At 72.8% G+C, this 54430-nt stretch carries 61 protein-coding genes and 2 tRNA genes (1 of these 63 cut by a window edge); 24 read left to right on the forward strand and 39 right to left on the reverse strand.

Going from position 1 to position 54430, the window contains the following annotated elements; translation table 11 throughout:
• Positions 1–797 precede the first annotated feature (797 nt).
• The 4 genes from ACFPGP_RS13210 to ACFPGP_RS13225 all read left to right on the forward strand — a co-directional run bounded on the left by ACFPGP_RS13210 (position 798) and on the right by ACFPGP_RS13225 (position 3197).
• Complete coding sequence (locus ACFPGP_RS13210; RefSeq protein ID WP_378590820.1) at positions 798–1253, forward strand: hypothetical protein; 456 nt, start codon at positions 798–800, stop codon at positions 1251–1253.
• 457 nt (positions 1254–1710) lie between these two features.
• A tRNA-Glu gene (locus tag ACFPGP_RS13215) sits at positions 1711–1814 on the forward strand.
• 169 nt (positions 1815–1983) lie between these two features.
• Entirely contained in the window at positions 1984–2742 is a 759-nt protein-coding gene (locus ACFPGP_RS13220; protein WP_378590822.1) for a LamG-like jellyroll fold domain-containing protein, read from the forward strand.
• Positions 2743–2756: 14 nt separating this feature from the next.
• Positions 2757–3197: a hypothetical protein gene (locus tag ACFPGP_RS13225; RefSeq protein ID WP_378590824.1), complete on the forward strand. Its 441-nt coding sequence runs from the start codon at positions 2757–2759 to the stop codon at positions 3195–3197.
• Between the two features lie 48 nt (positions 3198–3245).
• On the opposite strand, the gene ACFPGP_RS13230 is transcribed toward ACFPGP_RS13225, so the two are convergent.
• Positions 3246–5222 carry a hypothetical protein gene (locus ACFPGP_RS13230; protein ID WP_378590826.1) on the reverse strand — a complete coding sequence of 659 codons (1977 nt, stop codon included), beginning with the start codon at positions 5220–5222 and terminating at the stop codon, positions 3246–3248.
• Between the two features lie 228 nt (positions 5223–5450).
• Here ACFPGP_RS13230 and ACFPGP_RS13235 point away from each other — a divergent pair, with 228 nt between their 5' ends.
• From ACFPGP_RS13235 to ACFPGP_RS13250, 4 genes are all read left to right on the forward strand, one after another.
• Positions 5451–7415 carry a PKD domain-containing protein gene (locus ACFPGP_RS13235; protein ID WP_378590828.1) on the forward strand — a complete coding sequence of 655 codons (1965 nt, stop codon included), beginning with the start codon at positions 5451–5453 and terminating at the stop codon, positions 7413–7415.
• Between the two features lie 44 nt (positions 7416–7459).
• Positions 7460–8137, forward strand: coding sequence for a GAP family protein (locus ACFPGP_RS13240; protein ID WP_378590830.1), 678 nt, complete (start codon positions 7460–7462; stop codon positions 8135–8137).
• Between the two features lie 132 nt (positions 8138–8269).
• The gene (locus tag ACFPGP_RS13245) at positions 8270–9049 is read left to right on the forward strand and encodes an HAD-IIA family hydrolase (protein WP_378591030.1); all 780 of its coding nucleotides are present in this window, start codon (positions 8270–8272) and stop codon (positions 9047–9049) included.
• Between the two features lie 58 nt (positions 9050–9107).
• Positions 9108–10808, forward strand: a complete 1701-nt coding sequence (locus tag ACFPGP_RS13250; protein WP_378590832.1) for a SulP family inorganic anion transporter — start codon at positions 9108–9110, stop codon at positions 10806–10808.
• 1 nt (position 10809) lies between these two features.
• Here the strand turns inward: ACFPGP_RS13250 and ACFPGP_RS13255 are convergent, their stop codons facing one another.
• Complete coding sequence (locus ACFPGP_RS13255; RefSeq protein ID WP_378590834.1) at positions 10810–11730, reverse strand: CPBP family intramembrane glutamic endopeptidase; 921 nt, start codon at positions 11728–11730, stop codon at positions 10810–10812.
• Between the two features lie 266 nt (positions 11731–11996).
• Between ACFPGP_RS13255 and ACFPGP_RS13260 the strand changes: the two genes are divergently transcribed.
• Positions 11997–14114 carry a sensor histidine kinase gene (locus tag ACFPGP_RS13260; protein ID WP_378590836.1) on the forward strand — a complete coding sequence of 706 codons (2118 nt, stop codon included), beginning with the start codon at positions 11997–11999 and terminating at the stop codon, positions 14112–14114.
• 127 nt (positions 14115–14241) lie between these two features.
• Here the strand turns inward: ACFPGP_RS13260 and ACFPGP_RS13265 are convergent, their stop codons facing one another.
• The 6 genes from ACFPGP_RS13265 to ACFPGP_RS13290 form a co-directional block, all read right to left on the reverse strand.
• Complete coding sequence (locus tag ACFPGP_RS13265) at positions 14242–14544, reverse strand: GroES family chaperonin (protein ID WP_378591032.1); 303 nt, start codon at positions 14542–14544, stop codon at positions 14242–14244.
• A 61-nt stretch (positions 14545–14605) separates the two neighbouring features.
• Positions 14606–14851, reverse strand: a complete 246-nt coding sequence (locus ACFPGP_RS13270; RefSeq protein ID WP_378591034.1) for a DUF3618 domain-containing protein — start codon at positions 14849–14851, stop codon at positions 14606–14608.
• Positions 14852–14856: 5 nt separating this feature from the next.
• The gene (locus ACFPGP_RS13275) at positions 14857–15612 is read right to left on the reverse strand and encodes an energy-coupling factor ABC transporter ATP-binding protein (RefSeq protein WP_378590838.1); all 756 of its coding nucleotides are present in this window, start codon (positions 15610–15612) and stop codon (positions 14857–14859) included.
• Positions 15609–16304 carry a cobalt ECF transporter T component CbiQ gene (cbiQ, locus tag ACFPGP_RS13280; protein WP_378590840.1) on the reverse strand — a complete coding sequence of 232 codons (696 nt, stop codon included), beginning with the start codon at positions 16302–16304 and terminating at the stop codon, positions 15609–15611. The genes ACFPGP_RS13275 and cbiQ overlap by 4 nt, the downstream gene beginning before the upstream one ends.
• Positions 16304–16564, reverse strand: coding sequence for a PDGLE domain-containing protein (locus tag ACFPGP_RS13285; RefSeq protein ID WP_378590842.1), 261 nt, complete (start codon positions 16562–16564; stop codon positions 16304–16306). The genes cbiQ and ACFPGP_RS13285 overlap by 1 nt, the downstream gene beginning before the upstream one ends.
• Positions 16561–17265, reverse strand: a complete 705-nt coding sequence (locus ACFPGP_RS13290) for an energy-coupling factor ABC transporter permease (RefSeq protein WP_378590844.1) — start codon at positions 17263–17265, stop codon at positions 16561–16563. The genes ACFPGP_RS13285 and ACFPGP_RS13290 overlap by 4 nt, the downstream gene beginning before the upstream one ends.
• Before the next feature lie 84 nt (positions 17266–17349).
• Here ACFPGP_RS13290 and bcp point away from each other — a divergent pair, with 84 nt between their 5' ends.
• The 4 genes from bcp (at position 17350) to ACFPGP_RS13310 (ending at position 20280) form a co-directional block, all read left to right on the forward strand.
• A complete protein-coding gene (bcp, locus tag ACFPGP_RS13295) occupies positions 17350–17826 on the forward strand; it encodes a thioredoxin-dependent thiol peroxidase (RefSeq protein WP_378590846.1) in 477 nt (158 codons plus the stop codon).
• 37 nt (positions 17827–17863) lie between these two features.
• A tRNA-Leu gene (locus tag ACFPGP_RS13300) sits at positions 17864–17945 on the forward strand.
• Between the two features lie 32 nt (positions 17946–17977).
• Complete coding sequence (locus tag ACFPGP_RS13305) at positions 17978–18871, forward strand: MBL fold metallo-hydrolase (protein ID WP_378590848.1); 894 nt, start codon at positions 17978–17980, stop codon at positions 18869–18871.
• A gap of 149 nt (positions 18872–19020) precedes the next feature.
• Positions 19021–20280, forward strand: a complete 1260-nt coding sequence (locus ACFPGP_RS13310; protein ID WP_378590850.1) for an acetyl-CoA hydrolase/transferase family protein — start codon at positions 19021–19023, stop codon at positions 20278–20280.
• A gap of 12 nt (positions 20281–20292) precedes the next feature.
• Here ACFPGP_RS13310 and ACFPGP_RS13315 read toward each other — a convergent pair whose 3' ends face one another.
• The 14 genes from ACFPGP_RS13315 to clpS form a co-directional block, all read right to left on the reverse strand.
• Entirely contained in the window at positions 20293–20871 is a 579-nt protein-coding gene (locus tag ACFPGP_RS13315) for a lysophospholipid acyltransferase family protein (RefSeq protein ID WP_378590852.1), read from the reverse strand.
• Positions 20871–21488, reverse strand: coding sequence for an RdgB/HAM1 family non-canonical purine NTP pyrophosphatase (gene rdgB, locus ACFPGP_RS13320; protein WP_378590854.1), 618 nt, complete (start codon positions 21486–21488; stop codon positions 20871–20873). Before rdgB ends, ACFPGP_RS13315 begins: the two co-directional genes overlap by 1 nt.
• Entirely contained in the window at positions 21488–22210 is a 723-nt protein-coding gene (gene rph, locus ACFPGP_RS13325) for a ribonuclease PH (RefSeq protein ID WP_378590856.1), read from the reverse strand. The genes rdgB and rph overlap by 1 nt, the downstream gene beginning before the upstream one ends.
• The gene (locus tag ACFPGP_RS13330) at positions 22210–23001 is read right to left on the reverse strand and encodes an ABC transporter permease (protein WP_378590857.1); all 792 of its coding nucleotides are present in this window, start codon (positions 22999–23001) and stop codon (positions 22210–22212) included. Before ACFPGP_RS13330 ends, rph begins: the two co-directional genes overlap by 1 nt.
• On the reverse strand, positions 22998–23921 hold the full coding sequence (locus ACFPGP_RS13335) for an ABC transporter ATP-binding protein (RefSeq protein ID WP_378590859.1): 924 nt from the start codon (positions 23919–23921) through the stop codon (positions 22998–23000). The genes ACFPGP_RS13330 and ACFPGP_RS13335 overlap by 4 nt, the downstream gene beginning before the upstream one ends.
• Positions 23922–23975: 54 nt before the next feature.
• Positions 23976–24749, reverse strand: a complete 774-nt coding sequence (locus ACFPGP_RS13340; RefSeq protein WP_378590861.1) for an MBL fold metallo-hydrolase — start codon at positions 24747–24749, stop codon at positions 23976–23978.
• Positions 24746–25558 (reverse strand): glutamate racemase, encoded by an 813-nt coding sequence (murI, locus tag ACFPGP_RS13345; protein WP_378590863.1) that lies wholly within the window; start codon positions 25556–25558, stop codon positions 24746–24748. The genes ACFPGP_RS13340 and murI overlap by 4 nt, the downstream gene beginning before the upstream one ends.
• A 290-nt stretch (positions 25559–25848) precedes the next feature.
• Positions 25849–26343, reverse strand: coding sequence for a hypothetical protein (locus ACFPGP_RS13350; RefSeq protein ID WP_378590864.1), 495 nt, complete (start codon positions 26341–26343; stop codon positions 25849–25851).
• Between the two features lie 274 nt (positions 26344–26617).
• The gene (locus ACFPGP_RS13355) at positions 26618–27565 is read right to left on the reverse strand and encodes a PLP-dependent cysteine synthase family protein (RefSeq protein ID WP_378590865.1); all 948 of its coding nucleotides are present in this window, start codon (positions 27563–27565) and stop codon (positions 26618–26620) included.
• Positions 27566–27574: 9 nt separating this feature from the next.
• On the reverse strand, positions 27575–28141 hold the full coding sequence (locus ACFPGP_RS13360) for an NYN domain-containing protein (protein ID WP_378590867.1): 567 nt from the start codon (positions 28139–28141) through the stop codon (positions 27575–27577).
• Positions 28142–28151: 10 nt separating this feature from the next.
• Complete coding sequence (locus ACFPGP_RS13365; RefSeq protein WP_378590869.1) at positions 28152–28427, reverse strand: MoaD/ThiS family protein; 276 nt, start codon at positions 28425–28427, stop codon at positions 28152–28154.
• Positions 28428–28871 (reverse strand): M67 family metallopeptidase, encoded by a 444-nt coding sequence (locus ACFPGP_RS13370; protein ID WP_378590871.1) that lies wholly within the window; start codon positions 28869–28871, stop codon positions 28428–28430.
• Positions 28872–28932: 61 nt separating this feature from the next.
• Positions 28933–29514: a DUF2017 domain-containing protein gene (locus tag ACFPGP_RS13375; RefSeq protein ID WP_378590872.1), complete on the reverse strand. Its 582-nt coding sequence runs from the start codon at positions 29512–29514 to the stop codon at positions 28933–28935.
• Positions 29515–29521: 7 nt separating this feature from the next.
• On the reverse strand, positions 29522–29764 hold the full coding sequence (gene clpS, locus ACFPGP_RS13380) for an ATP-dependent Clp protease adapter ClpS (protein ID WP_378591036.1): 243 nt from the start codon (positions 29762–29764) through the stop codon (positions 29522–29524).
• Between the two features lie 95 nt (positions 29765–29859).
• Between clpS and ACFPGP_RS13385 the strand changes: the two genes are divergently transcribed.
• The 3 genes from ACFPGP_RS13385 to ACFPGP_RS13395 all read left to right on the forward strand — a co-directional run bounded on the left by ACFPGP_RS13385 (position 29860) and on the right by ACFPGP_RS13395 (position 32744).
• Positions 29860–31173: a nicotinate phosphoribosyltransferase gene (locus tag ACFPGP_RS13385; protein WP_378590874.1), complete on the forward strand. Its 1314-nt coding sequence runs from the start codon at positions 29860–29862 to the stop codon at positions 31171–31173.
• 223 nt (positions 31174–31396) lie between these two features.
• A complete protein-coding gene (locus tag ACFPGP_RS13390) occupies positions 31397–31969 on the forward strand; it encodes an isochorismatase family protein (RefSeq protein WP_378590876.1) in 573 nt (190 codons plus the stop codon).
• A complete protein-coding gene (locus ACFPGP_RS13395) occupies positions 31962–32744 on the forward strand; it encodes an enoyl-CoA hydratase-related protein (RefSeq protein ID WP_378590878.1) in 783 nt (260 codons plus the stop codon). The genes ACFPGP_RS13390 and ACFPGP_RS13395 overlap by 8 nt, the downstream gene beginning before the upstream one ends.
• Before the next feature lie 5 nt (positions 32745–32749).
• On the opposite strand, the gene ACFPGP_RS13400 is transcribed toward ACFPGP_RS13395, so the two are convergent.
• Positions 32750–34153 (reverse strand): FAD-binding oxidoreductase, encoded by a 1404-nt coding sequence (locus ACFPGP_RS13400; protein ID WP_378590880.1) that lies wholly within the window; start codon positions 34151–34153, stop codon positions 32750–32752.
• A gap of 87 nt (positions 34154–34240) precedes the next feature.
• On the opposite strand from ACFPGP_RS13400, the gene ACFPGP_RS13405 reads away from it, so the two are divergent.
• Entirely contained in the window at positions 34241–35335 is a 1095-nt protein-coding gene (locus ACFPGP_RS13405) for a helix-turn-helix transcriptional regulator (protein ID WP_378590882.1), read from the forward strand.
• 12 nt (positions 35336–35347) lie between these two features.
• Here ACFPGP_RS13405 and ACFPGP_RS13410 read toward each other — a convergent pair whose 3' ends face one another.
• Positions 35348–35872: a DUF1697 domain-containing protein gene (locus ACFPGP_RS13410; RefSeq protein ID WP_378590884.1), complete on the reverse strand. Its 525-nt coding sequence runs from the start codon at positions 35870–35872 to the stop codon at positions 35348–35350.
• 53 nt (positions 35873–35925) lie between these two features.
• Between ACFPGP_RS13410 and ACFPGP_RS13415 the strand changes: the two genes are divergently transcribed.
• Positions 35926–36621, forward strand: coding sequence for a TetR/AcrR family transcriptional regulator (locus ACFPGP_RS13415; RefSeq protein WP_378590886.1), 696 nt, complete (start codon positions 35926–35928; stop codon positions 36619–36621).
• 6 nt (positions 36622–36627) lie between these two features.
• Here the strand turns inward: ACFPGP_RS13415 and ACFPGP_RS13420 are convergent, their stop codons facing one another.
• Positions 36628–37470: an SDR family oxidoreductase gene (locus tag ACFPGP_RS13420; RefSeq protein WP_378590888.1), complete on the reverse strand. Its 843-nt coding sequence runs from the start codon at positions 37468–37470 to the stop codon at positions 36628–36630.
• A gap of 42 nt (positions 37471–37512) precedes the next feature.
• Entirely contained in the window at positions 37513–38754 is a 1242-nt protein-coding gene (gene hppD, locus ACFPGP_RS13425) for a 4-hydroxyphenylpyruvate dioxygenase (protein WP_378590890.1), read from the reverse strand.
• Positions 38755–38836: 82 nt separating this feature from the next.
• On the opposite strand from hppD, the gene ACFPGP_RS13430 reads away from it, so the two are divergent.
• Positions 38837–39310 (forward strand): Lrp/AsnC family transcriptional regulator, encoded by a 474-nt coding sequence (locus tag ACFPGP_RS13430; protein ID WP_378590892.1) that lies wholly within the window; start codon positions 38837–38839, stop codon positions 39308–39310.
• Between the two features lie 9 nt (positions 39311–39319).
• Here ACFPGP_RS13430 and ACFPGP_RS13435 read toward each other — a convergent pair whose 3' ends face one another.
• Entirely contained in the window at positions 39320–39835 is a 516-nt protein-coding gene (locus ACFPGP_RS13435; RefSeq protein WP_378590894.1) for a PaaI family thioesterase, read from the reverse strand.
• 54 nt (positions 39836–39889) lie between these two features.
• Here ACFPGP_RS13435 and ACFPGP_RS13440 point away from each other — a divergent pair, with 54 nt between their 5' ends.
• Positions 39890–40366: a winged helix-turn-helix transcriptional regulator gene (locus tag ACFPGP_RS13440; RefSeq protein ID WP_378590896.1), complete on the forward strand. Its 477-nt coding sequence runs from the start codon at positions 39890–39892 to the stop codon at positions 40364–40366.
• A gap of 8 nt (positions 40367–40374) precedes the next feature.
• Here the strand turns inward: ACFPGP_RS13440 and ACFPGP_RS13445 are convergent, their stop codons facing one another.
• The 5 genes from ACFPGP_RS13445 to ACFPGP_RS13465 all read right to left on the reverse strand — a co-directional run bounded on the left by ACFPGP_RS13445 (position 40375) and on the right by ACFPGP_RS13465 (position 44200).
• Complete coding sequence (locus ACFPGP_RS13445; protein ID WP_378590898.1) at positions 40375–41010, reverse strand: IclR family transcriptional regulator; 636 nt, start codon at positions 41008–41010, stop codon at positions 40375–40377.
• Positions 41011–41054: 44 nt separating this feature from the next.
• Positions 41055–42827: a DEAD/DEAH box helicase gene (locus ACFPGP_RS13450; protein ID WP_378590900.1), complete on the reverse strand. Its 1773-nt coding sequence runs from the start codon at positions 42825–42827 to the stop codon at positions 41055–41057.
• On the reverse strand, positions 42824–43087 hold the full coding sequence (locus ACFPGP_RS13455) for a DUF3039 domain-containing protein (RefSeq protein ID WP_378590902.1): 264 nt from the start codon (positions 43085–43087) through the stop codon (positions 42824–42826). Before ACFPGP_RS13455 ends, ACFPGP_RS13450 begins: the two co-directional genes overlap by 4 nt.
• Before the next feature lie 28 nt (positions 43088–43115).
• Positions 43116–43673, reverse strand: a complete 558-nt coding sequence (locus ACFPGP_RS13460; RefSeq protein ID WP_378590904.1) for a YqgE/AlgH family protein — start codon at positions 43671–43673, stop codon at positions 43116–43118.
• 62 nt (positions 43674–43735) lie between these two features.
• Positions 43736–44200, reverse strand: a complete 465-nt coding sequence (locus ACFPGP_RS13465) for a hypothetical protein (RefSeq protein WP_378590906.1) — start codon at positions 44198–44200, stop codon at positions 43736–43738.
• Positions 44201–44349: 149 nt separating this feature from the next.
• Here ACFPGP_RS13465 and ACFPGP_RS13470 point away from each other — a divergent pair, with 149 nt between their 5' ends.
• Positions 44350–45033, forward strand: coding sequence for a TetR/AcrR family transcriptional regulator (locus tag ACFPGP_RS13470; protein WP_378590908.1), 684 nt, complete (start codon positions 44350–44352; stop codon positions 45031–45033).
• A gap of 69 nt (positions 45034–45102) precedes the next feature.
• Here ACFPGP_RS13470 and ACFPGP_RS13475 read toward each other — a convergent pair whose 3' ends face one another.
• The 5 genes from ACFPGP_RS13475 to ACFPGP_RS13495 form a co-directional block, all read right to left on the reverse strand.
• Positions 45103–46119 (reverse strand): DUF3048 domain-containing protein, encoded by a 1017-nt coding sequence (locus ACFPGP_RS13475; RefSeq protein ID WP_378590910.1) that lies wholly within the window; start codon positions 46117–46119, stop codon positions 45103–45105.
• 159 nt (positions 46120–46278) lie between these two features.
• On the reverse strand, positions 46279–47046 hold the full coding sequence (locus ACFPGP_RS13480; RefSeq protein WP_378590912.1) for an SDR family NAD(P)-dependent oxidoreductase: 768 nt from the start codon (positions 47044–47046) through the stop codon (positions 46279–46281).
• 88 nt (positions 47047–47134) lie between these two features.
• A complete protein-coding gene (locus ACFPGP_RS13485; RefSeq protein WP_378590914.1) occupies positions 47135–47767 on the reverse strand; it encodes a hypothetical protein in 633 nt (210 codons plus the stop codon).
• Between the two features lie 5 nt (positions 47768–47772).
• Entirely contained in the window at positions 47773–48201 is a 429-nt protein-coding gene (locus ACFPGP_RS13490) for an HIT family protein (protein ID WP_378590916.1), read from the reverse strand.
• Between the two features lie 18 nt (positions 48202–48219).
• Positions 48220–49614 carry a M15 family metallopeptidase gene (locus ACFPGP_RS13495; RefSeq protein WP_378590918.1) on the reverse strand — a complete coding sequence of 465 codons (1395 nt, stop codon included), beginning with the start codon at positions 49612–49614 and terminating at the stop codon, positions 48220–48222.
• A 109-nt stretch (positions 49615–49723) separates the two neighbouring features.
• Here ACFPGP_RS13495 and ACFPGP_RS13500 point away from each other — a divergent pair, with 109 nt between their 5' ends.
• Together ACFPGP_RS13500 and ACFPGP_RS13505 are read left to right on the forward strand one after the other, a co-directional pair.
• Entirely contained in the window at positions 49724–50818 is a 1095-nt protein-coding gene (locus ACFPGP_RS13500) for a hypothetical protein (protein ID WP_378590921.1), read from the forward strand.
• Positions 50819–50873: 55 nt separating this feature from the next.
• Positions 50874–52241: an MFS transporter gene (locus ACFPGP_RS13505; protein ID WP_378590923.1), complete on the forward strand. Its 1368-nt coding sequence runs from the start codon at positions 50874–50876 to the stop codon at positions 52239–52241.
• Positions 52242–52253: 12 nt separating this feature from the next.
• Here ACFPGP_RS13505 and ACFPGP_RS13510 read toward each other — a convergent pair whose 3' ends face one another.
• Both ACFPGP_RS13510 and ACFPGP_RS13515 read right to left on the reverse strand, forming a co-directional pair.
• A complete protein-coding gene (locus ACFPGP_RS13510; protein WP_378590925.1) occupies positions 52254–52580 on the reverse strand; it encodes an amphi-Trp domain-containing protein in 327 nt (108 codons plus the stop codon).
• Between the two features lie 114 nt (positions 52581–52694).
• Positions 52695–53525 carry a class II glutamine amidotransferase gene (locus tag ACFPGP_RS13515; protein WP_378590927.1) on the reverse strand — a complete coding sequence of 277 codons (831 nt, stop codon included), beginning with the start codon at positions 53523–53525 and terminating at the stop codon, positions 52695–52697.
• A 92-nt stretch (positions 53526–53617) separates the two neighbouring features.
• On the opposite strand from ACFPGP_RS13515, the gene ACFPGP_RS13520 reads away from it, so the two are divergent.
• Positions 53618–54430, forward strand: the 5' portion of a protein-coding gene (locus tag ACFPGP_RS13520; RefSeq protein ID WP_378590929.1) for an App1 family protein. Its footprint extends 213 nt past the window's final position; only the first 813 of its 1026 coding nucleotides appear in the window; it begins with the start codon at positions 53618–53620; its stop codon lies beyond the right edge, outside the window.

Consider the following 54430-nt stretch of genomic DNA (forward strand, 5'->3'; position numbering starts at 1 on the left):
TCCCATTCGGAGGTTCTCGTTCGTTCAACCAGGCTCGCCGCTACCAACGTCCTGGCCGGGTACACCTAGCACCTCGGTGAAGTCGGGGTGCAAACAGCAGATCTCGAATCGAGAGGCGCACCTTGTGCGAGGCGACGCAAGTCGACCCCGGCCAATGAACGGCTCGGAATCTCGCGCTGCCGCGCGGCACAGCGTCGGGGCAGAAGGGGCTACATCAATGGTCACCACGCTGAGGGCCGGAGCCCGGGTAACTGGTCACCGATTGGTCACGGACATTCCAGCATCGGACAGACGGAACCGGACTGGACAACGCGATCTGAGCCTGAGATCGGACCTGACGGGACTCACCAGCACTCTGCATCACGGAACGGCACACCCTGTTCCGAACTCTTAATCAGCGGGTTCGGGGTTCGAGTCCCTGATGGCGTACCACCTCTGACCAGCGGTTTCCTCCCCCGGGAGGGAGCCGCTGAGTCGTCTCCGAGCCGATTCGCTAGGCACTCGCCAAGCAGCGGGCTCACACGGCCCGCAGACGCGGCTTCTCCGCCCTCGGGACCAGCGCCGTCGCCCGCTCCGACGCCTCCCGCTCCACCTCGCCGATGAGGTGGCTGTAGGTGTCACCTCCCCCCCACCTTGACGCCGCCGAACGCTTCGGTCGCTGCAAAAGTGACCTCGTCCTCTACCGAGGGGGTGGCACGGTGCGCAGCATGGATTTCGGGAGTAGCAGAGAGGGAGACCCCGCCATGCTCTCCCTGCTCAAGGGCGTCGCGTCCCTGACCTGAGGAGGACGAAGCCACATGTCTTCGAGGATTCCTGCGTTCATTGCCGGTTCCGTCGTCGCCGCGCTGGTAGCGGGCGGAATCACCTACGCCACCGCTGCTGGTGTCGGGGACACCAACCTGATTACGAAGTCTCGGACGTTCTCCGGGGTGAACATCGACGAAGGCTCCGTTGACTACGACTTGATTGCCGCCTATGCGAAGTGCCCGAAGGGCACGCAGGTTACTGGCGGTGGGTTCCAGGACCTCACCACAGACGGAGTCACGTTCGTGTCGATGCCCGACCCTGACGGCAAGGAGGCGTGGCTGGCTGTGACGATCGCAAGTGACGGGCAGACCGTCAGTGACTTCACTGCAACGGTGACGTGCATGGGTCCGAGTGGCAAGTTCCCCAGTGGGGCCTTCCGGACGAGCGTCTCCCAAGCGCCCGAGCGGCTGGCCGACTATGCGCGGGAGCGCATTCCGGCCCGCTAAGTCGCGCGCTGTGTTGCGGTAGCGGCGCGAGGAATCAGCCTGAGCGGACGGTCCAGGCAGCCCTTGCCGCCACCCATTGCGCAGACAAGGCAGAACCGCCCCGGCAGCCCAACGCCCCGGGGCGGTTCTGACTACCGGGGCGTCAAGAGGTCGAGTTTCCTCGGCGACCCGCAGCGTGCCGCGTTGGATACCGCGCCGTCCCAGCAGTCGCCAGCCGTGGCGGTGCCAGGCGACGAGGTCGCGGTCCCAGAACCGTCCGTACGCCTGGATCAGCATGGGCCATCATGGACGCTCAGGGTCGAGTCGAGGACGATGATGACCTCCGCGACGGCGGTGGCTCACGCTCATGAGGGACGCTTGAGTGGTGCACCACGCGGCGAGCACCTGAACCTCACCCAGAACCTCACAGACGGCCCGACACTGCCCGGCACCCGACGACCCCGATCTGGCCGCGTGAGCGTGGGAACTGGCACCACCCGACACCTGACGACACCCGCCGACACCCACTCACAGCGACTCTCAATCAGCGGGTTCGGGGTTCGAGTCCCTGATGGCGTACCAGTTCTCCGAGAGACACCCGTACCACATTTGGGTGACCGTCCCCTTCCGATCGGGTCGCCGTCGCGTCCGAGGGCGCATCCTCGTGCATGTCGCAGCGGCGGGGGACGGTGGTTCCGGTCGTCAGGTGCGCCGACCTGCCCCGCCGAGCGTCGCCCCCGAGGAGAAGTACATGACCCGTCCAGCCCGCCAGCACCGCTACGTCCGGCCCTGGGCCGCAGCGGCCCTCACCGTCGCGGTGGGGCTCGCAGGGGCGTGGGCGGTGCCCACCGCTGACGCAGCGCCGGCCCCGCAGGCTGCGGCGGCACGTCCGACGGGCAAGGTCCTCCTGTTCACCTTCGACAGCAAGCGACTGCTGACCGACGGCGCCCACGTCACGAACGCTGCCGGCAAGGGACGCGCCACGGTGGAGGTCGGCGCCGGCCACTTCAAGAAGGTCACCGGCAAGCCCGGAAGGGCCGCCCGCTACCCGCTCAGCAGCGGCTACGGCCTGCTCGAGGCCCCCGACCGACGCGCCTGGGACCCCGCCGGTCGCGACTTCGCCTACGGCGCCAAGGTACGGGTCGCCACGGCCCAGGCCAGCCGGAACATGAACGTGATGCAGAAGGGCTACTACAAGCAGTCCGGCGGGCAGTGGAAGATCCAGCTCGACCAGGGCCGGCCCAGCTGCCGCGTGAGCGGCGACGCCGGCGCCCTGCTGGTGCGCTCCGACACCTCCGTCGCCGACGGCCAGTGGCACCGCCTGGCCTGCGTCCGGAGCTACCACAGTCTCGTCCTCAAGGTCGACGGCACCGAGGTCGCCTCGGCGACCGGGACCACCGGCAAGGTCGCGAACAGCTCGGTCATCCGGATCGGCGCCAAGAAGCTCGGCACCGGCCGGGTGGACCAGTTCCACGGCCGCCTCGACGTGCCGTTCCTGACGGTGCACTGAGAGGCTGCAGCACCGTGTCCCCGTCCCAGGCCGCAGCCTGCGGGGTCGCCGCGGTCGTCATGGCCGTCCCCTTCGGCGTGTCCGCCCCGGGCCAGGACGTCGCCAGCGGCGTGCGCTGCGTCCTCACGAGGGACGCGCGGCTCGACGAGCTCGAGTCCGTCGGGGGCGCCGCGGTCGCCGGGCTCCGGTCGGTGCGCGGGCCGGAGCGGGTCTCGCACTGCACGAGCCTGCCCGACGTCGCGGTCACCTGGTACGTCCAGGGCGATCCCGCCCACCCGGGCCGGTGGCGCTCCGCGGTTGCCGAGAGGGTGGCCGAGAGGGTGGCCGACTCCTCCGTCGGGGCCGACGGCGACTACGAGGTGACGACCGGCTACCCGGTCCGCACGCGCACGGGGCACGAGCTGCCCGTCACCGTCTGGTTCAGCGGGCACCCCCGCTACCAGCCGGCCGACTGAGCTGCCGCCCCGACCAACGACCCGGAGCCGGCCCCGCGTGGCCGCCCCTCAGCCGTTGGGCAGGAACATCCCGCGGTACTTCGACGTCCCGTCGCTGCTCAGCGTCGTGGGCGAACCGGTGACCCGGCCTCCGCTGAAGGACACCGAGCGCAGGGCGCCGTCGCTCGACCCGTAGATGAGCTTGCCGTCGGCGAGGGTGAGGCCCTGGGCCGAGGCGAAGTTCACGCCGCCGGCGTCGGCCGTGAACGTGAGTGCACCGACGACCTCGCTCTCGGGAGTGAAGTAGCGGTAGAAGAGCCGGGCGTCGCCTGCGACCGTGTAGTAGATCCGGTGCAGCGTCGGCTCGTAGAACATGCCGGTCATCGTCGAGATGGCGAAGGGGATCCGGGCGCCGCTGTCCGGGTCGTCGTAGAGGTTCACCGCGCTCTGCGTGCCCAGGACGCCGGTCGCGGCATTGAAGCTGCGCTTGTAGAGCGAGTTGTCGCTGCGGCCGTAGTAGAGGGTGCCGTTGAGCAGGAAGGCGCCGCGCACGCTGCTCCAGTCCACGGTGTCGTCCACCACCGACACGGGACCTGTCGGAGCTCCGGAACTGCTGACGGGTCGCGACACCAGCTTGCCCGGCGTGCTGGTCTGCATGCCGAACAGGGTGTTGGGCAGGTGCGCCGGCGGGACGGTCGGCACGGTGGTACCGCCCGCGAGCGGCAGGAACGCGATCCGTCCGCGCCGCTGGCTGTTGAAGATCGTGGTGTCGCTGCCCACCCACAGGCCCTCCGGCGTGGCGAGCAGGGCCTGGGCGCCGACGCCACGGTCCCGGCCGGGGTTCCAGGAGACGGGGAGGCCGTTGACGACGTCGAGGGCGGCGATGCCCTGCCGGGCGACGGCCCCCGGACCCGCCTGGTCGCCCTGGAAGGGATTGTTCTGCCAGCGGAAGTGCCCGCCGATGTAGACGACGTCGCCGGTGACCGCCACGCCGTACGACGTGTCGCCGCCGGTGTAGTCGATCCAGGTCGGGTCGTTGCTCGTCTGGTCTGTCTCCCACCGGCTGGTGGTGTCGCAGAGCGAGTTGGCGTTGGCCCCACCACCGAAGGAGCCGGTGGTGCTGACGACGAAGAACTTGCCGTCGGGCGAGAAGTCGAGATCGCGGAGGAACGTGTCGAACGACTGCGAGCAGACGCTGTGCGCGCGGTCGAACCGGTTGGTCGCGAACGACGTGAGGGTGGTCGTCGGCCCGCTGGTGTCGAGCACGGCGACCTGGTTGCGGGCCAGGCCGTTGATCGTCGCGAAGTTGCCGATCACCGCGAGGCGGGTGCCGTCCGCGGTCACGTCGAAGCGCTTGACGTTGGTGGTGCCGGGGTTGGTGGCCCCGGGGTTGTAGACACCGGCGAAGGTGAGGTTCATGGCCGCGGTGTCGGGGGTGCCGGTGTCCTTGTCGAGGATCGCGAGGTGGCCCACGTCGTAGGGGGTCGACCGCGAGCTGATTCTCTTGAAGCCGCCACCGATGTAGACCCGCGACCCGCGCACGACCACCTCGTTGGTGACGGCGCTGGGCTTGACCTTGAACCCGGTGACCGGCGCGCCGGTCAGGTCGAGCTTGACGATGCGCTTGTAGGCGGTCTTGCCGCCGACCGAGCCGAAGGCGCCGGCGGCGTAGACGTAGGTGCCGTCGGTGTCGAGCGAGCGCACCTCGCCGCCCATGTTCGGGTTGAAGCTCGGGTCGATGACGCCCGTCGTGGCGTCGAAGGCGAACAGGCGGTTGCGCACGAGGTCGTCGCTGGTGTCGGTGAAGGTGTCCGCGGGGCTGACCGAGGTGAAGGTGCCGCCCACGATGATCGTGTTGCCGACCTGGGTGATCGCCTGGACAGCACCGTCCATGACGTGCGGCGTGCCCTTCTTGGGCATCTGCGACACGATCGCGTGGCCGTAGTTGGCGTTGACGCCGGTGGCCGGCACCGCCACCGCTCCGAGCCCCACGAGGGCCAGCGCGGCCCCCATTGCCACACCGCTCGCGCGTCGTCCTGCCAGCATCGAAGGTTCTCCTCGGGAGTGGGGCCCCGCTGCACGGGGAGGCGCCAGCGGCAGAGCACCTCATCGGACGGTAGGGACCCGCAGCGAGCCCACGGACCCGCTCGCGACCAACATCCCCTCGGTTGGGTAGGCCGTCCTGGACCAGACCAGATGGGGTATTCCTCAAGAAAACCTCAATGCAACCGATAGTCGATCCTCACGATGGGCTCAACCCAGGAGGAGCCCACCGTGCGCAAGAGAACTGTCCTCATCAGCGTCGGCGCCATCGCAGCCGGCACCGCCGTCTTCCTCTCCCCGGCCAGCGCGGACAACCCGTGGGAGCTCGACCGCTCCGTGCGGTCCGACGCCGTGAACGAGGCCGCCGGCATCGCGGCGAGCACCGTCGAGGACGGGTTGGTGTACCTCGCCAACGACGGCGGCGGGACCAACCGCGTCTACGCCGTGAACACCGACGGCTCGGTCCGCTCGGTGCTGACGCTCAAGAGCGCGTGGAACGTCGACTGGGAGGACCTCGCGAGCGGCCCGGGTCGCACGATCTGGGTGGCCGACACCGGTGACGACGCGCTGAACCGCTCCCAGCTGGCGGTCTACTCCTTCGTCGAGCCCACCGGCACCGAGTGGCAGCCGGCCATGTACGTCAGGACCAACCGCTACGTCTTCACGCTGCCCGACGGCCCCCGGAACATCGAGGGCCTGATGGTCCACCCGACCTCCGGCCGGCTGACCTTCGTGACCCGCCAGGCGGGCGGCGCGCAGCTGTACACCGCCCCGGCGACGCTGACCACCAAGAAGAGCAACCCGCTCACGGCCGCGGGCCAGCTGCCCGTGCCGGGGGTCACCGCGGCGGCGTGGGCGCCGGACGGGACGGGCTTCGCGCTCGGCACCAGCACCCAGGCCTTCGTGTACGCCTCCAAGGACGCCGCCCCGGCGGTGGTCGACCTCCCCGTCACGCTGCCGCCGAGCGGCGCGCTGACCTACGACCGCACCGGGGCCCGCCTGCTGCTCTCGCACGACGGCGCGTCGCCCAAGGTGCTGCGCGCACCCGTGCCGGCTCCCCCGGCACCCGCCAACGAGGCGCCGAAGGCCACCTTCACCTCCTCGGTCACCGACCTCTCGGCCAGCCTGGACTCCACGGGCTCGCAGGACCCCGACGGCACGATCGTCTCCCGGGCCTGGAGCTTCGGTGACGGCACGTCCGGCACCGGCGCGACCCCGTCGAAGAGCTACTCGACGGCCGGCACCTACACCGTGAAGCTGACGGTGACCGACGACGACGGCGCCACGGCGACGGCGACCGGTGAGGTCACGGTGACCCCGCCCGACACGTCCCTGCGGCTGGACAACGGCTGCCGCCTCTCGGAGCGCGGCCTGCCCCGCGGCTGCGGCACCCTGTTCGGCTCGTCGCTGACGTGGAACGGCGACCCCACGACGTGGGAGTCGCAGCTCGGCGACCACCTCGGCGTCCGTCGCACCTACTGGTCTGCGAGCCAGGTCGACGCCGCGGTCCGCAACGTCAAGGCCGACGTCGCCGCCGGCCGGATCCCGTGGATCTCGTTCAAGGCGCCGCTGTCGTGGAGCGAGATGGCGGCCGGTGCCGGTGACGCGTGGGCCACCGACCTGGCGACCCAGCTCGCCGCCGTGGACGGCCCGGTCTACCTCGCGATCCACCACGAGCCGGAGAAGGACGGCGACATCACGCAGTGGACGGCGATGCAGGAGCACCTCGCCCCGCTGATCCGGGCCAAGGCGCCGAACGTCGCCTACTCGATCATCGTGACCGGCTGGAACGCCTTCTACGGCTCCGACCCGTCGCTGCGGCTCGAGGCCGAGTTCCCGAACACCCAGATCGACCTGATCGGCCTCGACGTCTACAACAAGTACGGCAACGCCGACGGCGTCATGGTCCACACCGACATGAAGGCGCGCTTCTACGACCTGCTCGCGCCGTTCGCCGAGGCCCACGGCGCCGCCTGGGGCATCGCCGAGACCGGTTACACGCCGGCTGCGTCGGCGGACTACCCGGCGTGGGTGTCGGACTCCTACGACCAGATGGTCGCGTCCGGCGGCGCCGTCATGTCGTACTGGAACTCGACGATGAACGACACGACGTACGCGCTCGACACCGACGAGGAGCTGCGCTACTTCGGCAACGCGCTGCACCGCTCACCGAAGCTGCTGCCGAAATCACCCTGAGGGGCTGATGGCCTCGAGGGAGGCAGACCCTAGGGTCGCCGCTGATGTACGCCTTCCTCGAGGTCCTCGTGTACGGCCTGTTCGCGACGGCCAGCGCGCTGATCCTGGCTGCGGTGTACGTCGTGATCGGCGGCGAGCACCCGCGCCGCAGCGGCGTCGCGTTCCTCACCGGCTTCCTGTTCGGAACGCTCCTCGCCTGCCTCGTCGCCCTGGTCGTGGGCCAGACCTTCGTGGACCGGATGGACGCCCACGACGAGGTCCGGGCCGGGCTCACGGTCGCGCTCGGCCTCGCCCTGGTCGTCGTCGGGCTCCGCGCGCGCAGCGGCGCCGGCGGGACCGACGTGACGGGCAGCAGCCGGGCCACCGCGATCCTCGCGGGGCTCGGCAACGTGGGTCCCGCGGCGACCTTCTCGATGGCCGGACTCCTCGGCTTCGGCGGGCCGAAGCGGCTGGTGCTGACCTTCCTCGCCATGGGCACGGTCACCGCGGAGCAGCACCGCGACGTCGTCGACGTGACGCTGGTGGTCGTCTACCTCGTGGTGTCCTCGTTGCTCGTGGCCGTTCCCGTCGGCATCGTCGTGGTCGCGGGTGAGCGGGCAGCGGTGGTCCTGGGGCGCGGGCAGTCCTGGCTGACCGCGCACGCCGCCGCCCTGCGCGTCTACCTCTCCCTGGGCATCGGCGGCCTGCTCGTGCTCGACGGGCTGGTCCGGCTCGTCAGCTGAGCTCCACGGTCTCCCCAGCACGCCACCGGCCGCTCCCGGCGGCACCCCGGATCAGTACGGTGGAGCCTCCGCGACCGACCGAGGGAGGCGCACGTGGCGACCGGCAGGCCCTTCGACTTCTGGCTCACCGACATGGACGGCGTGCTCGTGCACGAGGAGGTGCCGATCCCCGGCGCCACCGAGTTCATCGACGCCCTCAAGGAGTCGGGTCGGCCCTTCCTGGTGCTGACCAACAACTCGATCTTCACCCCGCGCGACCTGCGCTCACGGCTCCTCGGCAGCGGGATCGAGGTGCCCGAGGACGCGATCTGGACCTCCGCGCTGGCCACCGCCCAGTTCCTGAGCGACCAGCGGCCGGGGGGCTCGGCGTACGTCGTGGGCGAGGCCGGGCTGACCACGGCGCTGCACGACGTGGGCTACGTGCTGACCGACCGCGACCCCGACTACGTGGTGCTCGGCGAGACGCGCACCTACTCCTTCGAGGCGATCACGCGGGCGATCCGGCTGATCGACGCCGGCGCGCGCTTCCTGGCCACCAACCCCGACACCAGCGGACCGAGCCAGCAGGGCAAGCTGCCGGCGACCGGGTCGGTGGCGGCGCTGATCAGCACCGCCACCGGGCAGCAGCCGTACTACATCGGCAAGCCCAACCCGTTGATGATGCGCAGCGCGCTCAACCGGCTGGGCGCGCACTCGGAGACCGCGGTGATGATCGGCGACCGGATGGACACCGACATCATCAGCGGGCTCGAGGTGGGCATGCGCACGATCCACGTCGGCACCGGCTCGACCCGGCCCGAAGAGGTGGCGCGGTTCCCCTACCGCCCCACCTGGCAGGTCGACTCGATCGCCGACCTGGTCGACCTCGCCCGCCGGCCCGACGCGACCGACGACGAGCTGGCGTCGCAGTAGGGCCGTTCACCCCGGCCGGGTGATGCCGGCGCCGGCCGTCTCCCCCGAGGGTGGGCCGGTGACCACCCCGCCCGACACCGCGCGGCTGCGCGGGCTGCGACAGGGGCTGCGGGACCTGCGTCCGGAGCCGGGGACGCTCCGGTCCGACCTCGTCGCCGGTGTCCCGGGGGCGATCAGCAGCGTGCCCGACGGCATGGCCGCCAGCCTGCTCGCCGGGGTGAACCCGGTGCACGGGCTGTACGCCGGCATCTTCGGGCGCATCGGTGGCGGGCTGACCGCCAGCAGCCGGCTGATGGTGATCACCACGACCAGTGCGGCCGCGCTGGCCGCCGGGTCGGCGCTGACCTCGGTGCCCTTCGACGAGCGCCCCCGGTCGCTCTTCCTGCTGACGGTGGTGGCGGGGATCGCGATGGTCGCCGCCGGGGTCCTGCGCTTCGGCCGCTACGTGCGCTTCGTGCCGCACTCGGTGATGATCGGCTTCCTCACCGGCATCGCCGCCAACATCGTGCTCGGGCAGCTCGCCCACCTGTGCGGCGCCGAGGTGAGCGGCCCGTTCGCGCTGGCCAAGGCGTGGGACCTGGTCACCCATCCCGGCCTCATCGAGCCGGCGTCGCTGGCGGCCGGGCTGCTCGCCCTGGCCATCCTGTTCGGCCTGGCGCGCACCCGGCTGGCGGCGTACGCCTCGCTCGTCGCCGTCGTGGTGCCGACGGCCGTGGCGCTCGCGGTCGGGGCCACCTCGATCGCGCAGGTCGACGACACCGGGGAGATCCCGACCGGCCTGCCGGCGCCGTACGTCCCCCACCTCTCCGACCTCTCCTTCGACCTCGTCACCGGCGCCCTGGCCGTGGCGGCCCTGGTGCTGATCCAGGGTGCCGGGGTCAGCGAGTCCGCCCCCAACCCCGACGGCAGCCGCTCGGTGACGAACCGCGACTTCGTGGCGCAGGGCGTCGGCAACGTGCTCGCGGGGCTCTTCCGCGGCCAGCCGGTCGGCGGGTCGGTCGGGCAGACGGCCGTCAGCGTGGCCGCCGGAGCGCGGGGCCGCTGGGCCGCGATCTCCGCCGGCGTGTGGCTGGCGGTGATCCTGGTGGCGCTGTCGGGCGTCGTCGGGCAGGTGCTGATGCCGACGCTTGCTGCGGTGCTGATCGCGGCCGCGATCGGCTCGCTGCGCACCGGCGACTTCCGCGCCATCCTGCGCACCGGACGCGTCTCCCAGGTCGCCGTGATCACCACGCTGGTCGCCACGCTGCTGCTGCCGGTGGCCGCCGCGGTCGGGCTCGGGGTGGCGCTGTCACTGCTCATGCAGCTCAACCAGGAGGCGCTCGACCTGCGCATCGTGGCGCTGGACCCGGACGACGCGGGACGCTTCCACGAGCGGGAGGCGCCGACCGTGCTGCCCTCGCGCGCGGTCACGCTGCTCGACGTCTACGGCAGCCTCTTCTACGCCGGCGCGCGGACCCTCCAGGCGCACCTGCCCGACCCCACGGGAGCCCAGCGGCCGGCGGTGGTGCTCCGCCTGCGCGGCCGGGCGATGCTCGGGGCGACGGCGTTCGTGGTGCTCTCGGACTACGCGCGCAGGCTGGCCGAGGTCGACGGGCGGCTGTACCTCAGCGGGGTGGCCCCCGAGGTGCTCGAGCAGCTCCACCGCAACGCCACCGTGGAGGAGGCGGGCGAGGTCCGCGTCTTCGAGGCCACGACGACGGTCGGTGAGTCGAGCACCGAGGCCTACCGGGCGGCGCAGGCCTGGATCGCACGCGGGTGACTCAGGCGGCCGGCAGCCCGCCGCGGAAGTGCCCCAGCGCCCGGGCGTGGTGCCGCCAGGCGACCCAGCCCAGGCCGACCACGACGACCAGCACGTCGACGAACCCGAGGATCGAGGCCCACGGCAGCTCGATGTCGCCGTTCTCGAGGTTGGCGTAGAACGAACCGAGCGGCGTCAGCAGCGGCCACAGCACGAGCAGGTTGCGCACGAGGGCGTAGGCCACGGCGTACACGAGGCCGAGCCCGGTCAGGAACACCAGCTCGCGGCCGCCCATGCCGTAGCCGACGTGGTACGCGCCGTACAGCACGGCGGCGCCGGCGACGCCCACGTCGCGACCGAACGCCGCCTCGAGCACGCCCTGGGCGAAGCCGCGGAAGAAGATCGACTCGAAGACGCCGACCACCAGGGCCATCACCAGCAGCGGCACCCAGTCCTCGGCAGCGGGCAGGTCGGTGTCGGCCAGGGTGAGGGAGAACTGGACGCCGGCGAGGAGCAGAGCCAGCGCCAGCGTCGGGCGCCAGTTGTCGAGCCGGAGCCCGAGCCAGGTGAGCGGGCGGCGGGTCGCGTAGGACGTGTAGAGCAGGGGCACCCCGCTGCCGACCACCAGCGCGCCGGCGAAGCACAGGAACAGCCCGAGCACGTCGTCGGTGCCGAAGCCGACGAAGGCCAGCCGCATCAGCGCGACCACGGCGACGTAGGTGAGGGCGAGCACCGTGAGGTCGAGCCGGTGCGGCTCGCGGTCGCGCGGGCGGGGACGCCGGGTCAGCAGCGCCAGCACGAGCGCGCTGAGCGCCACAGTGGCGCCGTACACGACGCCGTCGGCGAGGTCGCCGAGGAGCGGCAGGAGCAGCAGTGCTCCCACCGCCCACGCCGTCCAGGTCCATCCGTCACGGGTCACCCGGGTGCCGGCGAGCGTGCTCATCAGAGGCCTCCTCCACCCCACCCTCGCGCCCTCCCGGTGCGCCCGCCACGGACGAACGGCCCCTGCCGGCGGGACCTCCGGTCTGCGCCGGGTGCAGATCCGCGCAAGGGTGGCTCAATTTGCCGAGACAGCCCTCCCCGGCCCGTGCCACGACGGGTCGCGCGGCCTAACCTGACGCCCGGCGAGCGGCGCTTGAACAAGGGACGTCCGTGGTTGGGGAACGACGAACGACGGTGAGTGCGGGCCGGGGGGCTGGAACCACCGATGTGACTCGGGCACTGGAGCCTGCCCTCCTGCTGGTCGGCATCCTGGTGACCTCGTGGGTCGCGCTGCTGCCGGCGACCGGCGAGGTCCCGCTCGCCCCGATCTGGCCGGCCTCCGGGCTCGCGGCGGGCCTGCTGGTGCTCACCGGTCCCCGGTGGCGCCCGGCGATGGCCGCCGGCGTGCTCACCGTGCTGCTCGTCGCGCACCTGCTCGTGGGCACCGCCCCTGCGGTCGCACTCGGCGTCAGCGCGGTGTGCGCCGCCGAGGCGCTGGTGGTGCACCGCGTGCTGACGCTGGGCGGCCGCCGGGTGGCGCTGCTCGAGGACGGCGACGTCTCGCGCCTCGTCGCTGCGGGCAGCGCCGGGGCCGCCCTCGCCGCGGCGGGGTACGCCGCGCTCGTGGCCGCCGTCGGCGGGGACCCGGCGTACGCCGCGCTGGTGGTGCTCGGGACCCACGCCGCGTCGTTGCTGGTGCTGCTGCCGCTCTTCCTCCCCACCCCCACCTTCGCCCCCGTCGCCGGCACCACCGAGCGGGTGGTGCGCGCGGTCCTGCTGCTCGGCGCGACCGTGCTGGTCTTCGCCTTCGCCGAGGCGCCGCCGGTGCTGTTCGCGATCATGCCGATCTTCGCCTGGCTGGCCTTCCGGGGCACCCTGCGCGAGTCGACGCTGCTGCTCGCCGCGGTCGCGGTGGTCGCGACCGGGTTCACCGTGGCCGAGACCGGCCCGGTCTGGGCGCTGGAGCCGCGCTACGGCCTCGCGCCCGAGGTGGCCCTGGCCCTGCTGCAGCTCTTCGTCGTCGACTGCGCGCTGGTGCTGCTGCCCGTGGCCGTCGCGGTCGCGCAGCAGCGGGTGGCCTCGGCACACGCTGTCGCCGGTCGCACCACGCTGGAGCGGCTGGTCGCTGCGGCGACGGGCACCGCGATCTTCGCGACCGACAACGACGGCCTGGTCGTGCTCTTCAACCCCGGCGCCGAGGCGACGTTCGGCTACAACCTCTACGAGGTGGTGGGCCAGACCCCCGACCGCCTGTTCCCCGCCGACGAGCTGGCGCGGCAGGCCGGCGGGGTCGGCACCGGGTCGACGTTCGCCGAGATCTGCGCGGGCGTCGTCGACTCCGACGACCACCGCCGCCTCTGGCGGTTCCGGCGCCAGGGCGGCGAGGAACGCACCATGCTGATGACGCTCAACCGGGTGCTCGACGAGCAGGGGCGGCCCAGCGGCTACCTCGCCACGGGCGAGGACGTCACCGAGCGAGAGCAGGCGCAGGCCGCGCTCGAGGCGGCGGTCGAGACCCAGCGCGAGGCGCTGGCCCGGCTCGAGGAGCTCGACCGCACCAAGAGCGCGTTCGTCTCCACCGTCAGCCACGAGCTGCGCACCCCGCTGACCAGCATCGTGGGCTACACCGAGCTGCTCGGCGACGGCGCGGTGGGCGAGCTGTCGGCGGAGCAGCGCGACCTGATCGGCCGGGTCGACCGCAACGGCCGGCGCCTGCTGCTGCTGATCGAGGACCTGCTCACCTACTCCCGCCTCGAGTCCGGCGCGCTGCGCATGGAGCGCGTCCAGACCGACCTGCGCCAGGCCGTCGCCGGCGCCTACGAGGCGCTCACCGCCAGCCTGCACGGTCGCGACCTCGACGTCGACGTGGACCTGCCGCGCGGCGAGGTGGCCGTGCTCGGCGACCCGGTGCTGCTCGAGCGCGCCGTGCTCAACCTGCTGACCAACGCGGTGAAGTTCACCCCCGACGGCGGCTCGATCACCACGCTGCTCACCTGCGACGACCTGACCGCGGTGCTCGTGGTGCGCGACTCGGGCGTCGGCATCCCCTCCGACGAGGTCGACCAGCTCTTCACCCGCTTCTTCCGCTCCACCACGGCCACCTCGCGCGCCATCCAGGGCACGGGGCTCGGCCTGTCGATCGTGCAGGGGATCGTCGAGCAGCACGGCGGCGAGGTCAGCCTGCGCTCCGACGAGGGGCGCGGCACCACCGTCACCGTCACGATCCCCACGGCGCGCGCCGCCCGCGAGCACGCCGACGCGGCAGCGGGCGGGACGGACGGCGAGGCCGACGCGGACTCCGACGACGACGACGCCGCGCTCGCCGTACCCTCACCGCGCGACTGACGCCGAACCGTCACTCAGATCGGTCGAACCGTCACTCCGGGCGGACCAACTGCCGGCTCGACTGATCCAGCTGACGGTTCGACTGATCCAGCTGACGGTTCGACTGATCTGCGTGACGGTTGGGCGGCTAGAGGTAGAGGCCGGTGGTGCCCTCGTCGCCCATCCGCTCCGTGGCGACGGCGTGGACGTCGCGCTCGCGCATCACGACGTAGCGTTCCCCCTGCACCTCGACCTCGGCCTTGTCCTCGGGGTCGAAGAGCACGCGGTCCCCGGCCTCGACCGTGCGGGCGTGCGGCCCGACGGCGACGACGTCGGCCCAGACCAGGCGGCGGGCGCCCATGGCGGCGGTCGCGGGGATCACGATGCCGCCGGCCGAGCGGCGCTCGCCGGCCTCACGGTCGACCTCGACGAGGATCCGGTCGTGCAGCATCCGGATCGGCTTCTTCTCGCTCACCACGGCCTCCGCACGCGTCGTACGACGATGACGGGTCTCAGCGGGTGATGCGGCGCACGACGGCGAACAGCACCACGACGCCCACGACACCGCCGGCGACCTTGAGGATGTTGTCGGTGCGCGGGGCGCCCTGCTCGTCGACGAAGTGCGCCTTGATGGTCGCCACCTCGCGCCCGACGATGGTCTTGGGGTTGGAGCGGTAGATCAGCTGGTCGATCGTGGTCGCCAGGCGTTCACGGGTTTCCTCGATCTCGGCCTCGAGCGACGACACCGACGGCTCCATGTTGCTCACGCGGGAAGGCTACCAACCGTGCGCGGGTCGAAGCCCCAGGGGAGCTCGAGGCGGTGCGCCCGCATCAGCGGCTCGTCGGTGAGCACGTCGAAGGTGCGGCCGTCGGCGACCACGGCGCCGTCGCTGAGCACGACCGAGCGCGGGCACAGCTCGAGGGCGTAGGGCAGGTCGTGGGTCACCATCAGCACGGTCACGTCGAGCGAGCGCAGGATGTCGGCGAGCTCGCGGCGCGAGGCCGGGTCGAGGTTGGACGACGGTTCGTCGAGCACCAGGATCTCCGGTTCCATCGCCAGCACCGTGGCCACCGCCACCCGGCGCCGCTGGCCGAAGGAGAGGTGGTGCGGCGGCCGGTCGACGAAGTCGGCCATGCCGACCCGGTCGAGGGCGTCCATCACCCGGCGCTCGAGGGCGGCCCCGCGCACCCCGAGGTTGGCGGGGCCGAAGGCGACGTCCTGGCGCACGGTGCCGAGGAAGAGCTGGTCGTCGGGGTCCTGGAAGACGATGCCGACACGGCGGCGGATCTCGGCGAGGTGCTCCTTGACCACCGGGAGGCCGCTGACCGCGACGGCGCCGGCGCCCGCGGTGAGGATGCCGTTGAGGTGGAGCACCAGCGTGGTCTTGCCGGCGCCGTTGGGGCCGAGCATCGCCACCCGTTCCCCCTCGTGCACGTGCAGGTCGACGCCGAAGAGCGCCTGGTGGCCGTCGGGGTAGGCGTAGGCGAGGCCGCGGACGTCGAGCACGGGCGTGGTCATGCCGCCTCCTCCGGCTGGACCCGGGTGTCGGGCAGCGAGCCGGTGTAGCCGCGCGCGAGCATGGCGAGGTGCACCCGCTCGCCGCGCTCGTAGGAGCGGATGAAGAGCGCGCCGAGCGACCGGGCCAGCACCGGCCAGTGCCGCGGCGAGCGCGGGTCGCAGCCGCGGGACCGCATGGCGGTGGTCATCCGGGTGAGCTCGCCGGTGACGACGTCGAGGTAGCGGATCATGAAGCCGGTGATCTGCACGAGCAGGTCGGGCAGGCGCAGCCGCTGGAGGCCGCGCAGCAGCTCGTCGGGCTCGGTGGTCGCGGCCAGGGTCAGTGCGGCGAGCACGCCGAGCGTGCCCTTGACCAGCAGCCCGGCCGCGGCTTCGAGGCCAGGCACCGACAGCGGGACGCCGAGCACGTCGGTGGTCGGGCCCTGGGCCACGAAGGGCACCAGCAGCGCGAACACGACGAACGGCACCTCGACGACCATGCGCCTGGCGAGGTAGGTCGGCGGCACCCGCGAGGCCGCGACGACGGCGCCGAGCACGACGGCGTACGCCGCGAACGCGGCGTACCAGTCGTTGGGGGTGGCGACGACGACCAGCATGAAGCCGACGAGCGTGACCAGCTTGAGGTGCGCCGGGACGCCGTGGACCCGGCTGTGCCCGTGGTAGTGCAGCTTGTGGCCGTGACCCGCGCCCACTAGCGGTCCCGGTCGGGGTCGTCGGACGGCCGGCGCAGCAGCCGGAACAGGCCGCCGCCGACGGCGAGCACCAGCAGCAGCCCCACGAGGCCGGCCACGGGACCGCTCCGGGTCCCGCCACCCTCGGCCGTGTGCGCGAAGCCGGTCTGCTCGGCGACGTAGGTGAGACCGTCGGGGCGGCTGCTGGCGACGTAGGACGCGACCACGACGAGCGCGACGGCGACCGCGAGACCGATCCACAGGAAGCGGCGGCCGGTCACGACGCCACCGCCGGGCGGATGGTGAGGCCGCGGGCCGCGAGCGGGCGACGGGCGCCGTAGCAGAGGTCGGGGCGGACGGCGACCACGCTTGCCACGACCAGCCCGGTGATCGCGGCCTCGCCGAGGCCGATCACGAGGTGCCACCCGAGCATCGCCGTGAGCACCGTCCCGATGTCGAGCGGGGTGGTGCCGCCGACGGCGAACAGGCCGGTGAAGGCGAGCGCGGCGGCCGGGACGCTCACGTAGGCGCCGACGGCGGCGGCCGGCGCCACCATCGAGAGGCGGTTGGGCAGCAGCCGCTGCGCGAGCCGGAAGACCAGCCAGCCGACGACCACGCCCACCAGCGCCATCAGGGTGATGTTGGTGCCGATCGCGGTGATGCCGCCGTCGGCCATGAACAGCGCCTGGACGAGCAGGACCACGGTCAGGCAGAGGATCGCGGTCCACGGGCCCACCAGCACGGCGGCCATCGCCCCGCCGATGAGGTGCCCGCTCGTGCCGGCCCCGACCGGGAAGTTGAGCATCTGTCCGGCGAAGACGAACGTCGCCACCAGCCCGGCCATCGGCGCGGTGCGGTCGTCGAGCTCGCGCCGGGCGCCGCGGAGGGCGACCGCCACGCCGGCCGCCGCGACCACGGCGGTGGCCACGGACGTCGGGGCGTCGAGGAAGCCGTCGGGGACGTGCACGGCAGGTGCCTCCACGGGATCGGTAGGTTGGGCTCGGCAGCGGGACTTGTCAGACCCACACTAGCCATCTGCTCATTACACCGACAAGGGAGCAACCCCGTGACCGACCACCGCCTCTCCCCCGGCGACCAGGCCCCCGACTTCACGCTCATGAGCGACACCGGCGAGGAGGTGAGCCTGAGCGCGCTGCGCGGCCGCAAGGTGCTCGTGTACTTCTACCCCGCGGCGATGACGCCGGGCTGCACCAAGCAGGCCTGCGACTTCACCGACTCCCTCGACGCGCTGCGCGGCGCCGGCTACGAGGTGCTCGGCATCTCGCCCGACAAGCCCGAGAAGCTGGCGAAGTTCCGTGAGCGCGACTCCCTCACCCTCACCCTGCTCTCCGACCCCGGCAAGGAGGTCATGCAGGCCTGGGGCGCCTTCGGCGAGAAGAAGCTGTACGGCAAGCTCGTCCAGGGCGTGATCCGCTCGACCTTCGTCGTCGACGAGGAGGGCAAGGTCGAGGTCGCGCAGTACAACGTCAAGGCCACCGGCCACGTCGCCAAGCTGCGCAAGGACCTCGGCCTCACCGCCTGACGGGCGATGGTCTCGCCCTCCTAGACTTCTCGCCGCAGCCGGAGTGGTGGAACTGGCAGACACGCGGGCCTTAGGTGCCCGTGCCTTCGGGTGTGCGGGTTCGAGTCCCGCCTCCGGCACGCGCGGGCGTCGTCCCTGCTAGGTTCCGACGGTGGTCGGCGGCTCCCCGATGATCGATCAGGCTCCCCTCGAGGCGCCGTGGATCCACGGACGGCCCCGCGGGGCTCCCGACACCGACCCGCCGCTGCAGGTCCGTGCGCTCGACGCCACCACCTTCGTGATCCGGCAGAGCAAGTCGGTCACCTACGAGGCGCCGTTCCTCTACCTGCTCGTCGGGGCCGAGCGAGCCCTCCTGCTCGACACGGGCGCCGTCGAGGAGCGTCGCCGGTGCGACGTGCGCGGCGCGGTCGACGCGCTGCTGCCCGACGACGTCGACCTGCTCGTGGCCCACAGCCACGGCCACGGCGACCACGTCGCCGGTGACGGGCAGTTCGCCGGCCGGCCGCGCACGACCGTGGTGGGCCGCGACGTCGACAGCGCCCGCGCCGGGTGGGGGTTCACCGACGGGCCCGAGGAGGTGGTGGAGCTCGACCTCGGCGGCCGGCTCCTCGAGGTGGTCGGCATCCCGGGGCACCACCCCACGTCGGTGGCGGTGTACGACCGGCAGACGGGTTCGCTCCTGACCGGCGACAGCGTCTACCCCGGGCGCCTCTACGCCCCGGACCCCGAGCTGCACGCCGCCAGCCTCGACCGCCTGGTGGCCTTCGCCGGTCAGCGGCCCGTGCAGCGCGTGCTCGGCTGCCACATCGAGATGAGGCGAGAGGGAGGCGACTTCCCGCTGGGCGCCCGCTACCAGCCCGACGAGGCCGCGCTGCCGATGAGCGTGGACGACCTGGTGGCCGTCCGCGACGGCACCCGGGCCGCCGGAGGCCGTCCGGGGGTGCACCGGGTCGGTCCGGCGCTGCTCTGGAACGGCTCGTGCTACCCCGCCCTGGCCCGCCAGGTCGTCCGCCTGGTCGTCGACCGGGTCCGCGGCGTGGCCTGATGCCGGTGCCGGCGGACGTGGCCCGCCGGCGAGGTATGGACCTCCTTCCCGGGCCGAGGGTGACCTTTGGTCCTGACCGCACCGCGTCCAGCCCGCCACCATGGACCCGTACGAGCACGTCCACGCCCACCCGGGATCAAGGGGTCCGCATGTCCGCAGCACCGGCCACCGACAACCTCAGCCAGTTCCGCCGCCTGATCGAGGCGTTGCCCGAGAACCCGCGGGTCGTGGTCAGCGGCAACGGCGCCGTGCCGTGGACCCTGCTCAAGGAGCTCGACGCGCGTGTCGAGCGCTACGTGCTGCACTCGCTCAACGGCCCTCCGGGTCTCCCCGACCGTGAGGGCGTGACGCTGGAGACGGCGTTCGTCGGCCCCGGCGTGCGCAGGTCGCCGCGGCTGGCGTACGTCCCGTCACGGCTGTCGCTCGTGCCGCGGCTGTACCACACGACGATGCCTCCGGACGTCGTGCTCGTGCACACCTCCGCGCCGCACATCGGCAAGGTCTCGCTCGGCACCGAGGTGAACGTGATGCCGGCGGCCATCGAGGCGGCGCGTGCCCGCGGCGGCATCGTGGTGGCCCAGGTCGACTCCAACGTGCCGTACGTCTTCGGTGACGGTGAGCTCGAGCTCTCGCGGTTCGACGCGGTGGTCGAGGCCGAGGACCCGCTCGGCGGCACCCACGGCGGCCCCGTCGACACCAGCGACCCGGTCGTGGCCTCGATCGCGGAGCGCGTCTCGTCGCTCATCCGCAACGGCGCCACCCTCCAGCTCGGCATCGGCGCCGTGCCGGACGCCGTGCTTGCGGGGCTGGTGGAGCACCGCGGGCTCCGCATCTGGTCGGAGATGGTCAGCGACGGCATCCTCGAGCTCGAGCGTCGCGGCTGCCTCGACGACGGCACCGTGATGACCGCGTCGTTCCTGCTCGGCTCCCCCGACCTCTACGCCTGGGCGCACCGCAACCCCCGGCTGCGACTGCTGCGCAGCGAGGCCGTCAACGACCCGGCCCGGATCGCGCTCAACCCGGCCATGGTCTCGGTCAACACCGGCCTCCAGGTCGACCTCTACGGCCAGGTCAACGCCGCACGCGTGCACGGCCGGATCCACAGCGGCTTCGGCGGCCAGACCGACTTCATCGTCGGCGCGCTCCACTCGGTGGGCGGGCAGGCGATCATCGCGCTGCGCTCGTGGCACCCCAAGGCAGACTGCTCGACGATCGTGCCGATGCTCGAGGAGCCGGCCACGTCGTTCCAGCCGTCGGCGGTGGTGACCGAGCACGGCGTGGCCGGACTGTTCGGCCGGACCCAGGTCGAGCAGGTGATGAACCTGATCGAGAAGGCCGCGCACCCCGACGTCCGCGACGAGCTGGTCGAGGAGGCCTACGCGCTCGGCCTGCTGCGGGCGGCCGAGTAGCGGCTCACCGGCTCAGCGCCCCTCCTCCTTGAGGCGGGGCGGCGTGGCGCCCCCGGGCTTGAGGCCGATCTTGTCGGCGTAGAAGTCGCGGATCCGGTCCATGTCGGCGGCGACGTCGCCCGTCGTCGGGAATGTCGGCCCCCAGCCCACCGTCTTGCTGGGGCCGTCGAGGAAGGCGAGCGTGATCGGCAGCCCGGTCTGCTGGGAGATCCGGTAGAAGCCCGACTTCCAGTACTCACCCCGGCTGCGGGTCCCCTCGGCGGCGATCCCGAGCAGGAAGGTCTCGTCGGACTCCGCGTCCTCGAGCAGCGAGCGGATGGTCGCGCCCGGGTTGGCGCGGTCGAGCTCGACGGCTCCGGTCGCGCGCATCACCGGCGCGAGCGGGCCCTTGAAGAAGGCGTCCTTGACCAGAAGCCGGATCTGCACGCCGCTGTCCCACGCCAGCAGCATGGTGAGCACCCAGTCCCAGTTGGAGGTGTGCGGGGCGCCGACCAGGATGCCGCGCTTCGGGACGGTGCCGACCGTCTTCCAGCCGGTCAGCCGCAGCAGGACCCGGGCCAGCGTGCGGCGCAGGAGGAACGGTCGCCACATCAGGAGCTCTCCCTCAGGCTCGCGGCCACGAGTGGGCCGATCTCTCTCAGGGCCCGACCCCGGTGGGAGATCCGGTCCTTCTCGACGCTGTCGAGCTCGGCGGTGGTGAAGCCCTCCGCGTCGTGCTCGGCGGCGACGAACAGCACGTCGTACCCGAACCCGCCCGCGCCACGCGTCTCGCGGATCACCCGCCCGTCCATGCGCCCGTGGACGACGAGCTCGGTGCCGTGGGGGTGGCAGAAGGCCACGGCGCACACGAAGTGCGCGCCCCGCCGCTCGTCGGGCACGTCCTCGAGCTGCGACAGCAGCAGCGCGTTGTTGCGGTCGTCGCTCTTCGGCGGGCCCGCCCAGCGCGCCGAGAGCACCCCCGGCATCCCGTTGAGCGCGTCGACGCAGAGCCCGCTGTCGTCGGCGAGCGTGGGCAGGCCGGTGGCCGCGAGGCCCGCCTGCGCCTTGAGCAGCGCGTTCCCCTCGAAGGTGGCCTGGTCCTCGACCGGCTCGTCGTACGCCGGGACGTCGTCGAGGCCGACCACCACGACGTCGGGTGCGTGCTCGCCGAGGATGCGCTGCATCTCGGCGAGCTTCTTGGCGTTGCGGGAGGCGAGGAAGACCTGCATCAGCGGGCGAGCGCCTCCTGCTGGAGACGGGTGAGGTCGGCGCAGCCCTTCTCGGCGAGGGCGAGCAGCGCGTCGAGCTCGGAGCGCTCGAAGGCCGCCCCCTCGGCGGTGCCCTGCACCTCGACGAACTTGCCGTCGCCCGTCATCACAACGTTCATGTCGGTCTCGGCGCGCACGTCCTCCTCGTAGGGCAGGTCGAGCCGCGGTACGCCGCCGATGATCCCGACGCTGATCGCCGCCACCGACCCGGTGAGCGGCTCACCGGTCAGGGCGCCCTCGCCGCGCAGGTGCGCGACGGCGTCGGCGAGCGCGACGTAGGCGCCGGTGATGGCCGCGGTGCGGGTTCCGCCGTCGGCCTGGAGGACGTCGCAGTCGAGCACGATCGTGTTCTCGCCGAGCGCCTGGTAGTCGATGACCGCACGCAGAGAGCGCCCGATCAGCCGGGAGATCTCGTGGGTGCGGCCACCGATCCGTCCCTTGACCGACTCGCGGTCGGAGCGGGTGTTGGTCGAGGCGGGGAGCATCGCGTACTCGGCGGTCACCCAGCCCAGCCCGGAGCCCTTGCGCCAGCGGGGGACGCCCTGGTTGGCCGAGGCGGCACACAGCACCCGGGTGCGGCCGAACTCGACCAGCACCGACCCGGCGGCGTGGTCGAGCCAGTTGCGCGTGAACGTCACGGGACGCAGCTCGTCGTCGGCGCGGCCGTCCTGACGTGTCGTCATCACTTCACCTCCGCCCGCAGCACGCGGACAAGTCCCAGCAGGAAGGGCAGCACGATCCAGATCATCGACGCGCTGGCCAGGTGCCACCAGTCCTCGCCGCTGAGGTCCGTACCGGAGAACAGGGGGGTCGAGGCGGTGCCGAGGTCGACCCACGGCGCCGCGTCCCGGAGCGCACCCCAGAGGCTCGCCACGATCGAGAAGGCCGTGGGGAGCACGAAGTAGAGCACGATCGCGGCGGCCGAGTTGAGGAAGATCAGGCCGAAGGCCAGGCCCTGCAGGATGCCGCTGACCTGGAGCAGCGCGAACTTGCCGAAGTCGTCGGGCCCGATGTTCTCCCAGGCGTCCGGCGCCCCGCCGACGGCGGTCGCGAGCGCGGCCAGGGCCACCGCGACCACGATCGCGCCCAGGCCGAAGAGCAGGGCCGCCACCACCTTGGCTGCGATCACCCGCCCGCGGTGGGGCTCGAGGGCGAAGGTGGTCAGCGTGGTGCGCTGCCCCCACTCGCTGGTGACCAGCAGGATGCCGAGCACCGGCAGCACGAAGCTCTGCGGCGTCGCGGTGGCACCCATGAAGTTGATGAAGGTGCGGTCGACCTCGTCGGAGGCGAGGAAGAAGATCACCACGATCGCCAGCGTCACCAGCGCCACGGCCAGCAGCAGCCAGAAGCCGGCGCGGGTGTCGCCCATCTTGCGCAGCTCGACCTTGACCAGACGGGTGAACGGCGTCCGCGGTGTTCCGCTGACGTCGAGGGTGAACTCTGGTGTCGGCGTGGAGGCCGAGGTGGCGGTCATGCCGGGGCTCCTTCGGTGCCGGGGGCGAGCGCGTCGCGCTGGGTGTCGGAGGTGAGCTCGAGGAAGAGGTCCTCGAGGCCGGCGCCGCCGGCGCGGAGGTCGGTGAGCACGATCGCGTGCTCGGCGGCAGCCCGTCCGACCTCGACCGGAGCGGTCTCGACCCGCAGCCCGTCGCCGGCGGGAGCCACCTGGTGGCCCTTCGCCTCGAGGACGCGGGCGAGCGCGTCGTTGTCGAGCGAGGTGACCAGCGTCGCCCGGTGGTCGGCGCCGGCGAGGAGGGTCTTCTTGTCGCCCTGGGCCAGGATCCGGCCGCGACCGATCAGGATCATCTCGTCGGCGATCAGCTCCACCTCGTTGAGCAGGTGGCTGGAGAGCAGCACGGTGCCGCCGCGCTCGGCGTACCCCTTGAGGAGCCCGCGCATCCAGCGGATGCCTGCGGGGTCGAGGCCGTTGGCCGGCTCGTCGAGCACCAGCACCGACGGGTCGCCGAGCAGTGCGTGCGCGATGCCGAGGCGCTGGCGCATGCCGAGGGAGTAGTTGCGCACCCGCCGCCTGGCCTCCTCGGGAGAGAGCGAGACCATCTCCAGCAGCTCGTCGACGCGCGACGCCGGCAGGCCCATCGTCTGCGCGCCGATGGTGAGCACCTCGCGGCCGGTGCGGCCGGCGTGCTGCGCCGAGGCGTCGAGCAGGACGCCGACGTGGCGCCCGGGATTCGGGATCTGGTGGTAGCGGTGTCCCCCGATACGGATCTCGCCGCGGTCGGCCGGCGTGAGGTCGACCATGATCCGCATGGTCGTCGTCTTGCCGGCGCCGTTGGGGCCGAGGAATCCGGTCACGCGCCCGGGCTGGCAGTCGAAGCTGACGTCGTCGAGCGCGAGGAACCCGCCGTAGGTCTTGGTGAGGCCACGGACGGAGATCATGCGGCCCATCCTGCCGGAGCCGGCCCCGGCACCGGGCGTCGCCCCCGCGCGACCTCAGACCTCGTAGACGGCACCGGCCGTGGCCAGCACCACCTCGCCGTCGTACGACGCGCGGGCGGCGGTGAGCGCCTCCTGCGGGTCGTGCCACGGCGGCACGTGGGTGACGACGAGCCGCCGGGCGTGGGCGCGCCGGGCGGCGTCGCCGCACTCGGCGCCGGTCAGGTGCAGCCCGGTCGGGTTGTCGGCCCCGGAGACGAAGGACGCCTCGGCCAGGAAGAGGTCGGCGTGCTCGGCGATCGCGTGGAGGCCCGGGCAGTCGCCGGTGTCGCCGGAGTACCCGAGGGTCCGGCCGCCCGCGGTGACGCGCAGGCCGAACGCCGGCACGGGGTGGTCGACGGCGACCGGCTGCACGCTGAACGGGCCCACCTCGACGGCGTGGTCGTCGTACACGCGGAAGTCGAACTCGCCGTTCATGCCGGGCTCGGGCGGGAGGTCGTAGGCGCGGGCCATCCGGGCCGCGGTGCCGACCGGGCCCCAGACCGGGATGCGCGGCTGCGGGCCGCTGGGGTGGTAGCGACGCAGGACGTAGTAGCCGGTCAGGTCGAGGCAGTGGTCGGCGTGCAGGTGGCTGAGGAAGACCGCGTCGATGCCGAGCGGGTCGGCGTGGCGCTGCAGCGCACCCAGGCTGCCGCTGCCCATGTCGAGGACGATCCGCCAGGTGCGGCCCGCCTCGTCGGGGGCCTCGACCAGGTAGCAGCTCGCGGGGCTCTCGGGGCCGGGGTAGGAGCCCGAGCAGCCGACGACGGTGAGCCGCATCGACCCGCTCATGCCAGGCCGCCCGCGAACTGGGTGGCGTCGACCATCTCGGGGCCGAGGAAGCGGCGGCCGATCGTCGCGAAGTCGTCGGGGGCGCCGGTCGTGAGGAACGAGTGGGTGGGCTCGCCGCCGGGCCGCATCAGGTCGGTGGCGACGAGCATCTTGTAGACGTCCTTGGCGCACTCCTCGGCGCTGCTGACCAGGGTGACCCCGTCACCCATGACGTAGGAGAGGACGCCGGTGAGCAGCGGGTAGTGGGTGCAGCCGAGCACCACGGTGTCGACGCCCGCCTCGACCAGCGGGTCGAGGTAGTCGTGCGCGACGCCGAGCAGCTCGTCCCCGCCGGTCACGCCGCGCTCGACGAAGTCGACGAAGCGCGGGCAGGCCCGGGTCACGAGCTCGACGTGCGGGGCGGCGGCGAACGCGTCGTCGTAGGCCATCGACTCTGCCGTCGCGCGGGTGCAGATGACACCGATGCGGCCGTTGCGGGTGGCGGCCACCGCCCGGCGGGTGGCGGGCAGGATCACCTCGACCACCGGGACGTCGTAGCGCTCGCGGGCGTCGCGCAGCACGGCCGCGCTGGCGGAGTTGCAGGCGATGACGAGCGCCTTGACGCCGCGCTCGACGAGGTGGTCGAGGCACTCGAGCGCGTACTCGCGCACCTCACCGATCGGCTTCGCGCCGTACGGCTGGCGAGCAGTGTCGCCGACGTAGAGCACCGATTCGTGGGGCAGCTGGTCGATGACGGACCGGGCCACGGTGAGTCCACCGAAGCCCGAGTCGAAGATGCCGATGGGTGCATCGGCGCCACGCGCTGCCACGACGCCCAAGGCTAGGGGTGCGGACCCCCGCGACGCACGCCCACGGCACCGAGACCGTGGTCACGTTCGACCGGGCCCCCTTTCCCCGGCGGGGCCCTCGCCTGCCTCGCCTGCCTCGCGCGCCTCGCCTCCGGCGCTGAGGTAGGGGCTGCCCGAACGTGGCACGTGCCGGCGCCCCTGGGCGCGATGTGCGGCTGACCCCGACGCGCGCTGTCCGCGGCATGAACGGATGGCCGCAGCGAACGCTCTGCGGCAGATGCGGACGTCCCAAGGTTCAGCGGTGGCAGGGATCATCGGCGCTGACGTGCCGCGAGTACGACTCCCACGCCACACACGACGAGACCCAGCAGCCCCGCCGCCATGAAGGCACCCTCGGGTACTGCATCGTCTTGCGCGACCGCGAATTGCCCCGCCTCAGTGGCACTGGTGCACGTCACCGTGTAGGTCGTCCCCGATGCCACGGGGAACCCGAAGGCGGACTCCAGGCCACGTTCTTGGAGGTAGCGGTCTGCCTCTCCGACGGTGACAGAGTCGCCATCTCCCGAGGTCACCTCGCAGGACGGCGCTTGGGACAGACCGGTGGAAGCGTAGATCGTCGCCGAAGTGGATTCCGTTGGAGTGATCTGCACTTGTTCCCCGAAGTCCACGGGCTGCAACTCGGGCATTCGTTGAAGCCATAGGTAACCCACGACTGCCGAGGCCAAGGTGAGCACCGCACCGCCGACGATCAGAGCCTTCGCCCATGGGACGTGCGGCTTGTTGGTGATAGCCAGTGTCTTGGCCATGACTCGATGCTGGCGCTCATCTCGCCAGTGCGGGTAGAGGCGTATTGCCCACGCGTGTGCACATCCGCATCTCGGCAGTTGAGGGCGATCCGGGACGTCATGCGCAATGCCGGTCCCGACCGCCAGAACGTATGACGTTGGCAGCAGGGCCAGCGCTCGCAACCCGGCAGGAGCGGATGAGCCGTCGACCACCCGTGCGGCAGGCCTCACGTGCGTTGGTCGCACGTGCGACCAACGCACCAGCACCACTCCCTGTCGCCCACCCGGGCCCAGGTCAGGCCCAGAGCTGGCCCTCGAGGCGGTCCTCGGCGTCGTCGACCGTGCCCTCGTAGGCGCCGGTGGAGAGGTACTTCCAGCCGCCGTCGCACACCACGAACGCGATGTCGGCCGGCTCGCCGGCCTTGACGGCCTTGGCGGCCTGGCCGAGCGCGGCGTGCAGGATCGCGCCGGTGGAGATGCCGGCGAAGATGCCTTCGAGCTCGAGCAGCTCACGCACCCGGCGCACGGCGTCGCGCGGTCCGACGGAGAAGCGCGCGTCGATCAGCTCGGCGTCGTAGAGCTCGGGGACGAAGCCCTCGTCGAGGTTGCGCAGGCCGTAGACCAGCTCGCCGTACCGCGGCTCGGCGGCGACGATCCGCACGTCGGGCTTGTGCTCGCGGAAGAAGCGCGCGGTGCCCATCAGGGTGCCGGTGGTCCCGAGGCCGGCGACGAAGTGGGTGATCGAGGGCAGGTCGGCGAGCAGCTCGGGACCGGTGCCGTGCTGGTGGGCGAGCGCGTTCGCCTCGTTGCCGTACTGGTAGAGCATCACCCAGTCGGGGTGCTCGGCGGCGATCTGCTTGGCCACGCGCACCGCCTCGTTGGAGCCGCCGGCCGCCGGTGAGGACACGATCTCGGCGCCCCACATGCGCAGCAGCTGGCGCCGCTCCTCGGAGGTGTTCTCGGGCATCACGCAGACGATCCGGTAGCCCTTGAGCTTCGCGGCCATCGCCAGCGAGATGCCGGTGTTGCCCGAGGTCGGCTCGAGGATCGTGCAGCCGGGGCGCAGCAGGCCGTCCTTCTCGGCCTGCTCGACCATGGTGAGCGCCGGACGGTCCTTGATCGAGCCGGTCGGGTTGCGGTCCTCGAGCTTCGCCCACAGCCGGACGTCGGGCGTCGGCGAGAGCCGCGGCAGCCCGACCAGCGGGGTGTCGCCCACCGAGGCGAGCAGGTTGTCGTAGCGCACGGGGTCCTCTCAGACCAGGAAAGTCTCGGGGTCGAAGTCGGCCAGCGCGATGATCCGGACCCGGGGCAGCGGCACGTTGAACGCCCGCACGTCGTCCTCGAGGTCGTAGACCGGGACGTCGAGGGCGGTCAGCCGTCCGCTGACGTACTCGCGCAGGCCGATCACGCCCAGCCGCCGGTCGGGCGAGACCAGCGACCCGAGGTGGTCGGCGAAGTCGGCGTCGTGGCTGACGAGGAGCACGTCGGCCTCGGGGTGCCCGGCGATCGCGGTCAGCGTCCGCTGGATGCCGATGTCGACGACCTTCTCGTCGTGCGACCCCGACAGCGGGATCGGCCGGTACCCGAGCGCCAGCAGGGCGCCGACGAAGCTCGACGGCAGGGTGCCGGTCGAGGCGTTGAGGAAGAACAGGCCGGTGACCGGCTGGCCCCACAACGACTCGGCGAACCCGGTCAGCCGCTCCCAGCGCGGCCGCTCCTCGGGGTTCGGGCGCCGGTTGAGCAGGTTCCCGCCGAGGGTGGCGTCGATGTTCTCCCCGTCGACCAGGACGAAGGTGCGGCGCTCCTCGGATCCGGACACGGGATGCGGCTCAGGCCCCGCCGGCGACGGCCGGCAGCACGACGACCTGGTCGCCGTCGGCCAGCTCGGCCTCGAGGCCGCCGATGAAGCGGACGTCCTCGTCGTTGACGTAGACGTTGACGAAGCGGCGCAGGTCGCCGGCCTCGATCAGGCGCTCCTTGAGGCCGGGGTGGTGCGACTCCAGGTCGTCGATCAGCGCGCCCAGGCTGGCGCCCTCACCGGTGACGGCCTTGGCACCGCCGGTGTAGGTGCGCAGGATGGTCGGGATCCGGACCTCGATGGCCATTCAGCTGCTCCTCGATCGATCGGGGGCGGGGACGACGGTGACCTCTTCCTCGGTCACCTCGCCGTCGACGATTCTGTAGGACCTGAACTCGACCGGGCCGTCGTTATTCCCGTGCTCGCGTGTACTCACCAGCACGTAGTGGGCGTTCGGCTCCATCGCGAGCCCGATGTCGGTGCGGCTCGGGTAGGCCTCGGTGGCGGTGTGTGAGTGGTAGATCACCACCGGCTCCTCGTCGTTCGCGTCCATCTCCTTGTACAGCTGCAGGAGGTCGGCGGAGTCGAACTCGTAGAAGGTCGGGCTGCCCGCGGCGTTCACCATCGCGACGAACCGCTCGGGCGAGTCGCTGCCCTCGGGGCCCGCGACGATGCCGCACGCCTCGTCGGGGTGGTCGCGCTTGGCGTGCGCGACGATGGCGTCGTACGTCGCCCGGTCGATCCTCAGCACGCCTGCCAGCGTAGGACGTGGGTCCGCATGGTGGACGCACGGCCCAGCGTGCGGACGCCGGTCACCACAGCGCCCGCACCAGCGTCTCCTGCAGGTAGCCGACCCACTCGTAGATGTCGTGGGCCTGTGCGCGGGGGTCGTCGTCGGGCAGCGACTCCCAGTAGTCCTCGTCGCCCTCCTCGACCTCGAGCCGGGTGGCGAGCGCGAGCCGGAGGTCGGTGAAGCAGCGCAGCCAGGTCTCGGCGTCCGGCGGGTCGAGCTCGACGTCGATCATCAGGCCGTCCTCGGTGAGCTCCGGGGGCAGGCCGGCCTCCTCGAGGGCGTCGACGACGGCGCAGGCGCCCGCCGCCTTGCCGTCGCGCAGCCCGCCCTCGGTGTAGCGGCGGAACTCCGCCGCCGCCTCCTCGTCGTCGGGGTACGCCGTGGGGAACAGCCGGGCGAGCACCGGGTCGTCGGGGGCCGAGGTCGGCCCGTCGAACCTCACCAGCGCCTCGAGCGGGTCCTGCGTCTCGCGCGGGACGGCCTCCTCGTTGCGCAGCAGCTCGACGAGCTGCGAGGCCAGCGAGCGCAGCAGGTCGGCCTCGAAGCCGGTGAAGGTCGCGATCACGCGGCCGCTGCGCCGGTGCCGGGTGAACCCGCTCACGCAGCGCTCACTGCTTCTCCATCGTGGCCCACAGGCCGTACTCGTGCATCGCCTGCACGTCGCGCTCCATCTCCTCGCGGCTTCCGGTCGAGACCGCCGACCGTCCGTCCTCGTGCACCTCGAGCATCAGCTTCTCCGCCTTCTTCTTGTCGTACCCGAAGTACTTCTGGAAGACGTAGGTCACGTAGGACATGAGGTTCACCGGGTCGTTCCACACCACCGTGACCCACGGCTTGGCGACCACCGTCACCTCGTCCGGGGTGGTGGTCGGGTCGACCTCGACCGGGCTGGTGGCACTCACCCGACCATCGTGGCACACGAGTCGGGCCCCCTAGGCTGGCCCGGGTGACCGTTGATCCGACCGGGGCCCCGACCACGGCGCTGCTCACCGACCACTACGAGCTCACGATGCTCCAGGCCGCGCTCGCCGCCGGCACCGCGCACCGGCGCTCGGTCTTCGAGCTCTTCCCGCGGCGACTGCCCGAGGGCCGTCGCTACGGCGTGGTCGCGGGCGTCGGCCGCGCGCTCGACGCGCTCGAGCGGTTCCGCTACGACGACGCGGCGCTCGCCGCGCTGCGCGAGGGCGAGGTCGTCGACGGGCCCACGCTGGACTGGCTCGCCGACTACCGGTTCGGCGGCGACGTCTGGGGCTACGCCGAGGGCGAGACCTACTTCCCCTCCTCCCCCCTGCTCGTGGTCGAGGGCACCTTCGCCGAGGCGGTGCTGCTCGAGACCCTGCTGCTCTCGATCTACAACCACGACTCCGCGATCGCCTCGGCCGCCTCCCGGATGACCACGGCGGCCGCCGGACGCCCCTGCATCGAGATGGGCTCACGGCGCACCCACGAGGAGGCCGCGGTCGCGGCAGCCCGCGCGGCGTACCTCGCCGGCTTCGCGTCCAGCTCCAACCTGGCCGCCCGCCAGCGGTACGGCGTGCCCACGGCCGGCACCAGCGCCCACAGCTTCACGCTGCTCCACGACTCCGAGGCCGACGCGTTCCGCGCGCAGGTGACCTCGCTCGGCACCGGGACCACGCTGCTCGTCGACACGTGGGACGTCGCCGAGGCGGTCCGGCTCGGCGTCGAGGTGGCCGGGACGGGGCTCGGTGCCGTGCGGCTCGACTCGGGCGACCTCGGCGTGCTGGCCGTCCGGGTGCGCGCGCAGCTCGACGAGCTCGGCGCGACCGGCACCCGGATCATCGTCACCAGCGACCTCGACGAGTTCGCGATCGCCGCGCTCCGCTCGGCGCCCGTGGACGCGTACGGCGTCGGCACCGAGCTGGTCACCGGCTCGGGTCACCCGACCTGCGGCTTCGTCTACAAGCTGGTCGCCCGCGAGGGCGCCGACGGCACGCTCCAGCCGGTCGCCAAGAGCTCGCCCGACAAGGCGAGTGTGGGCGGCCGCAAGTACGCCCTGCGGCGGCGGGACGCCCACGGGGTGGCCGAGGCCGAGGTGATCGGCATCGGCACGCCCCCGCGCGACGACGGCGACGACCGCTCGCTGCTGGTCCCCCTGGTGCGCGGCGGCGAGGTCGTCGGGCGCGAGCCGCTCGAGGTCGCGCGCCGGCGCCACCTCGCCTCCCGCGAGGAGCTGCCCGTGGCCGCGCGGTCGATGTCGAAGGGCGAGCCCGTCATCGAGACCCTCCACGTCGGGGACTGAGCCGCGGCCCTGCTGACCTGCGACTTCTTCTCCGAGTCCCCCGAGATAGGCACCTCGGTCACCGTCGTCCTGCCCCAGGCCACGACCGGGCAGATCGGCGTGGCCGGTGGCGCCCACCCGGGAGACGCCGAGCCGCCGCCGCTGCTCCACCTCCTCCACACGCTCAGCGACGACCGCACCGCCTGGCTGCCCCTGCCGCCCGGCTGCCGCTAGCGTCGGGGCCATGAAGCGCGCGCTGATCGTCGTGGACGTCCAGAACGACTTCTGCGAGGGCGGCTCGCTGCCGGTCGCGGGCGGCGCCCGGGTCGCCCACGACATCGGCGAGGTGCTCCACCGCTGGAGCAGCCGCGCCCTGGGCGCCCCGGACTACGCCCACGTGGTCGCGACCAAGGACCACCACGTCGCCCCGGGCGACCACTGGGCGGAGGAGCCCGACTTCGCGGAGTCGTGGCCGGTCCACTGCAAGGTCGGCACCGACGGCGAGGGCTTCCACCCCAACCTCGACCCGCAGCCCTTCGAGGCGATCTTCCTCAAGGGCGAGCACGCCGCGGCGTACTCCGGCTTCGAGGGCGTCGCCGACGGCGTCGGCCTCGCCGACTGGTTGCGCCGTCACGGCGTCACCGACGTCGACGTGTGCGGGCTCGCCACCGACTACTGCGTGCGGGCGACGGCTCTCGACGCGGTGCGTGAGGGGTTCACGGTGCGCGTGCTCACCCGTCTGTGCGCGGGCGTCGCCGAGCCCACGACGCACGCCGCGCTGGCCGAGATGGCCGGAGCCGGGGTCGACGTTGCCTGACGCCGGGTCCGACCTCCGCACCTCGCTCGACGACGGCGTCCTGCGGGTCGTCCTCGACCGCCCCCACGTGCTCAACGCACTCACCGCAGCGATGGCCGACGACCTCGGCGCGCTGCTCGAGGACACCGTCGGCCGCGACGACGTGCGCTGCGTGGTGATCACCGGCACCGGCGCGGCGTTCAGCACGGGCGCCGACCTCTCCGGCGACGACGCGCACGAGCACTTCGACGTCACCGCGCTCGACCGGGCAAACCGGATCATCCGCGGCATCGTCCGCCTCGACCAGCCGGTCCTGGCCGCGGTCAACGGCGTGGCCGCCGGCGTCGGCTGCTCGGCCGCGCTGGCCGCCGACGTCGTGGTGGCGGCGGAGTCCGCGTCGTTCCTGCTGGCCTTCGCCCGGGTCGGGCTGATGCCCGACGGCGGGGCCACCGCCACCGTCGCGGCGTCCGTGGGGCGCGCGCGAGCCATGCGGATGGCGCTGCTCGCCGAGCCGCTCACCGCGCAGGTGGCCTACGACGCGGGGCTCGTCACCCACGTCGCGCCCGACGCCGAGTTCGTGGCCACCGTCGACCGCCTGGCCCGGCGGCTCGCCTCCGGCCCGCCCCTCGCGCTGGCCGCCGCCAAGCGCGCCGTCAACGCCGCCACGCTCGACGGGCTCGACGCCGCGCTCGAGCGCGAACGCACCGGGCAGGCGCTCCTCCTCCGCACCGCCGACGTGGCGGAGGGGATGCGCGCGTTCTCGGAGAAGCGCCGCCCGGTGTTCCGCGGCGAGTAGCCGCCTCAGGCCAGGCGCGGGCACGGCGCGAGGTTCTGGTTGAGCCGGAACACGTTGTCCCGGTCCCACTCCTGCTTGAGCGCGACCAGCCGCTCGTACGACGCGCCGTACGCCTCGCGGACGCGGTCGGCACCCTCGTCCCCGAGGTGGTTGACGTAGGTGCCGACCGACCAGGGACGCAGGGCCTCCCAGACGCCGCGGGCCCAGGCGACGTGCGGCTCGGGCGACTCCTCGGGGTCGAGCCAGATCGCGACCGCGGTCACCATCCACGCGGCGCCGCGCGCCGGGTAGGCGGTGCCGCCCTCGGGCTCGCGGTCGAGCGCGCCGCCGAGCTGGTGCAGCAGCAGCTGGCAGTGCGGCGAGCTGGCCCGGTGGTGCCAGTCGGCGAGCACGGTGAGCGCGTCGTCGTCGAGCGGGCCGAGGAAGTCGGACTTCACGTAGGCCCGACGCGCCGGCGGGAGGGTCTTGTCCACGACCTGCTGGAGCTCGACGTAGCTCAGCTCGCGCAGCGTGTCGACGACCGGCCCGGTGGCCTGCAGCGGCGCCAGCGTCGCCCGCCCCTCCTCGACCGCGCCGCAGTGCGCGCCCGCGAGCACGCAGACCGGAGAACCCACGGCCTCCGGGGGCACGAACGGCGCGTCGGGCGCGGTCACCAGCGCGGCCATCAGCCGGGTCTCCTCGGGCACCCGCCCGGCGAGGTCGACCAGCGAGCGCAGGGCCTCGACGTCGCGCGCGCCGGGGTGGATCACCTCCCCGCCCCACAGCACCGGGCCGACCGGGTGCAGGTCGAGCTCGAGGGCGGTCACGACGCCGAAGTTGGCGCCGGCGCCGCGCACCGCCCAGAACAGCTCGGGGTGCTCGGTCGCCGAGGCGCGCACGACCCGCCCCTCCGCGGTGACCATGGTGACCGCGCGGAGGTTGTCGCAGGCCAGGCCGTGCGTGCGGCCGAGCCAGCCGATGCCTCCACCGAGCGTCAGTCCGGCCACGCCGGTGTCGGAGACCTCGCCGCCGGGCACCGCGAGGCCGTGCTCCTGGGTGGCGGCGTCCAGCTCGCGCCAGATCACGCCGGGCTCGACGGTCGCGATCCGGCGGGCGGGGTCGACCGCGATCCCCTTCATCGGTGACAGGTCGACGACCACGCCGTCGTCGCAGACGCCGAGGCCGGCCATGCTGTGGCCGCCGGCGCGCACCGCGACGACGAGGCCGTGGGCGCGGGCGTGGGCGACCGCGGCACGGACGTCATCGGTGTCGTGGCAGCGCAGCACGAGCGAGGGGTAGCGGTCGATCGCGTGGTTCCACACGCGGCGGGCCGCGTCGTACGACGGGTCGCCGGGGACGACGACCTCGCCGCGAAAGCCCTCGACGCGGGGCCGGGTGGACGGGACGGGGAGGTGGGTGTCGGTGGTCATGCCGGGACCGTAGGAAGGCAGGGCGCTCCCGCGGCACCCCTCGTTTCTGGGGTGTTCGCCGGACGGGCGGCTGCCTACGCTGGCCCCGTGTCCAGCACCGCCTCGTCCCGGCTCGGTCGCACCCGCGGCGACGTCGAGCGTGTCGCCGGGCGCGCCACCGACGTGGCCGGCCTGTTCGAGGGCGTGGCGGGCGTCGTCGGCGACGTGCTGCCGGTGAGCGGCTGGTGCGCCCACACGCTCGACCCGACGACCGCGATGGTGACCGGCGGCGTGGCGCACGAGGGCTACCGCGCCGACCTGGTGCCGCGGCTGCTGGAGATCGAGTACGTCGTGGGCGACGTGAACCCCTTCGACGAGCTGCTCCACCAGCCCTCCCCCGCCGGGGTGCTGCACGACGCCACCGACGGCGAGCCCACCCGGAGCCTGCGCTACACCGACGTGATGGTGCCGTCGGGCATCGAGCACGAGCTGCGCGTCGTCCTCCGCCACCAGCAGCGGCCGTGGGGGGCGCTGGTGCTGCTGCGCGACCCCGACGGGCCGGCCTTCACCGCCCGCGAGCGCGACGCGGTCGCCGGGCTCGGCCCGACCCTCGCATTGTCGCTGAAGCGGATGCTGCTGCGCGGCTTCGTCGACTCCGGCGGGGTTCCGGAGCACGCCGGGCTGCTGGTGATCGGCGCCGACGGGGACGTCGAGAGCGCCACGACCGAGGCGGAGCACTGGCTCGACGACCTCCGCGACCACGACGGCGCTGTGCCGCTGCCGGTGCGGGCGCTGGCCTCGTCGGCCGGCGACGCCGACGGGCGGGCCGTGCGGGCCCGGGCGCGGGGGCGCTCCGGCACCTGGCTGACCCTGACCGCCTGGCGTCTGGGTGACCGGGTCGCGGTCTCGATGGAGTCCGCGGCGCCGCACGACCTGACCGCGCTGGCGCTCGAGGCCTACTCGCTCTCGCCGCGGGAGCGGGAGATCGTGGAGCTGGTGCTCCTGGGCTGGTCGACCGCGGAGATCGGCACCCGCCTGCACCTCTCGCCGTACACGGTGCAGGACCACCTCAAGACCGTCTTCGACAAGACCGGGGTGCGCAGCCGCCGCGAGCTGGCCGCCGACCTGTTCTTCCGCCACTACCTGCCGCGCATCGAGCGCGGTGCGCGGCTCAACGCCGACGGCTGGTTCGCCGACGACTGAGGACCTGGTCGCTCAGCACCACCTCTCGACGAGCGCCCGGATCACCGTCACGTTGCGGTTGGTGGCCACACCGAGGTGCTTCTCGACAGCCGCGTTGGTCAGCTTCGCCTCGTGGTAGCTGCCGCCGAGCAGCAGGTGCACCGCGCGACCGCCGACCTTGGCGACCTCGTCGGCGGTCGCGAGCTCCTCGACCTTGCGGATCGCGGCCTTCGTCGGCGGCTCCTTGAGCAGCGAGACGTAGTGGCGGCCGTCGTGGCCGAAGCTCTCGGCGTGCTCCGCGATCTCGCACAGCTCCGCCGGGGTGAACGCGATGGTCGGCACCTCGAAGCCCCGGTCGACGAGGAAGGCCTTCTCCAGGGCTGCCTCCACGCGGGCACGGGAGCGCATGCCAGTGCTGACCCGGACGTTGCCGGTGTTGATGTACGTCGCGACGTCGGTGAAGCCCGCCCCCTCGGCGGCCGCGACGATCGCGTCCTTCGGGAACTTGCGGTTGGCCCCGAGGTTGATCGCCCGGAGGAACGCGATGTGGGTCGGCACCCGCACATCCCACCGCAGGGGGCGTGTCGGCGCCAGCCCCTACGCTGAGTCGCATGGCACGAGGCGACGACGGCCGCAGCACCCGGTGGGACGGTCACCGCGAGGAGCGGCGCGCCGAGCTGGTGCAGGCCGCGGTGCGGGCGATCGACCGGCACGGCCCGCAGGCGGGGATCGCCGAGATCGCCGCCGAGGCCGGCGTGAGCAAGCCGGTGCTCTACCGCTACTTCACCGACAAGGACGAGCTGCACGCCGCGGTCGGCCAGTGGGGCGCGGGCGAGGTGCTCGACCGGGTGCTCCCCGCCCTGCGCGCCGACGTGCCGGTCCGCGAGCGGGTCGCGCGCGGGGTCGACGCCTACCTCGGCACCCTCGAGGAGCACCCGCAGGTCTTCCTCCTGCTGGTGCGCCACCGCGGGGCCGACCCGCTCGCCCACGGCAAGGCCACGATCGCGGCGGCCTTCTCGCGGATCCTCGGCGACACCCTGCGCGGCCTCGACGTCGACGCCGGTGGCGCCGAGCCCTGGGCGGAGGGCGTGGTCGGGGTCGGGCTGGCGGTCGGCGAGTGGTGGGTCGAGCGGCGCACGATGAGCCGGGCCGCGGTCGGCGACTACCTCACCGCCTTCCTCTGGCACGCCTTCGAGGGCGCCGCCGGCGAGCTCGGCGTCCCGCTGTCGGCGCTCGACCACCCCCGTGAGGCGCCTCCGGGCGAGGTGCACCGGTTCCCCGGTCACGATGCCGCGCGGCGGGGCTGACGCCCGTCAGCCGCGGCGGGCGCGCTCCTCGTACGCCGCGCGGGCGCCATCGTCGACGTCCGCAAGCAGGGCGTCGGCCGCGAAGGCGCGGGCCATGGCCTCCTGCACGCGCCGCGGGAGCGCCTGGGTCAGCTTGGTCACCGGCTGGGTCCAGCCGGGCACCCACACCTCGGCGCGCGGGCGGCGGACGACGTCCTCGACCACCGCGGCCACGTCCGCGGGCGTGACGTCGGGGACGCCGCGCGCCTGCGCGACGCCCGCGGCGAGCTCGGTGCGCACGACCGTCGGCATCACCATGGACACCTCGACACCGGCCGGCCCGAGCTCGCTGCGCAGCGCCTCGGTGAGCCCGACGACCGCGTGCTTGGAGGCCGAGTAGGTCGCGCCGTTCGCGACTGCGACCCGGCCCACCGCCGAGGCGATGTTCACGACCTGACCCCGGCCGCGCTCGACCATGCCCGGCGCGACCGCCTTCGTGCCGTTCACGACACCGAGCAGGTTGACGTCGATGATGCGGCGGGTCACCGCGTCGGGCTCCTCGAGCAGCGGACCGAGCGGCATGATGCCGGCGTTGTTGACCAGCACGTCGACCGGGCCGAGCGCGGCGGTCGCGTCGAGGAAGGCCGTCCACGACTCCGGCGCGGTGACGTCGAGCGGGGCGGCGACGACCCGGTCGCCGTGCTCCCCCGCGACCGCGGCCGCGAGGTCGGCGTCGAGGTCGCCGAGCGCCACCCGGCACCCCGCGCGCGCCAGCCGGTCGACGGTGGCGCGGCCGATCCCGCGCGCGCCGCCGGTCACGACCACGACCAGGCCGGCGACGTCCCGGCCCCTGCTCCTGCGTCGGCTCATGCCGCGCAGGCTAGCCGCCGGTGACGGCCCCCGGGTCGCGTCTCAGAGGTTGCCGCGCAGCTCCTGCTCGCGCTCGATGGCCTCGAAGAGCGCCTTGAAGTTGCCCTTGCCGAAGCCGAGCGACCCGTGCCGCTCGATGAGCTCGAAGAAGACCGTCGGCCGGTCGCCGAGCGGCCGGGTGAAGATCTGCAGCAGGTAGCCGTCCTCGTCGCGGTCGACGAGGATCCCGCGCTTCTGCAGCTCCTCGATCGGCACCCGCACCTCGCCGATGCGGGCGCGCAGCTCGGGGTCCTCGTAGTAGGAGTCGGGCGTCGAGAGGAACTCCACGCCGTTGGCACGCAGGGCGTCGACCGAGGCGATGATGTCGCCGGTCGCGACCGCGAGGTGCTGGGCGCCCGGGCCGCGGTAGAACTCGAGGTACTCGTCGATCTGCGAGCGCTTCTTGGCGACGGCCGGCTCGTTGAGCGGGAACTTCACCCGGTGGTTGCCGTTCGCGACCACCTTGCTCATCAGGGCGGAGTAGTCGGTGGCGATGTCGTCGCCGATGAACTCCGCCATGTTCACGAAGCCCATCACGCGGTTGTAGAAGTCGACCCACTCGTCCATGTGGCCGAGCTCGACGTTGCCGACGACGTGGTCGAGGGCCTGGAAGATCCGCCGCGGCTGACCCTCCCGCTTCTCGTAGGTCGAACGCTTCGCGACGTAGCCCGGCAGGTAGGGGCCGCTGTAGCGGCTGCGGTCGACCAGCGTGTGCACGGTCTCGCCGTACGTCGCGATCGAGGCGATGCGCACGGTGCCGTGCTCGTCGGTGACGTCCTCCGGCTCGCGGACGACGCGCGCGCCGGCCCGGCGGGCCTGGGCGATGCACCTGTCGACGTCGGGCACCTCGAGCGCGATGTCGACCACGCCGTCGCCGTGCCGGCGGTGGTGGTCGGCCAGCGGGCTGTCGGGGTCGACCGCCCCGTTGAGCACGAACCGGATCGAGCCGGAGCGGAGCACGAACGACTTGTGGTCGCGGTTGCCGTTCTCGGGGCCGGAGTAGGCGACGAGCTCCATGCCCCACGCGGCCTGGTAGTAGTGCGCGGCCTGGGTGGCGTTGCCGACGACGAAGACGATCGCGTCCCAGCCGGTGACGGGGAAGACGTCGCCCTCCTCGTCGTACTCGACGAGGCCGACCAGCTGGCGCAGCTGGTCGAGGGTCAGGTCGGCCTTGAGCTCGTCGGTGGTCAGCGCGCCCCCGGTGGAGGGGACGTCGGCGGCAGTCCGTGCGTCGGTGGAGGTCATGGGCGTCACCCTCTCGATTCCCGGGCAGAGTGTGCAACAGTAGGCCGAAACCCTGGACAACCTGCACAGCAGAGGAGCCGCTGTGGACGACCTGGACGGCAGATTGATCGAGGTCTTCGCTCGCCACCCGCGGCTCGGGGTGCTCGAGGCCTCGCGCCGGCTCGGCGTGGCCCGCGGCACCGTCCAGGCCCGGCTCGACCGGCTGGCCGAGCGGGGCGTGATCACGGGGTGGGGCCCGGAGCTCTCGACGGCGGCGCTGGGCTACCCGGTGACGGCGTTCCTGACGCTCGAGATCCGGCAGGGCGCCGGCCACGAGCAGGTCGCCGGGCACCTCGCCACGATCCCCGAGGTGATCGAGGCGCACACGATCACCGGGGCCGGCGACATGTGGGCGCGCGTGGTCGCGGCGTCCAACGCCGACCTCCAGCGGGTGATCGACCGCGTGCTGAGCGACCCGGGGATCGTGCGCTCCTCGACCGTGATCGCCCTCGAGGAGCAGGTGTCCTACCGGGTGCTGCCACTGGCCGCCGAGGCGGCTGCCGGCGATGGCAGCTGAACGCCCCGCCTAGGCCACCGCCGGGAAGATCATGCAGGTCGACGTCGCGTGGGCGACCAGCCTGCCGCGCTCGTCGGCGAGCTGCGACTGCGCCAGCGCCGTCCGACGTCCGCGCTGGATCACCGTGCCCTCGCACGTGAGGAGTCCGGACTCGACCGTGACCGGCCGCAGGAACTTCACCGTCAGGTCCACCGAGGTGTAGAGCTCGCCGGGCGCGAGCGTGGTGTGCACGGCGCACGCCGCCGCGGTGTCGAGCAGCGTGGAGATGACGCCCCCGTGGACCCCGCCGAGCGGGTTGTAGTGGAACTCCTCGGCCGGCATCTCGACCACCACCCGCCCGGCCTCCGGGCGGAAGCCGGTGATGCCCAGCGTGTCCATGATCGGCGGGGGCGGAACTGTGCCCTCGGCCATCGCCTCCAGCTGGGCAAGGCCGTCGAGCTCGAGCAGCGCGGCGAGGTCGGCCTGGCCCGGCGAGGTCCAGCTGAACGTGCGGGACTCGGTGCGGAAGGGCTGGGTCTGGGTCACGGACGCAGCGTGGCACGCGTTGCTGAGTCTGTCAATGAGACTTAGGATGGGCCCATGACCACGTCACCCCCCGCCCTCGCTTGGTCGACCGCCAACTGCACCGTGGGCCGGGCGATGGACGTGCTCGGCGAGCGCTGGACCTTCGTGGTGCTGCGCGAGGTCTTCAACGGCGTACGGCGCTTCGACGACATGCGCCGCCACGTCGGCATCCCGCGGCAGGTGCTGACCGGACGGCTCGGACTCCTGGTGGACCAGGGCATCCTGCGTCGCGAGCCCTACCGCGAGCCCGGGCAGCGCGAGCGCCACGAGTACCGCCTGACAGAGAAGGGCTTCGACCTCTACCCCGTGCTCGTGGCGGTGCGGGCCTGGGGCGACCGCTACCTCGCGGACCCCGAAGGCTCGCCCGTGGAGTTCGAGCACGTCGGGTGCGGCGAGGAGGTCGACCTGGTGCTGCGATGCCGGGCAGGGCACGAGGTGACCGGGCAGCGCGACGTCGCCACCCGACCGGGTCCCGGGATCCGGCCCGCCTGAGGCCGCCGCTAGGTCAGCCCGGTGGCGAGTCGGCCGGCGGCCAGCACCACGCGCGGGCCCCAGCGCTGCTCGTCGATCTGCTCGAGGCTGATCACGCCGACGCTCGCCTCGAGCCCCTCGACCCCGCCCACCGGGGCGGCCAGGCCCCAGGCGCCCGACTGCAGCTCACCGGTGGTGACCACCCAGGGGGGCGCGTGGTCGGTGCGGCCGAGGAGGATCGCCTTGCCGGCGGCGCCCCGGGTCAGCGGGTGCCGGGCGCCCACCCGGTAGGAGACGTGGAAGTCGGTCCACGACGGCTCGACGACGGCGAGGGCCAGCGCCTCGTCGCCCTCGGAGACGGTCAGGTGCGCGGTCGCGCCGACCTCCTCGGCCAGCTCGCGCAGCACCGGCAGTGCCAGGTCGCGCAGCACCGGGTGGACGGCGGCCGCGAGGTGCAGGATGCCCAGCCCGACGTGGAGGCGTCCCCGCCCGTCGCGCCGCACCAGCGCCCGGCGCTCGAGGGTCGTCACCAGGCGGTAGACGACCGTCCTGTTGACGCCGAGACCGGCGGCGAGCTCGGTCACCGTCAGGCCGCCGGGTGCGTCGGCCAGCGCCCGCAGCACCTGCAGCCCCCGGTCGAGCGTCTGCGCGGTCTCGGCGGGCATCCTCCGACCCTAGGGCACGTCTCGCCGGGGACGGCACCGCTTTGTCAGGAGGTACGGCGGGCGGCCCAGGCGCGCAGCTGGTCGATCCGGGCGTTCAGCTGGTCGGCGCTCGCGACGGCGGCCGCGGGCCCGCCGCACTCCTTGCGCAGCGCGGCGTGGGTGATGCCGTGCGCCTGGCCGGTGCGGTGGTGCCAGGCGGCCACGAGCCCGTTCAGCTCGCGACGCAGCACCGCGAGCTGCTCGTGGGTCGTGATCTCCTGCACGGCGTCCTCGTCGGCGGCGTCCCTGCGCTGGCGCCTGGCCCGCTCGGACTGCCGCGAGTGCAGCAGCGCGCGCACCTGGTCGGGCTCGAGCAGCCCGGGGATGCCGAGGAAGTCCATCTCCTCGTCGGAGCCGACGTGCACCTCGCCGGCGTGGCCGAACGCCGCGCCGTCGTACAGCACGTGGTCGAAGCGCGCCTCCGAGCCCAGGGCCTCGTAGGAGCCGGTGAGCTCGTCGGAGGCCCCCTCCCCCGCCTCGGCGCGGGCGAGGAGGTCCTGCTCGGCGGCGAAGATGTCGCCCTCGTCCTGCACCGCACGGCCGAGCACATGGTCGCGCTCGACCTCCATCTCCGCAGCGTGGCCGAGCAGCCCGGGCACCGACGGCAGGAACACCGACGCCGTCTCGCCACGCCCGCGGGCCCGCACGAAGCGGCCGACGGCCTGGGCGAAGAAGAGCGGCGTCGCGGTGGTCGTCGCGTAGACGCCGACCGCCAGCCGCGGCACGTCGACGCCCTCGGACACCATCCGGACCGCGACCATCCAGCGGTCCTCGCCCTCGGTGAAGGCCTGGATGCGCGACGACGCCGCCTTCTCGTCCGAGAGCACCAGCGTGGGCGACTCGCCGCTGACCTGCTTGAGCAGCGTGGCGTAGGCGCGCGCGGAGTCCTGGTCGGAGGCGATCACCAGCCCGCCGGCGTCGGGCACGTGGCGCCGTACCTCCGAGAGCCGCCGGTCGGCGGCGGCGAGCACCGAGGGGATCCACGACCCCGCCGGGTCGAGCGCGGTGCGCAGCGCCTGGGCGGTGAGGTCCTTGGTCAGCGGCTCGCCGAGGCGGGCGGCGATCTCGTCTCCGGCGCGGGTGCGCCACTGCATCTCGCCGGAGTAGGCGAGGAAGAGCACCGGCCGGACGACGTGGTCGGCCAGCGCGTGGCCGTAGCCGTAGGTGAAGTCGGCGACCGAGCGCGGCACGCCGTCGGCCCCGGGCGCGTAGGTGACGAAGGGGATCGGGTTGACGTCGGAGCGAAACGGCGTGCCGGTGAGGGCCAGCCGCCGGGTGGCGGGCTCGAACGCCTCGCGCACCCCCTCGCCCCACGACAGCGCGTCACCGGCGTGGTGCACCTCGTCGAGGATCACCAGCGTCTTGAACCGCTCGGTGCGGATCCGCAGCGCGAGCGGGTTCACCGCCACGCCGGCGTAGGTGACCGCGATGCCGACGTAGTCCTGCGACGTGCGGCCCTTGCCCGCGGCGTACGCCGGGTCGATCGGGATGCCGGCCCGGGCCGCGGCCTCGGCCCACTGCAGCTTGAGGTGCTCGGTGGGCGCGACGATCGTGATCCGGTCGACCAGCCGCCGGCCGAGCAGCTCGGCGGCGACGGTCAGCGCGAACGTCGTCTTGCCGGCGCCCGGCGTGGCCACCGCGAGGAAGTCGCGCGGGGACCGCTCGCGGTAGGACTCGAGGGCCGCCGTCTGCCAGGCCCGCAGGGACGGGGCCGTGCCCCAGGCCGCGCGCTCGGGCCAGGCGGGTGGCAGCGGGACGGCGTCGTGCCGTCCGCTCACTCCGCGTCGTCCCCGTCGTCGGGACGCAGGCCGTCCCAGATCTCCTGGCACTCGGGGCAGACCGGGAACTTCTCCGGCGCGCGGCTCGGCACCCACACCTTGCCGCACAGCGCGATGACGGGCGTGCCCATCACCATCGCCTCGGTGAGCTTGTCCTTCTCGACGTAGTGCGAGAAGCGCTCGTGGTCACCCTCGTCGGTCGGCTGGGTGCGCCGATCCTCGATCGTCTGGGTCCCGGGGGAGAAGCCGATGGTGCTCATCGGGGGAGAGTCTAGGCGGTTGCCTGCATCAATTCAGGTCGGGATCGACGGGGCGCGTCGAGTGCCAGGCCAGCTCGCCGGGCTGGCGGCGCAGCACGTCGCGCCACAGGTCGGTGGGATCGAGCCGGAAGACGTCGGAGCCCTCCGCCGGCACGACGTACCAGCTGCCCTCCTCGATCTCGCCGTCGAGCTGGTCGGCGCCCCAGCCGGCGTACCCGGCGAAGATCCGCATGCCGTCGATGCTGCCGTCGATCAGCTCGACGGGCGTGTCGAGGTCGACCACGCCGAGGGTCCCCCAGACCTCGCGGAAGCCGACGGGGACGTCGTCGGGGCGCGACAGGCTCGCCACCGCCAGCGCTCCCTCGGTGCTGACCGGGCCGCCGTGGAAGAGCACCTCGGGCTCGGCGACCACCTCGCTCCAGCCCTCGAGGACCTCCGCGACCGGGACGACGCTCGGCCGGTTGAGGACGACGCCGAGCGCGCCGTTCTCGTCGACGTCGAGGAGGAGCACGACGGTGTCGGCGAAGTTGGGGTCGAGCAGCACCGGTGTCGCCACCAGCAGCATCCCCGCCCGCGCCTCTCCCATGTGCCCATCATGGCCGATCCGGGGCGCCGCGGGGCGGCTCTCGTGGTGCTCGGCCCGGTGGGTCAGGCGGCCACCGCCGCCGTGGCCCGGGCCCGCTGCTCGATCTGCTCGCCCACGCGGACGGCGGTGCGGTCGGCGGCGCTGGAGCGGCCGGCCATCACGGCGAGCAGCACGTGCTCCTTGGCGGTCGCCCGGGCCAGGGCGTCGGCCATGGCGGCGTCGCCCGGTCGCTCGCGGTAGTGGTCGAGGATCGCCCGGATGCCGGGGAGCTCCCCTGCGGTCCGGCGCCAGGCGGCGACGACCGTAGCCTCGAGGTCCATCGGCTGCGTCATCAGCTCGCGCTCGATCCGGCCGGCGAGCCGGGTGTGCCAGCGCAGCGAGAGCGCCCCGACGAGGGAGAGCTCGTCACCGAAGGTCTCGGCGACGCCCTCGACGTCCATCGGGAGGAGGCCGTCGCGGCGGGTGTCGGCCGTGGTGATCAAGGTGCGGAGGATCTCTCCGCGGCGGTGGAAGGACTTCCAGGTCATGGTCAGCTCCTGTCTGCACGCGGTACATACCGTGGGTACGTACTGAAAGTATGCGACATGCCAAGGGTATCCAAACCACCTTCCGGCGGCCCGGAGGTGATCCGGGTCACCGGGACGACACCGTGAGTGTGACCACCTACACTCCCCCGGTGAGCAAGTCGACGGTCGCCAAGCTGGTCCCGCGTGTTCCCTCGGTCCCGGGCTCCGGCCGCCGCGCGCAGTACTCCGCCTCCACCAAGCGCGCGCTGGTCGAGGTCGCGGAGCGGCTCTTCACCGAGAGCGGGTACGCCGCGACCTCGCTCGACGCGATCGTGGCCGGCGCCGACGTCACCAAGGGCGCGCTCTACCACCACTTCTCCGGCAAGCAGGCGCTGTTCGAGGCGGTCTTCGAGCGGGTGGAGGGCGAGGCGGCGCGCACCATCCAGGACTCCCTCAAGGGACACCAGGACCCGTGGGAGAAGGCTCGGGCCGGACTCCGCGCGTTCCTCGAGGTCGTGCGCGAGCCCACCTACCGCCGGGTGGTGATCCAGGAGGGGCCCGCCGTCCTCGGCTACGCCCGCTTCCGCGAGCAGGAGGAGCGCACGACGTTCGCGATCGTGGTCGACATCGTCCGCTCGGTGCTCACCGCGGGCGACTGGGACCTCGACGAGGACATCCTCGAGACCTTCGCCCGGATCTTCTTCGGCGCCATGTCCTCGGCGGGCGAGTCCGTCGCCACCGCCGACGACCCGCAGGCCGCGGCCGCCAACGTCGAGACCGCGATCGGCTTCATCCTCGCCGGCTTCCAGGCCCTGGCCGACCAGGGCGTCGACCTGCCGTCCGCCAGCGACTGACCCTTCTCCACAGGCAGAGCCCCCGACCGACGCTGACCCGCCGTTAGTTAACGGCGGGTCAGCGTGAGGTCAGTTGAACTGCACGGATCCGTTGTCCTGCGGGACCAGCTCGATCCAGGTGTGACCGGCCGGGACGGTCAGCTTGCCGGCCTTGGTCGAGAGGGTGATCGTGCCGTCGAGGCCGTCCTTCTGCCAGGTGCCGCGCACGAGCTGGCCGCCGTGGAAGAGCATCGCCTCACCCTTGCCCTCGAACTCCGTCTCGGGGACCGGGTTGCCGGCGGGGTCGAGGTAGCCGGCGTCGCCGACCTTCACCCGCAGCACCAGCACGTTGTCGGCGGAGAACTCGTCGCCCTGCCCGGCGTACCCGTTGGTGTTCTGGTAGGACCCGCCCTGGTACTTCCACTCGGTCGTGTGGCCGCCGAAGGACGCCGTGATCGCGGTGGCCTTCTGGCCCTGCGGGAAGTCGGACTCGTCGCCCCACGGCAGGTAGTCGTCGGGGCGGACCTCGTCCTGCTGGTCGATCTTGTCGGCGATCGTGGTCAGGTCGGCCATCACGTTGTACGGCGCGCTGCGGTCGGTGGCACGCGTGATGCCGGCGGCGCCCTCGGCGACGAAGTCGATCCCCGCGCCCGAGATGCGCTTGATGGTGCGGGGGGCGGCGCCGCTGGTCACCACGGTGGCGTCGGTCGAGGAGACGATGCCGATGTCGCTGGCGCGCATCGAGCGCACCGGGCCCACCTCGTCGGGCAGGTCGGAGTAGAAGAACACCGCGAGCCGCGTCAGGCCGCCCTCGACGAGCTCCTCGACGACCATGTCCGCGCTGCCGAGCCCGACCTGCGGGGCGCTGGAGGAGGTGTTGTCGATCTTGGTGACGATCACCGGGTGGTCCTGGGCGGCGCTCTCGTCCCCGGTGACCTCGAGGCCGGTCAGTGGCCAGGTCGAGTCGAGGGTCGAGCCGCCGGCCACGGCCTGGGGCGAGGAGTCGGCGGTGGGCTCCTCGTCGTCACCGCTGCACCCGGCGAGGGTGAGGGCGGTCGCCGCGAGGGTGACGGCGGCGAGGGTGCGTCGGAAGTGCGAGCGGCGCACGGGATCTCCGTTCGTGGACTGCAGTTTGTCGAGTGATTGTGTAGTGGACGACTACTCTTTCACGTCGTCCCAGTGTGGACGCGGACACCCTCCCCGTGGGGAGGCGCGCCCCGGTCGTGAGGAGCGTCTCCCGGGTGGACCGGACGTGGCCGGCGGCGCTCAGCCGAGCTTGGCGCCGCCGTCGACGTACAGCGTCTGGCCGGTGATGTACGACGCCTCGTCGCTGCACAGGAACGCCGCGGCCGCCGCGATGTCGGCCGGCTCCCCCACCCGGCGCACCGGGTTGTGCTCGGCGTTGAGGCGGCGCAGCTCCTCGGGCTCCATCTTGAGCCGGCGGGCGGTGGCGTCGGTCATCTCGGTGGCGATGAAGCCGGGCGCGACCGCGTTGGCGTTGATGCCGAAGGGGCCGAGCTCGATGCCGAGGGTGCGGGTGAAGCCCTGGATGCCCATCTTGGCGGCCGAGTAGTTGGCCTGGCCCCGGTTGCCGAGCGCGGAGACGCTCGAGAGGTTGAGGATCTTGCCGTAGCGCTGCTCGACGAAGTGCTTCTGGGCCGCCTTCGTCATCAGGAACGCGCCGCGCAGGTGGACGCCGATGACGAGGTCCCAGTCCTCCTCGGTCATCTTGAAGAGCAGGTTGTCGCGGGTGATGCCGGCGTTGTTGACCAGCACGTGGATGCCGCCGAGCTCGCTCACCACACGCTCGACCGCGGCCTCCGCCGCGCCGGCGTCGCTGACGTCGCACCCGATCCCGACGGCCTTCGCGCCCTCGACCAGCGGGAGGCGCCCGGCGGCCTCGGCGGCGGCGCCCTCGTCGAGGTCGAGGACGGCGACCGACGCGCCCTCCTCGGCAAACCGCGTCGCGGTGCCGAACCCGATGCCTCGTGCGGCTCCGGTGATGACCGCGACCCGTCCGTCGAACCGACCCATGCTCACTCCTGACTCGTGGGGCGGGCGTCATGCCCGTTCGCAAACCACCTCACGATAGGACAGCGCCACCGCCGCTCCCGGGGCGGCCCTACTCCTGGTCGAGGCTGGCGACGATGCCGTCCGCGATCTCGTCGGCGGTGTCGCGGTCGGAGGAGCTGACCGTGATCGAGGCCGACGAGTCACCGAGGTCGACGAAGATGCCCTGACCCTCGACCGACTGGCCGGCCATGTCGAGCGAGTAGCTGATCGTGGTCACGTCGCCGGCGTCGGTCGTGGTCTCCCCCGTGTCGACGATCGTCGCCCCGACCTGCTCGAGCTGCTGCTGGAGCGCGGAGTTCTCGGGCAGCGGGACCGGGAAGGGGATGACGTTGACGTTGGTGCTGAAGCCGCCCGTGCTCTCGGAGTCGAACAGGAACAGGTCGACCTGCTTCATGTACTGGTTGAACTGGTCGGTCGACATCCCCATCTGCTCGGCCACGTCCGCGACGGTCTCGTCGTCCGCGGTGTCGTCCGCCACCTTGTCGGCGTCGACCTCCTGGAGGGAGTCGGGGACCTCGAAGGTCAGCCCCGCGCCCGAGACCTGGTGGACGTCCGCCGAGGCGCTGGTGGAGCCGCCCGAGCCGGAGGGGTCCCCCGCGTCGGCGGAGTCGCCGGAGTCCGAGGAGCAGCCGGTGAGCAGGAGCAGGAAGGTGGCGGCAGCGGCCGCGAGAGTCCGAGACACGGCGCTCACCCTACGGCCGGGCCGATGGCCCCGCGCAGCCGGCGCGCGTACGCCGCGGCCTCCCCCTCGTCGTACTTCGTCCGCGGCCAGAAGAAGCCGCGCAACCCGTCCCCCTTGGTGCGCGGTACGACGTGGCAGTGCAGGTGCGCGACCGACTGGCTGACCACGTTGTTCATCGCCACGAACGAGCCCTGCGCGCCGAGGCCGTCGACCATCGCCGTGGCCAGCCGCTGGGCGGCGGCGAGGAACCCGTCCCGCTGGTCGGCCGGCAGGTCGGGCAGCGTCACCACGTGCGCGCGCGGCACCAGCAGCGTGTGGCCCTTGAACAGCGGACGGACGTCGAGGAAGGCCGCCACGTCGGGCTCGTCGAGCACGAGGTGCCCCTCGACCTCACCGGCCACGATCCTGCAGAACAGGCACCCGTCGTCCGGCATGTCGCGCAGCCTACGACGCTAGTCGCAGACCACGCCGCCGCACAGCGACCACCGCGACACCATGCGCGCCGGCCCGCCGCCCGCGTCGAAGTGCTGGGTGTCGCCGGTGCCGTAGGTCCAGCGCAGGCCGTGCCGCGCCATCACCTGCACCACCGCGTGGGTCGTCGACCGCCAGGCCACCCGCGCGTGCGAGTGGGACATCCACCACTCGTTGGGCACCGTGCCCTGCGCGGAGCGGTAGGGGTTCTCCCACGTGTTGACGTCGAAGGACCGGCCGTAGGAGTGGGGCGACAGCGTGCTCGGCCGCCCGACGACACCGCGGCAGTTGAAGGCCGAGCTGTTGCCGGCCGCCATCGACCGGTAGTCGTCGGCCCCGTGCAGGCGGTCGGACCAGCCGAAGCGGTCCTCGCGGTACAGCGAGCGCAGCGGCAGGTGCTTGCGGTGGAGCTCCTCGAGCGCACCGGCCAACTGGCCGACGGCGTCGGCGTGGGCGACGAGCTCACCGCGGCGGCGGTAACCGTGGTAGTCCCAGTAGTTGATCCGCAGCAGGCGCAGGCTGGCGCGGCCGACCGGGCACCCGCGGTGCCAGGTACGCCCGGTCATCTGGCGCCACACGGCGCCGGGGACCCGGGTGACCACGGCGTGGGGGCCCCTGCCCTTCGCGTGGGGCTGGGCGGGGAGCTCGATGCGTGGCCGCGGGGCGCCGTCCGGCAGCCGCACCGGGTCACCGGGCGGCACGTTGTCGACGCGGTGCACGCCGCTGCGGTCCCCGGTCACCCAGTCGAGCGGCCGGGCCCGCGCCTTCCACCGGGTGTCGACGCGCGGGCGGACCGTGATCGCGGCCCACCCCTGCTCGCCGGTGCGCACCCGGGCGGCCGGGCGCCAGTCGCCGCCGCGGTCGCGGCGGAAGAGGTTGACCGGGCCGGAGACCCCCAGCCCGCCGAGGGTCTGCCAGCGCACCTCGACCGTCACCCGGCGCTCGTCGACCACGCGCCCCGGCCCGCTCACCCGGAGCCGGGTGCTGCGCTTCTCCAGCCGGAGCCGCACGGGACCGGTGGCGCTCGCAGCGTGCCCGGCGTCCCCGTCGTACGACGCGCGCAGGACGTTGTCGTCCGCGTCGCGCGCCAGGCGTACGTCGAGCGAGGCGCGGCCGTCGGCGTCGGTGACCAGGCTGACCGGCGAGCCCCACGAGCCGTCCACCCGGCGCTCGACCAGCACCGTGGCGCCGGCGACGGGCGACCCGTCCTCGCCGGCCAGCGCCACCTCCGCCGCGACGGTGACGTCGGCGCGCTGCGGCGGCGCGTGCACCTGCAGCGTGCTGGGGGCGGGGTCCTGGGCGAGCGCGGGGCCCGCGGTCCCGGACGCGACGACGAGGGTGCAGACGGCGACGGCCAGTCGCCTCCCGAGACGCATGGCGGCATGCTGCCACTGGTCCAGACATCTGGCCAGGCCTCATGGGCGCGGTGTGAAGTTGGCCGGCAAATGAGGGCCCGACGGACCGACGTGCACGAGAATCGCCGCCATGTCGACCGGTGCGTCCGTGGTGTTCCTGCTCGTCATCGGGACGCGCCTCTTCCTGCCACTGGCGATTCCTCGCTGGCCGCTGCCGGCCCTGATCGCCTGCCTCATCGTCGACGGCATCGACCAGTCGGTCTTCCAGTGGTTCGGCTACGACCCCCCGGGCTACCAGAGCTACGACAAGGCGATGGACGTCTGGTACCTGGCGATCGCCTACCTGGCGACGCTGCGCAACTGGCAGTCGCTGCCGGCGTACCGGGTCGGGCAGTTCCTGTACTTCTACCGGCTCGTGGGCGTGATGATCTTCGAGCTCACGCACGTGCGCGCGCTGCTGCTCGTCTTCGCGAACACCTTCGAGTACTTCTTCATCGCCTACGAGGCGTGGCGCACGCGATGGTCGCCCCTGCGGCTGCTGATGAAGGGGTGGGTGCTCACCGCCGCCGCGATCTGGATCTTCATCAAGCTGCCCCAGGAGTACTGGATCCACGTCGCGCAGCTCGACCTGACCGACGAGCTCAAGGCCAACTGGTGGCTGGGGCCGCTGATCGTGGTCGGGATCCTCGCGCTGCTCGCGGTCTTCTGGTTCGTGGTCAAGCCCCGGCTGCCCGCGCCCGACTGGGGCTGGCGCTTCCGGGCCGACCCGTTGCCGGAGGAGATGGACACGGCTGCCGAGCAGGCCGCGTGGCGCGCCGACAACTCGCGCGTCCGGTCGGCAGCGACCTTCGAGAAGGTGGTGCTCACCGGCCTGATCACCGTGATCTTCTCGCAGACGCTGCCGGGCGTGAAGGCCAGCAACCTCGAGCTCTTCATCGGCGTCACGTTCGTGGTGGTCGCGAACTCCGCCATCTGGCTGGCCGTGCAGCGCCGCGGCCGGAGCATCGAGTCGATGACGCTCGGCTTCATCGTGCGCACGCTGATCAACATCGGCATCGTCATCGTCGCGGAGATCCTGCTCGGCCCCGGGCCCGACGTGAACGGCGGCGCCACGCTCTTCTACCTGATGATGATCAGCGTGCTGACCCTGATGCACGACCGCTGGAGCCCGGTCCTGGGCTGGCGGCAGGTCGAGGCCTCGCGCGCCGCCGCCGCGGCGGACTGATCCGCCTCGCCGGCGGCTGGACTTCAAGCCCGCTTGAAGTCCTAGCGTTGCTCCCGTGACCGTGACTGCACCTCCCGCCACCACGACGCCGCTGTTCGGGGCCCGCTACCGCGCGGCGACCGCCGGGTCGGTCGCGCTCATCTTCGTGGCCGCCTTCGAGTCGCTCGCGGTGGCGACCGTGATGCCCACCGTCGCCGCCGACCTCGGCGGCGAGCAGTGGTACGCGCTGGCGTTCTCCGCGACCGTGGCCGCCGGCGTGGTGGGCATGGTGGCCGCGGGCACCTGGGCCGACCGCGTCGGCGCGGCGCGTCCTCTCCTCGCGTCGGTCGCGCTCTTCGCGGTCGGACTCCTGCTGGCCGGGCTGACGCCGTCGATGGAGGGCTTCGTCCTCGGCCGCTTCGCCCAGGGCCTCGGGGGCGGTGGTCTGACCGTCGCCCTGTACGTGCTGGTCGCGCAGGTGTACGACGAGGTGGACCGGCCGCGCGTGCTCGGCGTCTGGGCCGCGGCCTGGGTCGTGCCGGGCCTGGTCGGGCCGGCACTTGCGGGCGTCGTGGCCGACGTGGTCGGCTGGCGCTGGGTCTTCCTCGGCGTGGTCGCGATCGCCGCGGCGGCCGTGCTGGTGCTGGTGCCGACGCTGATCTCGCTGCGGTCACCCGACGGGGAGAAGTCCGCGCCCGTGCCACCCGCCGGCGACCACTGGCGCCGCCTCGGCCTCGCTGTCGTGGTGGCGGCCTCGATCCTGCTCGTGAGCCTCTCCCCGGGCAGCGGCGCGACCGGCGCCGTGCTCGCACTCGCGGCCGTGGTCGCCGCGCTGGCCGCCGTCCGCCCGCTGCTCCCGGTCGGCACCTTCCGCGGGGCGCCCGGCCTGCCCGCCGTGATCGGGGTGCGCGGCCTCGCGGCCGCGGCGTTCTTCGCCTCCGAGGCCTACCTGCCCTACCTGCTCCAGGCGCAGTACGACGTCGAGGTCTGGGTCAGCGGCCTGGTGCTGACCGCGGCCACCCTGGGGTGGGCCGGCGCCTCCCAGGTGCAGGGCCGGCTCGGGGCCCGGGCCGCCGACGCGACCCTGCTGCGCACCGGTGCCGCACTGGTGCTGGCGGGGGTGGCCGGCATCCTGCTCGTCGCCGCGGGCGGGCTGCCGGCGCTGCTGGTGGGCGTCGGCTGGCTCGTGACCGCGGCCGGCATGGGGCTGCTCTACCCCCGCGCGACCTCCGCAGTGCTGGCCCGTGCCTCGGCGGCCGAGCGTGGCAACGCCTCCGCCGCGATCGCGCTGAGCGACGCCACCGGCGCGGCCACCGCACTGGCCGTGACCGGCCTGGTCTTCACCGCGGCGGGGGGCGCCGACGTGCTCGGCGCGTTCGTGGCCGTGCTGGCGCTGACGACCGCGCTGGGTGCGCTCGGCGTCGCGGTCAGCCGCCGGGCCTGAGGCCCGGGGGCCTCAGCGGACGTCGCCCCAGCCCTCGTCCTCGTCCTCGTCGTCGGCCTCGTCCGGGGCGGCCTCGTCGGCCGCCTCGGGCTCCTCGTCGGCGTCGAGCTGCTGGATCTTCCAGGTGAACTCGAGCTCGACCTCGACCTCGTCGCCGCTGATCTCGACCTCGAACTCGGCGTCGACCGTGTTCGGGAGTCGCATGGTGACCACACCGCCGCCACCGACCGGCAGCTCGACCTCGCCGCCGTCGGCGAAGCCGCGGGCCAGGGCGGTCAACCAGACCGCCGCCTCCTTGCGGTTGAGCGACTTCTTGCGCTCGAAACTGATGTCCGGCATCGCCTGGCTCCTCTCCCCGGGGGCTCCGACTCTCGTGGAAGCAGTGTGCGCCCGCCTCACCCCTGAGAGGTGAGGCGCACCGTCGGGATGCCCGCGACCTGGTGGGCGGGCCGGTCAGAGGACGGTGGCCGCGCGGCGCGGCGTGAACGGCCGGACCTCCGCGTGACCGGGCCGGACCACACCCGCGGACGACTCCGGGAACTCCTGCCAGGCACCGCTCAGGTCGCGCAGCGGTTCGGAGGTGATGAACCGCGCGTCGTCGCCGAGCTCGGCCAGCGCCTTGACCTCCGGGTGCAGCGCGCGGAGGCGGTGCATCTCGGTGGAGAAGAAGAGCGAGCGCGACTTCCCCTCGCTGGAGTAGCGGAACGCCCACATCGACTCGCCGTCCGTCGTGGCCACCGTCATCTGGATCGGGTGCTCGACGCCGTGCTCGCGGCCCAGGTCCTCGACCATGCCGACCGCCTGCTCGACGGCGCCGTACGGGTCCTCCTCGAGGCCGTAGGTCAGCGCGAGGTAGAAGAACGCCTCGGAGTCGGTCGAGCCCTCGATGTCGCCGAAGAGCGCCGGGTCGATCGCCATCATCAGCTCGCGCTTGTAGTCGTGGAACCCGAAGAGCGCGCCGTTGTGCATCCACAGCCACCGCCCGTGGCGGAACGGGTGGCAGTTGCTGCGCTGCACCGGCGTCCCGGTCGAGGCGCGCACGTGCGCGAAGAAGTGCCCGGTGCGGATCTGGGAGGCCAGCTCGCGCAGGTTCGCGTCGTTCCAGGCCGGGTCCACGCTCTTGAAGAGAGCCGGCACGTCGCCCTCGCCGTACCAGCCGATGCCGAAGCCGTCGCCGTTCGTCGTGGTCGCCCCCATCCGCGAGTGCAGGCTCTGGTCGATCAGCGAGTGCACCGGCCGGAACAGGAGGTCCGAGGCCAGCACGGGGTCACCGGAGTACGCCATCCATCGACACATGTGGTCAGCCCAGCACCGGCCCCGCCCGGCGTCCTCACCCCGACCGGATGACACTCCCCCGGCCCCCTACGGTGGGGCCCATGGGTGCGCGAGCCTGGGCGATCGGGATCGAGTGGTGGTGGGACCACCTGCGCCTGCGCCGGAGGGCCTCGCAGCCGCCCGCCGACTTCCGGATCGAGCCGTACGGCGGGCACGGCGGCGCGGGCGGCGTCGTCGTGCGGGGACGGGTGCTCGACGACCCGCCGCCCACCGAGGCGGTCGAGGGCGAGGGGGTCGGGGCCGCGGTGCGGCGGACCCTGTCGCACTTCGTCACCGACGAGCTGCCCGGCGTCCCGCTGCGGGTCACCGTGGCCGGCGCCACGGTCGAGACCGTCACCGACACCGAGGGCTACTTCCGGGCGGTGCTCGAGACCGACCCGGCGCGGCTCACCAGCCCGTGGACGCCCGGCACGGTCGAGCTGGCCGGCGACTACCGCGGCTTGACCGGCCCGCACGTGGCATCCTTCGAGGTGCGGGTGCCGGGTACGGAGGCGGCGTTCGGCGTGATCTCCGACATCGACGACACCATCCTCGAGACCGGCGTGCAGCGCGTCGGGCAGATGCTGCGACACACGTTCACCGGCTCGGCGCTGACCCGCACACCGTTCCGCGGCGCGGCCGAGCTCTACCGCGACCTCGCGCGCCCGGACAACCCCGTCTTCTACGTCTCCTCGAGCCCGTGGAACCTGCACTCCTTCGTGGTCGCCTTCCTGCGCCACCGCGGCTTCCCGCTCGGCCCGGTGCTGCTGCGCGACCTGCTCGGCACGCGCGGGGGTCGCGAGCAGAAGGGCGGCCGGATCACCGAGGTCCTCGACCTCCACCCCGGCCTGCGGTTCGTGCTCATCGGTGACTCC

This window comes from Nocardioides taihuensis, from assembly GCF_042657275.1.
Taxonomy (GTDB): Bacteria; Actinomycetota; Actinomycetes; order Propionibacteriales; family Nocardioidaceae; genus Nocardioides; species Nocardioides taihuensis.

What these genes read in the sequence shown, in the direction of transcription:
- ACFPGP_RS13335 (WP_378590859.1), bottom strand. Translation starts at nt 23,921, where the DNA reads ATGATCTCCGTCCGTGGCCTCACCAAGACCTACGGCGGGTTCCTCGCG.
- ACFPGP_RS13230 (WP_378590826.1), bottom strand. Translation starts at nt 5,222, where the DNA reads ATGCTGGCAGGACGACGCGCGAGCGGTGTGGCAATGGGGGCCGCGCTG.
- ACFPGP_RS13490 (WP_378590916.1), bottom strand. Translation starts at nt 48,201, where the DNA reads ATGCCGGACGACGGGTGCCTGTTCTGCAGGATCGTGGCCGGTGAGGTC.
- ACFPGP_RS13245 (WP_378591030.1), top strand. Translation starts at nt 8,270, where the DNA reads ATGGACGGCGTGCTCGTGCACGAGGAGGTGCCGATCCCCGGCGCCACC.
- hppD (WP_378590890.1), bottom strand. Translation starts at nt 38,754, where the DNA reads ATGACCTCCACCGACGCACGGACTGCCGCCGACGTCCCCTCCACCGGG.
- ACFPGP_RS13515 (WP_378590927.1), bottom strand. Translation starts at nt 53,525, where the DNA reads ATGGCGTACTCCGGTGACCCCGTGCTGGCCTCGGACCTCCTGTTCCGG.
- ACFPGP_RS13255 (WP_378590834.1), bottom strand. Translation starts at nt 11,730, where the DNA reads ATGAGCACGCTCGCCGGCACCCGGGTGACCCGTGACGGATGGACCTGG.
- ACFPGP_RS13270 (WP_378591034.1), bottom strand. Translation starts at nt 14,851, where the DNA reads ATGGAGCCGTCGGTGTCGTCGCTCGAGGCCGAGATCGAGGAAACCCGT.
- ACFPGP_RS13465 (WP_378590906.1), bottom strand. Translation starts at nt 44,200, where the DNA reads ATGACCTGGAAGTCCTTCCACCGCCGCGGAGAGATCCTCCGCACCTTG.
- ACFPGP_RS13275 (WP_378590838.1), bottom strand. Translation starts at nt 15,612, where the DNA reads ATGACCACGCCCGTGCTCGACGTCCGCGGCCTCGCCTACGCCTACCCC.
- ACFPGP_RS13460 (WP_378590904.1), bottom strand. Translation starts at nt 43,673, where the DNA reads ATGGGAGAGGCGCGGGCGGGGATGCTGCTGGTGGCGACACCGGTGCTG.
- ACFPGP_RS13400 (WP_378590880.1), bottom strand. Translation starts at nt 34,153, where the DNA reads ATGACCACCGACACCCACCTCCCCGTCCCGTCCACCCGGCCCCGCGTC.
- ACFPGP_RS13510 (WP_378590925.1), bottom strand. Translation starts at nt 52,580, where the DNA reads ATGCCGGACATCAGTTTCGAGCGCAAGAAGTCGCTCAACCGCAAGGAG.
- ACFPGP_RS13480 (WP_378590912.1), bottom strand. Translation starts at nt 47,046, where the DNA reads ATGGGTCGGTTCGACGGACGGGTCGCGGTCATCACCGGAGCCGCACGA.
- ACFPGP_RS13455 (WP_378590902.1), bottom strand. Translation starts at nt 43,087, where the DNA reads ATGAGCACCATCGGCTTCTCCCCCGGGACCCAGACGATCGAGGATCGG.
- ACFPGP_RS13495 (WP_378590918.1), bottom strand. Translation starts at nt 49,614, where the DNA reads ATGCGTCTCGGGAGGCGACTGGCCGTCGCCGTCTGCACCCTCGTCGTC.
- ACFPGP_RS13310 (WP_378590850.1), top strand. Translation starts at nt 19,021, where the DNA reads ATGTCCGCAGCACCGGCCACCGACAACCTCAGCCAGTTCCGCCGCCTG.
- ACFPGP_RS13390 (WP_378590876.1), top strand. Translation starts at nt 31,397, where the DNA reads ATGAAGCGCGCGCTGATCGTCGTGGACGTCCAGAACGACTTCTGCGAG.
- ACFPGP_RS13265 (WP_378591032.1), bottom strand. Translation starts at nt 14,544, where the DNA reads ATGCTGCACGACCGGATCCTCGTCGAGGTCGACCGTGAGGCCGGCGAG.
- ACFPGP_RS13415 (WP_378590886.1), top strand. Translation starts at nt 35,926, where the DNA reads ATGGCACGAGGCGACGACGGCCGCAGCACCCGGTGGGACGGTCACCGC.
- ACFPGP_RS13420 (WP_378590888.1), bottom strand. Translation starts at nt 37,470, where the DNA reads ATGAGCCGACGCAGGAGCAGGGGCCGGGACGTCGCCGGCCTGGTCGTG.
- ACFPGP_RS13330 (WP_378590857.1), bottom strand. Translation starts at nt 23,001, where the DNA reads ATGACCGCCACCTCGGCCTCCACGCCGACACCAGAGTTCACCCTCGAC.
- rdgB (WP_378590854.1), bottom strand. Translation starts at nt 21,488, where the DNA reads ATGCAGGTCTTCCTCGCCTCCCGCAACGCCAAGAAGCTCGCCGAGATG.
- ACFPGP_RS13240 (WP_378590830.1), top strand. Translation starts at nt 7,460, where the DNA reads ATGTACGCCTTCCTCGAGGTCCTCGTGTACGGCCTGTTCGCGACGGCC.
- ACFPGP_RS13350 (WP_378590864.1), bottom strand. Translation starts at nt 26,343, where the DNA reads ATGGCCAAGACACTGGCTATCACCAACAAGCCGCACGTCCCATGGGCG.
- rph (WP_378590856.1), bottom strand. Translation starts at nt 22,210, where the DNA reads ATGACGACACGTCAGGACGGCCGCGCCGACGACGAGCTGCGTCCCGTG.
- ACFPGP_RS13500 (WP_378590921.1), top strand. Translation starts at nt 49,724, where the DNA reads ATGTCGACCGGTGCGTCCGTGGTGTTCCTGCTCGTCATCGGGACGCGC.
- ACFPGP_RS13440 (WP_378590896.1), top strand. Translation starts at nt 39,890, where the DNA reads ATGACCACGTCACCCCCCGCCCTCGCTTGGTCGACCGCCAACTGCACC.
- ACFPGP_RS13210 (WP_378590820.1), top strand. Translation starts at nt 798, where the DNA reads ATGTCTTCGAGGATTCCTGCGTTCATTGCCGGTTCCGTCGTCGCCGCG.
- ACFPGP_RS13315 (WP_378590852.1), bottom strand. Translation starts at nt 20,871, where the DNA reads ATGTGGCGACCGTTCCTCCTGCGCCGCACGCTGGCCCGGGTCCTGCTG.
- ACFPGP_RS13365 (WP_378590869.1), bottom strand. Translation starts at nt 28,427, where the DNA reads ATGGCCATCGAGGTCCGGATCCCGACCATCCTGCGCACCTACACCGGC.
- ACFPGP_RS13340 (WP_378590861.1), bottom strand. Translation starts at nt 24,749, where the DNA reads ATGAGCGGGTCGATGCGGCTCACCGTCGTCGGCTGCTCGGGCTCCTAC.
- ACFPGP_RS13445 (WP_378590898.1), bottom strand. Translation starts at nt 41,010, where the DNA reads ATGCCCGCCGAGACCGCGCAGACGCTCGACCGGGGGCTGCAGGTGCTG.
- ACFPGP_RS13220 (WP_378590822.1), top strand. Translation starts at nt 1,984, where the DNA reads ATGACCCGTCCAGCCCGCCAGCACCGCTACGTCCGGCCCTGGGCCGCA.